Annotated in this window: 54 protein-coding genes and 3 tRNA genes (2 of these 57 running past the window's edge); 21 read left to right on the forward strand and 36 right to left on the reverse strand. The window is 65.2% G+C overall.

What is annotated here, in order from left to right:
* Both CUTER_RS07665 and CUTER_RS07670 read left to right on the forward strand, forming a co-directional pair.
* A protein-coding gene (locus CUTER_RS07665) for a low molecular weight protein-tyrosine-phosphatase (RefSeq protein WP_047259938.1) crosses the window boundary here: on the forward strand, window positions 1-414 show its 3' portion. Its footprint begins 69 nt before the window's first position; the window shows 414 of its 483 coding nt (coding positions 70-483); its start codon lies beyond the left edge, outside the window; the stop codon is at window positions 412-414.
* A 5-nt stretch (window positions 415-419) separates the two neighbouring features.
* Window positions 420-1,436 carry an SURF1 family cytochrome oxidase biogenesis protein gene (locus CUTER_RS07670; RefSeq protein WP_236684697.1) on the forward strand — a complete coding sequence of 339 codons (1,017 nt, stop codon included), beginning with the start codon at window positions 420-422 and terminating at the stop codon, window positions 1,434-1,436.
* Between the two features lie 33 nt (window positions 1,437-1,469).
* On the opposite strand, the gene CUTER_RS07675 is transcribed toward CUTER_RS07670, so the two are convergent.
* Window positions 1,470-1,545: transfer RNA gene (locus CUTER_RS07675), tRNA-Val, on the reverse strand.
* Between the two features lie 65 nt (window positions 1,546-1,610).
* Window positions 1,611-2,051 (reverse strand): DUF3052 domain-containing protein, encoded by a 441-nt coding sequence (locus CUTER_RS07680; protein ID WP_047259939.1) that lies wholly within the window; start codon window positions 2,049-2,051, stop codon window positions 1,611-1,613.
* A 264-nt stretch (window positions 2,052-2,315) separates the two neighbouring features.
* Between CUTER_RS07680 and aceE the strand changes: the two genes are divergently transcribed.
* On the forward strand, window positions 2,316-5,030 hold the full coding sequence (gene aceE, locus CUTER_RS07685) for a pyruvate dehydrogenase (acetyl-transferring), homodimeric type (protein ID WP_047259940.1): 2,715 nt from the start codon (window positions 2,316-2,318) through the stop codon (window positions 5,028-5,030).
* On the opposite strand, the gene CUTER_RS07690 is transcribed toward aceE, so the two are convergent.
* Entirely contained in the window at window positions 5,027-6,043 is a 1,017-nt protein-coding gene (locus CUTER_RS07690; protein WP_082121314.1) for an alpha/beta fold hydrolase, read from the reverse strand. The genes aceE and CUTER_RS07690 overlap by 4 nt on opposite strands.
* A 40-nt stretch (window positions 6,044-6,083) precedes the next feature.
* On the opposite strand from CUTER_RS07690, the gene CUTER_RS07695 reads away from it, so the two are divergent.
* Window positions 6,084-6,410, forward strand: coding sequence for an acyl carrier protein (locus tag CUTER_RS07695; protein WP_052844079.1), 327 nt, complete (start codon window positions 6,084-6,086; stop codon window positions 6,408-6,410).
* A 10-nt stretch (window positions 6,411-6,420) separates the two neighbouring features.
* Here the strand turns inward: CUTER_RS07695 and CUTER_RS07700 are convergent, their stop codons facing one another.
* The 6 genes from CUTER_RS07700 to CUTER_RS07725 form a co-directional block, all read right to left on the reverse strand.
* Entirely contained in the window at window positions 6,421-6,792 is a 372-nt protein-coding gene (locus tag CUTER_RS07700; protein ID WP_052844080.1) for a hypothetical protein, read from the reverse strand.
* A gap of 187 nt (window positions 6,793-6,979) precedes the next feature.
* The gene (locus CUTER_RS07705) at window positions 6,980-8,038 is read right to left on the reverse strand and encodes a trimeric intracellular cation channel family protein (protein ID WP_201775030.1); all 1,059 of its coding nucleotides are present in this window, start codon (window positions 8,036-8,038) and stop codon (window positions 6,980-6,982) included.
* Between the two features lie 26 nt (window positions 8,039-8,064).
* A complete protein-coding gene (locus CUTER_RS07710) occupies window positions 8,065-8,919 on the reverse strand; it encodes a serine hydrolase domain-containing protein (RefSeq protein ID WP_047259941.1) in 855 nt (284 codons plus the stop codon).
* A gap of 3 nt (window positions 8,920-8,922) precedes the next feature.
* Window positions 8,923-9,429: a ferritin gene (locus tag CUTER_RS07715; RefSeq protein ID WP_047260701.1), complete on the reverse strand. Its 507-nt coding sequence runs from the start codon at window positions 9,427-9,429 to the stop codon at window positions 8,923-8,925.
* A 67-nt stretch (window positions 9,430-9,496) separates the two neighbouring features.
* A tRNA-Asn gene (locus tag CUTER_RS07720) sits at window positions 9,497-9,569 on the reverse strand.
* A 106-nt stretch (window positions 9,570-9,675) separates the two neighbouring features.
* On the reverse strand, window positions 9,676-11,322 hold the full coding sequence (locus tag CUTER_RS07725) for an alkaline phosphatase D family protein (protein ID WP_047259942.1): 1,647 nt from the start codon (window positions 11,320-11,322) through the stop codon (window positions 9,676-9,678).
* A gap of 239 nt (window positions 11,323-11,561) precedes the next feature.
* Between CUTER_RS07725 and CUTER_RS07730 the strand changes: the two genes are divergently transcribed.
* Window positions 11,562-11,635, forward strand: a tRNA-Ile gene (locus CUTER_RS07730).
* 105 nt (window positions 11,636-11,740) lie between these two features.
* Window positions 11,741-11,992, forward strand: coding sequence for a hypothetical protein (locus tag CUTER_RS07735; protein WP_047259943.1), 252 nt, complete (start codon window positions 11,741-11,743; stop codon window positions 11,990-11,992).
* Window positions 11,993-12,013: 21 nt separating this feature from the next.
* Here the strand turns inward: CUTER_RS07735 and CUTER_RS07740 are convergent, their stop codons facing one another.
* Both CUTER_RS07740 and dnaG read right to left on the reverse strand, forming a co-directional pair.
* Entirely contained in the window at window positions 12,014-12,844 is an 831-nt protein-coding gene (locus CUTER_RS07740; RefSeq protein WP_269079407.1) for a YwiC-like family protein, read from the reverse strand.
* Between the two features lie 58 nt (window positions 12,845-12,902).
* Window positions 12,903-14,804 carry a DNA primase gene (gene dnaG, locus CUTER_RS07745; protein WP_047259945.1) on the reverse strand — a complete coding sequence of 634 codons (1,902 nt, stop codon included), beginning with the start codon at window positions 14,802-14,804 and terminating at the stop codon, window positions 12,903-12,905.
* Window positions 14,805-14,897: 93 nt separating this feature from the next.
* Here dnaG and CUTER_RS07750 point away from each other — a divergent pair, with 93 nt between their 5' ends.
* Together CUTER_RS07750 and CUTER_RS07755 are read left to right on the forward strand one after the other, a co-directional pair.
* A complete protein-coding gene (locus CUTER_RS07750; protein WP_047259946.1) occupies window positions 14,898-15,482 on the forward strand; it encodes a ribonuclease domain-containing protein in 585 nt (194 codons plus the stop codon).
* Window positions 15,466-15,747: a hypothetical protein gene (locus CUTER_RS07755; protein WP_047259947.1), complete on the forward strand. Its 282-nt coding sequence runs from the start codon at window positions 15,466-15,468 to the stop codon at window positions 15,745-15,747. The genes CUTER_RS07750 and CUTER_RS07755 overlap by 17 nt, the downstream gene beginning before the upstream one ends.
* A 39-nt stretch (window positions 15,748-15,786) precedes the next feature.
* Here CUTER_RS07755 and CUTER_RS07760 read toward each other — a convergent pair whose 3' ends face one another.
* Window positions 15,787-17,061: a deoxyguanosinetriphosphate triphosphohydrolase gene (locus tag CUTER_RS07760; protein ID WP_047259948.1), complete on the reverse strand. Its 1,275-nt coding sequence runs from the start codon at window positions 17,059-17,061 to the stop codon at window positions 15,787-15,789.
* A gap of 96 nt (window positions 17,062-17,157) precedes the next feature.
* On the opposite strand from CUTER_RS07760, the gene CUTER_RS11735 reads away from it, so the two are divergent.
* Window positions 17,158-19,242, forward strand: coding sequence for a TPM domain-containing protein (locus CUTER_RS11735; RefSeq protein ID WP_158408122.1), 2,085 nt, complete (start codon window positions 17,158-17,160; stop codon window positions 19,240-19,242).
* Here CUTER_RS11735 and CUTER_RS07770 read toward each other — a convergent pair.
* Genes CUTER_RS07770 through CUTER_RS07780 form a run of 3 tightly spaced genes read right to left on the reverse strand, consistent with a single transcriptional unit; the run spans window position 19,239 to window position 21,606 of the window.
* Window positions 19,239-19,712 (reverse strand): hypothetical protein, encoded by a 474-nt coding sequence (locus CUTER_RS07770; protein WP_047259950.1) that lies wholly within the window; start codon window positions 19,710-19,712, stop codon window positions 19,239-19,241. The genes CUTER_RS11735 and CUTER_RS07770 overlap by 4 nt on opposite strands.
* A gap of 5 nt (window positions 19,713-19,717) precedes the next feature.
* The gene (locus CUTER_RS07775; protein ID WP_047259951.1) at window positions 19,718-20,224 is read right to left on the reverse strand and encodes a hypothetical protein; all 507 of its coding nucleotides are present in this window, start codon (window positions 20,222-20,224) and stop codon (window positions 19,718-19,720) included.
* On the reverse strand, window positions 20,224-21,606 hold the full coding sequence (locus CUTER_RS07780; RefSeq protein ID WP_047259952.1) for a glycine--tRNA ligase: 1,383 nt from the start codon (window positions 21,604-21,606) through the stop codon (window positions 20,224-20,226). The genes CUTER_RS07775 and CUTER_RS07780 overlap by 1 nt, the downstream gene beginning before the upstream one ends.
* A gap of 260 nt (window positions 21,607-21,866) precedes the next feature.
* Here CUTER_RS07780 and CUTER_RS07785 point away from each other — a divergent pair, with 260 nt between their 5' ends.
* Window positions 21,867-22,184, forward strand: a complete 318-nt coding sequence (locus CUTER_RS07785) for an ArsR/SmtB family transcription factor (protein WP_047259953.1) — start codon at window positions 21,867-21,869, stop codon at window positions 22,182-22,184.
* Between the two features lie 69 nt (window positions 22,185-22,253).
* Window positions 22,254-22,679 carry a Fur family transcriptional regulator gene (locus CUTER_RS07790; RefSeq protein WP_047259954.1) on the forward strand — a complete coding sequence of 142 codons (426 nt, stop codon included), beginning with the start codon at window positions 22,254-22,256 and terminating at the stop codon, window positions 22,677-22,679.
* Between the two features lie 27 nt (window positions 22,680-22,706).
* Here the strand turns inward: CUTER_RS07790 and CUTER_RS07795 are convergent, their stop codons facing one another.
* The 12 genes from CUTER_RS07795 to hrcA all read right to left on the reverse strand — a co-directional run bounded on the left by CUTER_RS07795 (window position 22,707) and on the right by hrcA (window position 32,941).
* A complete protein-coding gene (locus CUTER_RS07795; protein ID WP_236684698.1) occupies window positions 22,707-23,792 on the reverse strand; it encodes a VIT1/CCC1 transporter family protein in 1,086 nt (361 codons plus the stop codon).
* Window positions 23,793-24,548, reverse strand: coding sequence for an isoprenyl transferase (locus tag CUTER_RS07800; protein ID WP_082121315.1), 756 nt, complete (start codon window positions 24,546-24,548; stop codon window positions 23,793-23,795).
* A gap of 18 nt (window positions 24,549-24,566) precedes the next feature.
* The gene (locus CUTER_RS11740; protein WP_158408123.1) at window positions 24,567-24,737 is read right to left on the reverse strand and encodes a hypothetical protein; all 171 of its coding nucleotides are present in this window, start codon (window positions 24,735-24,737) and stop codon (window positions 24,567-24,569) included.
* 278 nt (window positions 24,738-25,015) lie between these two features.
* Window positions 25,016-25,762: a DNA repair protein RecO gene (gene recO / locus CUTER_RS07810; RefSeq protein WP_047259958.1), complete on the reverse strand. Its 747-nt coding sequence runs from the start codon at window positions 25,760-25,762 to the stop codon at window positions 25,016-25,018.
* Between the two features lie 3 nt (window positions 25,763-25,765).
* On the reverse strand, window positions 25,766-26,695 hold the full coding sequence (gene era / locus CUTER_RS07815) for a GTPase Era (protein ID WP_082121316.1): 930 nt from the start codon (window positions 26,693-26,695) through the stop codon (window positions 25,766-25,768).
* 11 nt (window positions 26,696-26,706) lie between these two features.
* The gene (gene pdxY / locus CUTER_RS07820) at window positions 26,707-27,561 is read right to left on the reverse strand and encodes a pyridoxal kinase PdxY (protein ID WP_047259960.1); all 855 of its coding nucleotides are present in this window, start codon (window positions 27,559-27,561) and stop codon (window positions 26,707-26,709) included.
* 48 nt (window positions 27,562-27,609) lie between these two features.
* Window positions 27,610-28,359, reverse strand: a complete 750-nt coding sequence (locus tag CUTER_RS07825) for an NAD-dependent protein deacylase (RefSeq protein WP_236684699.1) — start codon at window positions 28,357-28,359, stop codon at window positions 27,610-27,612.
* A gap of 10 nt (window positions 28,360-28,369) precedes the next feature.
* Entirely contained in the window at window positions 28,370-28,978 is a 609-nt protein-coding gene (ybeY, locus tag CUTER_RS07830; protein WP_047259961.1) for an rRNA maturation RNase YbeY, read from the reverse strand.
* Entirely contained in the window at window positions 28,975-29,958 is a 984-nt protein-coding gene (locus tag CUTER_RS07835) for a PhoH family protein (RefSeq protein WP_047259962.1), read from the reverse strand. The genes ybeY and CUTER_RS07835 overlap by 4 nt, the downstream gene beginning before the upstream one ends.
* Window positions 29,959-29,999: 41 nt before the next feature.
* Entirely contained in the window at window positions 30,000-30,710 is a 711-nt protein-coding gene (locus CUTER_RS07840; protein ID WP_047259963.1) for a 16S rRNA (uracil(1498)-N(3))-methyltransferase, read from the reverse strand.
* A complete protein-coding gene (gene dnaJ / locus CUTER_RS07845) occupies window positions 30,707-31,855 on the reverse strand; it encodes a molecular chaperone DnaJ (RefSeq protein WP_047259964.1) in 1,149 nt (382 codons plus the stop codon). The genes CUTER_RS07840 and dnaJ overlap by 4 nt, the downstream gene beginning before the upstream one ends.
* A gap of 51 nt (window positions 31,856-31,906) precedes the next feature.
* Window positions 31,907-32,941, reverse strand: a complete 1,035-nt coding sequence (gene hrcA / locus CUTER_RS07850; RefSeq protein WP_047259965.1) for a heat-inducible transcriptional repressor HrcA — start codon at window positions 32,939-32,941, stop codon at window positions 31,907-31,909.
* Between the two features lie 149 nt (window positions 32,942-33,090).
* Between hrcA and CUTER_RS07855 the strand changes: the two genes are divergently transcribed.
* Complete coding sequence (locus tag CUTER_RS07855) at window positions 33,091-34,284, forward strand: CapA family protein (RefSeq protein ID WP_047259966.1); 1,194 nt, start codon at window positions 33,091-33,093, stop codon at window positions 34,282-34,284.
* Here the strand turns inward: CUTER_RS07855 and hemW are convergent, their stop codons facing one another.
* Window positions 34,285-35,415, reverse strand: a complete 1,131-nt coding sequence (hemW, locus tag CUTER_RS07860; protein ID WP_047259967.1) for a radical SAM family heme chaperone HemW — start codon at window positions 35,413-35,415, stop codon at window positions 34,285-34,287.
* Between the two features lie 158 nt (window positions 35,416-35,573).
* Here hemW and CUTER_RS07865 point away from each other — a divergent pair, with 158 nt between their 5' ends.
* A complete protein-coding gene (locus tag CUTER_RS07865; RefSeq protein ID WP_047259968.1) occupies window positions 35,574-36,950 on the forward strand; it encodes a hemolysin family protein in 1,377 nt (458 codons plus the stop codon).
* Entirely contained in the window at window positions 36,950-37,984 is a 1,035-nt protein-coding gene (locus tag CUTER_RS07870; RefSeq protein WP_047259969.1) for a CNNM domain-containing protein, read from the forward strand. Before CUTER_RS07865 ends, CUTER_RS07870 begins: the two co-directional genes overlap by 1 nt.
* On the opposite strand, the gene CUTER_RS07875 is transcribed toward CUTER_RS07870, so the two are convergent.
* Complete coding sequence (locus CUTER_RS07875; protein ID WP_047259970.1) at window positions 37,981-38,664, reverse strand: hypothetical protein; 684 nt, start codon at window positions 38,662-38,664, stop codon at window positions 37,981-37,983. The two genes, CUTER_RS07870 and CUTER_RS07875, sit on opposite strands and share 4 nt — an antisense overlap.
* Before the next feature lie 95 nt (window positions 38,665-38,759).
* The gene (locus CUTER_RS07880; RefSeq protein WP_236684793.1) at window positions 38,760-40,523 is read right to left on the reverse strand and encodes an AMP-dependent synthetase/ligase; all 1,764 of its coding nucleotides are present in this window, start codon (window positions 40,521-40,523) and stop codon (window positions 38,760-38,762) included.
* A 263-nt stretch (window positions 40,524-40,786) separates the two neighbouring features.
* Between CUTER_RS07880 and malQ the strand changes: the two genes are divergently transcribed.
* The 3 genes from malQ to CUTER_RS07895 all read left to right on the forward strand — a co-directional run bounded on the left by malQ (window position 40,787) and on the right by CUTER_RS07895 (window position 45,958).
* Window positions 40,787-42,919, forward strand: a complete 2,133-nt coding sequence (gene malQ, locus CUTER_RS07885; RefSeq protein ID WP_047259971.1) for a 4-alpha-glucanotransferase — start codon at window positions 40,787-40,789, stop codon at window positions 42,917-42,919.
* A 359-nt stretch (window positions 42,920-43,278) separates the two neighbouring features.
* A complete protein-coding gene (locus tag CUTER_RS07890) occupies window positions 43,279-45,300 on the forward strand; it encodes a hypothetical protein (RefSeq protein ID WP_047259972.1) in 2,022 nt (673 codons plus the stop codon).
* Window positions 45,284-45,958 (forward strand): ABC transporter ATP-binding protein, encoded by a 675-nt coding sequence (locus CUTER_RS07895; RefSeq protein ID WP_047259973.1) that lies wholly within the window; start codon window positions 45,284-45,286, stop codon window positions 45,956-45,958. The genes CUTER_RS07890 and CUTER_RS07895 overlap by 17 nt, the downstream gene beginning before the upstream one ends.
* On the opposite strand, the gene CUTER_RS11805 is transcribed toward CUTER_RS07895, so the two are convergent.
* The 3 genes from CUTER_RS11805 to CUTER_RS07900 are packed head-to-tail and all read right to left on the reverse strand — an operon-like array spanning window position 45,955 to window position 48,253.
* On the reverse strand, window positions 45,955-46,095 hold the full coding sequence (locus CUTER_RS11805) for a hypothetical protein (RefSeq protein WP_169747321.1): 141 nt from the start codon (window positions 46,093-46,095) through the stop codon (window positions 45,955-45,957). The genes CUTER_RS07895 and CUTER_RS11805 overlap by 4 nt on opposite strands.
* A complete protein-coding gene (locus CUTER_RS11745) occupies window positions 46,088-46,261 on the reverse strand; it encodes a hypothetical protein (RefSeq protein ID WP_158408124.1) in 174 nt (57 codons plus the stop codon). The genes CUTER_RS11805 and CUTER_RS11745 overlap by 8 nt, the downstream gene beginning before the upstream one ends.
* On the reverse strand, window positions 46,262-48,253 hold the full coding sequence (locus CUTER_RS07900; RefSeq protein WP_047259974.1) for a M3 family metallopeptidase: 1,992 nt from the start codon (window positions 48,251-48,253) through the stop codon (window positions 46,262-46,264). It lies immediately after the preceding gene.
* 18 nt (window positions 48,254-48,271) lie between these two features.
* Between CUTER_RS07900 and CUTER_RS07905 the strand changes: the two genes are divergently transcribed.
* The gene (locus CUTER_RS07905) at window positions 48,272-49,366 is read left to right on the forward strand and encodes a carboxylesterase family protein (RefSeq protein WP_052844081.1); all 1,095 of its coding nucleotides are present in this window, start codon (window positions 48,272-48,274) and stop codon (window positions 49,364-49,366) included.
* Window positions 49,367-49,400: 34 nt separating this feature from the next.
* Here the strand turns inward: CUTER_RS07905 and idi are convergent, their stop codons facing one another.
* Together idi and CUTER_RS07915 are read right to left on the reverse strand one after the other, a co-directional pair.
* Window positions 49,401-49,967, reverse strand: coding sequence for an isopentenyl-diphosphate Delta-isomerase (gene idi, locus CUTER_RS07910; protein ID WP_047259975.1), 567 nt, complete (start codon window positions 49,965-49,967; stop codon window positions 49,401-49,403).
* Window positions 49,968-50,483 (reverse strand): hypothetical protein, encoded by a 516-nt coding sequence (locus CUTER_RS07915; RefSeq protein ID WP_052844082.1) that lies wholly within the window; start codon window positions 50,481-50,483, stop codon window positions 49,968-49,970.
* Window positions 50,484-50,571: 88 nt separating this feature from the next.
* Between CUTER_RS07915 and CUTER_RS07920 the strand changes: the two genes are divergently transcribed.
* Window positions 50,572-52,473: an ABC transporter ATP-binding protein gene (locus tag CUTER_RS07920; RefSeq protein WP_047259976.1), complete on the forward strand. Its 1,902-nt coding sequence runs from the start codon at window positions 50,572-50,574 to the stop codon at window positions 52,471-52,473.
* On the opposite strand, the gene CUTER_RS07925 is transcribed toward CUTER_RS07920, so the two are convergent.
* Window positions 52,460-53,764 (reverse strand): acid phosphatase, encoded by a 1,305-nt coding sequence (locus tag CUTER_RS07925; protein ID WP_236684700.1) that lies wholly within the window; start codon window positions 53,762-53,764, stop codon window positions 52,460-52,462. The two genes, CUTER_RS07920 and CUTER_RS07925, sit on opposite strands and share 14 nt — an antisense overlap.
* Before the next feature lie 145 nt (window positions 53,765-53,909).
* Here CUTER_RS07925 and CUTER_RS07930 point away from each other — a divergent pair, with 145 nt between their 5' ends.
* Together CUTER_RS07930 and treS are read left to right on the forward strand one after the other, a co-directional pair.
* Window positions 53,910-55,052, forward strand: coding sequence for a MalY/PatB family protein (locus tag CUTER_RS07930; protein WP_047259977.1), 1,143 nt, complete (start codon window positions 53,910-53,912; stop codon window positions 55,050-55,052).
* Between the two features lie 67 nt (window positions 55,053-55,119).
* A protein-coding gene (treS, locus tag CUTER_RS07935) for a maltose alpha-D-glucosyltransferase (RefSeq protein ID WP_047259978.1) crosses the window boundary here: on the forward strand, window positions 55,120-56,900 show its 5' portion. 1 nt of this gene lie beyond the right edge of the window; only the first 1,781 of its 1,782 coding nucleotides appear in the window; its start codon is at window positions 55,120-55,122; its stop codon straddles the right edge of the window (only 2 of its three bases are visible, at window positions 56,899-56,900).

The raw sequence follows: 56,900 nt of genomic DNA on the forward strand, positions 1-56,900 counted from the left end.
GAGGTCATCGTCCGGGCAGCGTTGGCCGACGCCGGGCTGGGTGACGACGTTGCGGTGACCTCCTCCGGCATCGGGTCCTGGCATGTCGGCCAGCCCGCCGACCGGCGCGCCGTCGCCGAGCTCGCCGCCGCCGGCTACGACGGCTCCGCCTGCCGGGCGGAGACGCTCAGCGAACGGACCTTCGCCGCGGATCTCATCGTCGCACTGGACACCGGACACCGCAGCGAGCTCATCGCCCGCGGGGCCGACCCCGCCAAAGTTCGGCTCCTGCGTGATTTTGACCCTTCGGCCGGCGAGGATGCGTCGGTGGCGGACCCCTACTACGGCGGCGCCGAGGGCTTCGCACTCACCCGCACCCATATTGAGGCGGCCGCTCCCGGCCTAGTGGACTGGGCTCGGGCGGCACTAGACTGAGCTGCGTGAGTAGTTCTGCAAGGCGCCCATCGGCCGAGAAATCCGCCCCGTCGTCGCTGTGGCGGCGTTTTCTCACCCCGCAGTGGATTCTGCTCGCCATCGTGGTGGTCGCCTTTTCCTATCTGGCGTTCACCGTGCTCGCCCCGTGGCAGCTGGGTAAGGACGCCCGCATCGTCGAACGCAACGACCGCATCGAGCACGCCTACGAGGTAGCGCCCGTGGATGTGTCGACTCTCCTGGACGACGGCGCCCTCAGCGACGACGAGCAATGGACCCGGGTCACCATGACGGGGCAGTTCCGCGTGGCCGACGAGGTGCTGGTCCGCATGCGCTCGGTCAACGGTATGCCGTCCTACCAGTCGCTTGTGCCTTTCGACACCGACTCCGGCGCCACGGTGCTCATCAACCGGGGCTTCGTTCCCGCCAAGGCGGACGAGCCCGTACCCGCGATCGCCGCCGCCCCCGCCGAGCGGGTGACGATCACTGGCCTGGCGCAAGTGGGTGAAGCCGCCGATGGGCGCGCACCCCTCGACGCCGACGGCTACCGCCAGATCTACACCCTCACCCCGGAGCTGGTCACCGAGCTCACCGGCACCGAGCTGGTTGACGGCTACGTCCAACTGGCCGAGGGCGCGCCGGGAGCGTTAAGCCCTATCCCGGTGCCGAAGCTCGACCGCGGTTCCCACCTGTCCTACGGCCTGCAGTGGTTGGCGTTTGGCATCATGGCTCCCCTTGGCCTGGCCTACTTCGCGTACTCGGAGGTCAAGGAGCGCCGCCGTTTACGCGACGAGGACACCGAGCTGGCGGCCGACCACGGCGACGTCGCCCCGGCAGCCGCCGAGGTCGCTGCGGACAGCAGTGACGCTGACCACCCGGCGGAGGCGCCGCGATCTGCGGTGGCGCAGCCATCGGCGCCGCAGTCTTCGGCGTCGCGGCGGCGGTCCCGCAGCGTCCGCGACCGCTACGGTGACGCGAAGCGGGATCACTACGCGAAGCTCGCTCAACGGCGCCAGGAACGCTAACGCCCCGCCGTGGGAAAACGACGGGGCGAATCGTGGTGCGCTCCGACGGGTTCGAACCGCCGACCTACTGGGTGTAAACCAGTTGCTCTTCCAGCTGAGCTAGGAGCGCCTGAGCACCCGAGCAGTCTAGCACGGGAAGATAGGGCAACCAAACACCCTCCGGTGAGGCGTGCGCTACTTCTTCGCTCCGGCCGGAACAAGGCTAGAGCCTTGGAAGCGGCCGAAGCGATCCGCCTTGGTCTGTACCAGACCGGCTAGCTGGGCGGACTCGTTGATCTCACCCGGCGCGATGGTGCCCGGCTTGCCGGCACCGGGGGTGAGTAACCAAATCCGGCCATCATCGGCGAGGTTGCGGACCGCGTCGACGAGCCCGTCCACGAGATCGCCGTCGGACTCGCGCCACCACAGCAGCACGACGTCGCAGAGCTCGTCGGTGTCTTCGTCGAGGAGTTCCTCCCCGATAGCGTCCTCGACGGCTTCGGAGATCGCGGCGTCGCAATCGTCGTCCCAGCCGAGTTCCTGAACGATCATCCCCGACTTAATGCCGAGACGGCCCACTAGGTCCTGGGCGGTGACGTTGGCGTCTTTGGTCACTGCGCCCGGCGCGTCCACCACGTTGGTTGTTCCTCCTTATCTGGGGCTGGCTGCACTGCCTCAGGCGGGGCCAGCCGACGGGATAGCGTTGTGCCACAGTGTACTTCCCCCGCGTTGCCCTCGTGGAACTTCCCACTCACGGATCGCACTTTTTACCCACCCCTTGCTGGACAATATACCGTGTTCAGGGGCGGATTCGAAGCCGTCTGGGCGCCTAAAGTGGGTAATCAGTATCATTTTTATGACACGACATTTTTGCCGATCCCGTCTTCCAGGAGGACATTCATGGCCGATTCCAACTACCCGCTCATCCGCGACGGAGTTGCGTCCTACATGCACGACTCGGACCCCGAGGAAACCCGTGAATGGATGGACTCCCTGGACGGGTTGCTCGAGGACAGCAGCCCGGAACGCGCCCGCTACCTCATGCTGCGCCTGCTTGAGCGGGCCACCGCCAAGCGGGTACCGCTGCCGTCGCTGACGTCGACCGACTTCGTCAACACCATCCCCACGTCCTTGGAGCCGGAGTTCCCCGGTGATGAGGAGATTGAGAAGCGCTACCGCCGGTGGATTCGCTGGAACGCCGCCATCATGGTGCACCGCGCCCAGCGCCCCGGCATTGGCGTCGGTGGCCACATCTCTACCTACGCTTCCGCTGCCCCGCTGTACGAGGTTGGTCTCAACCACTTCTTCCGCGGCAAGGACCACCCGGGCGGCGGCGACCAGATCTTCTTCCAGGGCCACGCCTCCCCCGGTGTGTACGCCCGCGCCTTCCTGGAGGGCCGACTGAGCGAGGATGACCTCGACGGGTTCCGTCAGGAAGTCTCCCGCGGCGAGGGCAACGGCATGCCTTCCTACCCGCACCCGCGTGGCATGAAGGACTTCTGGGAGTTCCCGACGGTGTCCATGGGCCTAGGCCCCATGAACGCCATCTACCAGGCCCGATTCAACAAGTACCTGCACGACCGGGGCATCAAGGACACCTCTGAGCAGCACGTGTGGGCGTTCCTCGGCGACGGTGAGATGGACGAGCCGGAGTCCCGCGGCCTCATCCAGATGGGCCCCCTCTACGGCCTGGATAACCTCACGTTCGTCATCAACTGCAACCTGCAGCGCCTTGACGGCCCGGTGCGCGGCAACACCCAGATCATTCAGGAGCTGGAGTCCTTCTTCAAGGGCGCGGGCTGGAATGTCATCAAGGTCGTGTGGGGCCGAGAGTGGGACGCCCTGCTGGAGAAGGACACCGAGGGTGCGCTCGTCGAGCTGATGAACAACACGGCGGATGGCGACTACCAGACCTTCAAGGCCAACAACGGCGCCTGGGTGCGCGAACACTTCTTCGGCCGCGACGAGCGGACCGCGAAGCTGGTCGAGGACATGACCGACGACGAAATCTGGGCGCTGCGCCGCGGCGGCCACGACTACCGGAAGGTCTACGCCGCCTACAAGCGCGCCATGGAGACCAAGAACGGTGCCCCCACCGTCATCCTGGCGCACACCATTAAGGGCTACGGCCTCGGCCACAACTTCGAGGGCCGCAACGCCACCCACCAGATGAAGAAGCTCACCCTCGACGACCTGAAGTCCTTCCGCGACAAGCAGTCCATCCCGGTGTCCAACGACGTGCTGGAGAAGGACCCCTACCTGCCGCCGTACTACCACCCCGGCAAGGACGCCGAAGAGATCAAGTACATGCTGGAGCGGCGTGAGGAGCTGGGCGGATTCCTCCCGGAGCGTCGCACCGACTACACCCCGCTCGAGGTGCCGAGCCTCGACAAGTTGAAGTCCGTGCGCAAGGGCTCCGGCAAGCAGAAGGTGGCCACGACGATGGCGCTGGTGCGCACCGTCAAGGAACTCATGCGCGACAAGGAGCTGGGCAAGCGCATCGTCCCGATCATCCCGGATGAGGCGCGAACCTTCGGCATGGACTCGTGGTTCCCGACGTTGAAGATCTACAACCCGAGTGGGCAGTCCTACGTGCCGGTCGATCACGACCTCATGCTGTCCTACCGCGAGGCCTCTGATGGCCAGATCCTCCACGAGGGCATCAACGAGGACGGTGCCACGTCCTCCTTCACCGCGGCCGCAACGTCCTACGCCACCCACGGCGAGGCGATGATTCCGCTGTACATCTTCTACTCCATGTTCGGTTTCCAGCGCACCGGCGACGGCTTCTGGGCCGCTGCCGACCAGATGGCCCGCGGCTTCATCATCGGCGCCACCGCCGGCCGCACCACCCTGACCGGTGAGGGCCTGCAGCACATGGACGGCCACTCCCCGATCCTGGCCTCGACGAACCCTGCCGTCGTGTCCTACGACCCGGCCTTCTCCTACGAGATCGCCCACCTGGTGCGCGAAGGCATCGACCGGATGTACGGCCCGGGCCGCGGCGAGGATGTGTCCTACTACCTCACCGTGTACAACGAGCCGGTCCCGCAGCCGAAGGAGCCGGAGGACCTCGACGTCGAGGGCCTGCACAAGGGCATCTACCTCTACTCCCGCGGTGAGCAGGGCACCCACGAGGTGTCCCTGCTCGCCTCCGGCGTGGGCATGCAGTGGGCGCTTCAAGCCCAGCAGATCCTGGCCGAGGAGTATGACGTCAAGGCGTCCGTGTACTCAGTGACCTCCTGGACCGAGCTGGCGCGCGACGGCCGACGCTGCGCCGACGCCGCCCTGAAGAACCCGGCGCTGGAGCCCGAGGAGGCCTTCGTCACCACCCAGCTCAAGCAGACCTCCGGACCGTACGTCGCCACCAGCGATTTCGCCTCGGACCTGCACGAGCAGATCCGCCCCTACGTGCCGGGCCAGTACCTCACCCTGGGTGCCGACGGCTTCGGCTTCGCCGACACCCGCGACGCCGCCCGCCGCTTCTTCAACATCGACGCCGAGTCGATGGTGGTCGCCGCGCTGCTGGGTCTGGCCCGCGAAGGGTCGATCGATCTCTCGGTGGCTAAGAATGCCGCCGAGAAGTACCACATCGACGACCCGACGAAGGCCTAAGCGCCGCGCCCGGTTACGTGCTCGAGGAGCCGGTGAATCGCCGTATTGACGAATCCCGGCACCTCAAGCGGGAGCATATGCCCCGCCTTCGGGGCGGCCTGGTAGTAGGAGCCCGGCCAATGCCGGTGCAGGAGCAGGGACTGCTCGACGGGAGTGACGTAGTCGTTCTCCCCGACGATGACGTAGCCGGGCAACCCGACCAGCCGCGTCCGGGCCTCGAACTCCGAGTGGTGCCGCAGGTCCGCGGCGAACCCGGCCAGCGAGGCCGTCGGGGTCTTGGCGATGAGCCCGGCGTGGAGCTCGATGTGTTCGACCGGCGTGTGCCGGATGAAGAACCCCACTGAAAGCACCGGCCCCACCAGGCCGGAGAACCGTTGCCGCACGTGGAAAACGCTCTCCGGCCAGGCCCGGTAAAGTTTGAGGACGCCGGACATGGCGTCGGTATCAAGCAGCCGGGCAAGTCCCCGACGGGACATCTCCACTAAGGAACCGGACACGCTGACGAAACCGCTGATGCGCTCGGCCAGGGCGGCGTCGGCCCGGCGCAGAACACAGAGGCTTACCGGCCCGCCGAGAGAGTGCCCGACGAGGACGATCCGCCCGTCGGGCGCGAGGATGTCGATGGCGGCGCGGACGTCGGCCGCTGCACCCTCGATGGTGCACTCGGCGGCCGGGACCTCCGCGCTGTTGCCGTGGCCGCGCAGGTCGAGCAGGAGAATCCGCACTCCGGGCCACTGCTCGCGCAGGAAATCCACCTGCTGGAAGAAGGATTCGGCAGAAAGGGTATAGCCGTGGACGAAGACAACGGTCACGTCCTCGGGTTCGCCGATCGGTTCGTAGAGGTACGTGGCGACAGAGCTGCCGTTGGAGACGATCTCCCCACGGATGGCGTCAGTGAGCACCTTCGGCCGCTTGGCTACTGCCCGCTCGCGCCCTCGGGTCAGTATCCGGGCGCGCTTCGCGGTACGCCGTAGTGCCCCCACGGCGTCCCACGGTGTCGTCCTCAGCTTCATGCTCTGCTACGTTACCGCCGCCCACGCTAGGGTGGGAATCATGGTTTTTTCCGAGGCCCTGGCAGATCAACTAGCAGAGAAGTTCGGCCACACCCAGCCCGCGGACGCCACGGGCGTCGCTCTCGACGACGCCTCGGCACCGACCTTGGCGCGCATCGCGGCCCTCGTCGAGAGAGTGTCCGGAGTGACGGCCGATAGCATCGACGAGGACACCCCGGTGGATTCCGCCGGCCTGGGATCGCTGGAGCGGATCGAGGTGGCGGTCCGATTGGAGGAGGCGTTCGGGGTGCGGCTCGACGACCGGCAGGTGGCCGACCTCGAAACCTTCGGCCAGTGGGCACAGTACGTGGACTCGCTGCTCCCCTGACGCCTGGCGGTTAGTTCATCGCGGAGACGTCGGCGTCGAAGCCGTAGTTCGTCGCCAGTGAGGCAAGCGTACGACGCAGCGAGTCAATCTCCGCCGGTGTGGCGCTAATAACCTGCCGGCAGCGAATTCGGCCTCGCTGCAAGCAACCGTGGTCCACCGACCACCGGGTAAACCAGTCGGCGGCGAAGACGTCGGTTCCGGGGGCCGCGCTGAGCGGCTCGGAACGAAGGCAGATGACCATGGACTGTTCTACGCGCGTGCGCAGGGACCGAGGCATGCCGTTAATGGTGAGGACAGCGAGGGTGGCCGGCTCCGCCGAGGCGGTGGGAGCAACCGCGTGGTCCCAACGGTAGGCGGGGGCGTGCACGAGAGATACCGTCACGGGGGAGTTCCTTTCGGATACGTCATTAAAGACCCTGCGGTTCCACGATTATTTCAACCGTGGTCACCAACAGTGCCAAGACGAGGCTCGTCTTCCCCTACGCCCTCGTGGTGTACGTCGCTATTGTTCCGGGCGCCCTCACCCGGGCGCAACTCTAAAGTGCTACTTTATCCCCCATTCAATAAAGCTAATCCTTAGGTTTATTGTTCTTGTTCGCCAGCCGGTCGAGCAGTTCGTCGGTGAGCAGCTCATCAGTGAGCACCAGGTCAATGAGGTCTTCCAAGGTGCGCGACGACGGCGTCGACGGCTCCTGGAACTCCTCGCCCGCGTGATCGCGCTGCGTGTCCGCGTCGTAGTTGTCGTAGGAATCGCCGCCGAAGTCGAAGCCCACCCCTGAGGACTGCTCGCGGGCCAGCTCTTCTCGTTCGATAGCTTCCACCACTTCGTCGACCGCTGATGTGTCCACCGGCACCTGGCCGCGGTCGCGGCGTCGCTCCAGCGCCCTCTCCATCATCTGGTGGCGCCACGCACGCAGGCGCCGCGGCTCCACCTCACGGGCGATCTTGCGCGACTCCCGTTCCATCTTCGACACCGCACGGTTGACCGGGGCCCATTCTGAATCGGCGTTGAGCCGCCACCCAGTCCAATACCCGTACACAGTGAGCCCGAAGGACAGCAGCGGGCCGACGATCACCCCGATCGCCAGCACATCGAAGTGGTTGGCGATAAGAACCGTCGTCGTGCATGCTACGGCCGGGATGACCGTGGGCTGGTTGGAACCGAAGACACTCGGGATGCCGCCGGTCACGACGTCGCGGATCATTCCGCCGCCGACGGCGGTGAACACGCCCATCATGATGCAGGCGAGCACGGGCAAACCGTAAGACACTGCCTTGATACAGCCGGTAGCAGCCCACAGGCTGGAGATAATGGCATCACCGTGGAATTGGAACCTCTCCCACGTCGTGCCCTTGAAATACACCAGCCGGGCGACCAGCGCACCTGCGAAGGCGAGGATGAGGTACTCGGGTGTGGCCATCGCCGCCACCGTTCCGCGGTTGATGAGGACGTCGCGGATCATGCCGCCACCGAGGGCGGAAAAGAGGGCGATGAAGAGGAAACCGACGATATCGAAGCCCCGTTGGCGGGCGATGGTGCCGCCGATGATGCCCATAATGAACACCCCGGCAACGTCAAACACTCGGTAGAGCGTTTGGATCAGCGGATCAACATCCTGCACGTTCATGGCCCTTAGTGTAGGACCTCACCGGGCTAACGGCCGAGGCGAAGCAGATCCTTGAAGATCGCCGCGTTCGTCTCCGCCCACGTTGTTGTTGCCCACGGGCCAAAATCGCGGTCCGTCAACGCCACCATCGCGCACCCCGCACCGTCGACCTGCGCCCACGACGGCACCAGCCACACGTAAGTGCCCGTCATGCCGAAGTGACCAACCGTTTCCGGCGGCATGTCCTCCGGCAACCAATGCGGGGACTTCTCGCCGTGGATCTCGAAGCCTAAGCCCCACGGGCACGGCTTTTGCATTCCATAGCCGGGTACCACTCCCCTCAGGTCCGGGTAGTGGACGCTGAAAGCAGTGCGCAACGTGGACTCGTCGAGCAACGTCGGAGCCAACAACTCCCCAGCGAAGGAAACGAGGTCTGCCAGCGTGCTGCGCGCGCCATGCCCGGCGGAGCCATAGAGCTCGGTGGCTGTCATCCCCAGCGGCTCGAACACTCCTTCGCGGAGATAGTCGGCGAACGCAATGCCGGTGGTGTCAGCCACGAAATCCGCGAGGATCTCGAAACCGGCCGACGAGTAGATGCGCCGCTGCTCCGGGGCCTTAATGGGCTCACGCGAGGCGAAACCCACACCGCTGGCATGAGCGAGCAGGTGACGTACCGTCGCACCATCAGGCCCGCAAGCGTCGTCGAGCTCGAAGGCGCCCTCCTCGACGGCCATGAGCACTCCGTAGGAAGCCAGGAGCTTGGTGACGCTGGCAAGCTCGTAGACCCGGTGCGAGTCACCGAGGGTGCCGCTGCCAGCCGGGGTGATCAACGCGGCCGACGCGTGATCGACCGGCCACGTTCGGACCTGGCCGAGGACATCGCCTAGTTGAACACCCGTCACGGTCTAGTCCTCCGAGGCCCCGGAGCGGCTGCCCAGGTCGGCGTCGAGGCGCAGCAGGCCAGTGCCATCCGCACCGATGATCTTCAGGCGATCGAGGATGTTACCGACAGTGTCTTCTTCGCTGATCTGCTCATCGAGGAACCAGTTGACCAAGGTGCGGCTTTCCAGGTCACCGGTCTCATCTGCGACGCGAGCGATGACGCGGATCTCCTCGGAGACCTTCTGCTCGTGCTGCAGGGAGAGCTGGAAGGCGTCGACGGGAGACTCCACCGACATGGCCGGCACGGAGAGGTCGCCGAGCTCAACGCTGGAGCCGCGGGCGAGGAGGTGCTCGGCGATCTTCGCGGCGTGCTCGCGCTCTTCTTCAGCCTGGGCGAGCATCCAGGTCGCCATGCCGTCGAAGCTGAGCTTCTTGAGGTGGTAGGCCAGCTGCGTGTACACGAGCGAGGCGGTGTACTCCGAGGTGACTTGAGCGTTGAGGACGTTTTCAAGCTTGTCGTTGATCTTCATGCCCTCATTAAACACCACTGCAACAATAAGAAAAACCCCCAGATCCATCGATCTGGGGGCGTAACCGCTCCTCCAACTGGGCTCGAACCAGTGACCCTTCGATTAACAGTCGAATGCTCTGCCAACTGAGCTATGGAGGATTGTGTTTAGCGGCACCGTGTGCCGTGCAACGAGTAATGACTATAACCGAGCATGTTCTCAGCAAACAAATCAGCAGCGTGCACGGCATTTTGGCCGCAATGGGACTTAGCCGTCCCAGCGCCAGGAGTGACCCAGGTTCATGCCGGAATCCTGCGCACCGACGTGGTTAACTCGCCAGTACTCCATGCTCACGCCCGAGCGGTCCACCTTGGCCACGCAGTAGCCGTGGTAACGGAAGCTGACGTGGCGCACGTCCGGGTTAGCGGACTGGATGTACGCATGAGCAAGGTCGAACAACGGCGTCTCCGGGGGAAGGCCGATGGTCTCCGGCCCGCCGGGCGCAGTGATAGAGGTGCACACCACCTCGGCGCCGATCTCGCGGCCGTCGTCGGTCACCACCACGTGGCCCCACTCAGAGTGGATGTCACCGGTGCACACGAGGACCTTTTTGCCCGTGTCAGCCAGCGCTTGCTTGAGCTTCGCGCGCTCATAGGCGTAGCCGTCCCACTGATCGCCGTTGACCGGGATACCGTCGATGCGGTGCTCCGTAAGGAAGGAACTCAGCTCCGCCATCTGCGGATCCTGGTGGAGGGTTGCCAGGTTCATCTCCGAGTACATGACCGAGTTGCCCAGAATGGTCCACGCGGCGTCGTGCGTGGAGATCTTGCCCATCAGCCACTGGGACTGCTCCGTGCCCAGCATCGTCCGATCCGGGTCACCCGCCTCCCACAGCTTGACGGTGACACCCTCATCGCGGTAGGTGCGCAGGTCCATGACCAGCAGCTCCGCCAGGTCGCCGAAGCTGAAGGAACGGTAGATGTGACCGCCTTCGGAGGGGTTCGTCGCACGCACCGGCAGCCACTCGAAGTACGCCTGGAAGGCGGCGTTGCGACGCGGCAGCCACTCTCCCTCGGTGGCCGGGTTATGGTTCTCCGCACCCTGGAGCCAGGAGTTATTGGCAGTCTCGTGGTCATCCCACACCACAATCCACGGCATCGCCGCGTGCGCGGCCTGGAGGTTCGGGTCCGTGCGGTGCAAGGCGTAGCGGATACGGTAGTCCGCCAGGCTGATGATCTCGTGTGCCGGCTCGTACCAGCGGTAGGGGCCAAAGCCCGAGTACTCGCCTTGGGCGTACTCGTAGATGTAGTCGCCCAGGAAGAGCGTGAAGTCCAACTCGCCGTTGTAGCCACGCTGCGCCATGTCCGCGTAGGCGCGGAAGAATCCCGATTCCCAGTTGGCGCACGAGGCGACGGCGAAACGCAGGTTCTCCGGCGATGCGTCGAGGCTCGGAGCGGTCTGGGTGCGGCCCACCGGGGAGACCGTGCCGGCATAGGTTCCGCTGAGCACGGTGAAGCGGTAGTAGTAGACCGTCGACGGCTGCAGATTCCACGGGTCCACGTGCACCGTGTGGTCGGTGGCGGCGGTGGCGACAACCTCACCGCCGGCGATGATGGAGCTGAAGGTCTCGTCAGCAGCCACCTCCCAGCGCAGGGTGACGTCCTCGCCCACCCCGGAGCCGGGCATAGCATCCGGCGACGGGGTCACTCGCGTCCAGAGAACGACAGTATCGGGCAGGGGGTCACCGGAGGCCACACCGTGAAGGAAGGGCAGCTCACCGACGGGGTTGGCGACGGGTTCGACGGGCTCCGAGCTCAGGCTGCTTTGGGCCTGCGCGACCCCTGGTGACACCGCTGCGGCGGCAGCGGTGGTGACTGCGGCTGACTGCAGGAACCGGCGACGATTATGCGTCATCAGGAAATACCAATCTTTCTTCGAGGCGTACGTCCCATTGTTGGACAGCACACTGAAATCTCTGACGCACTTATCATGGCACCTCACTCAGGAAGTCTCCGCATCTTTAGCGCAAGGTTTACCCGCGGCTCATACCCCGTTCACCGGCTGTCGATGTATGGGTGTGCGCGCCCCTGGCCACCAGGGCAAACCATGGCCCGGATTACGGCCTCACATCGCGCGTTCTATATACTTTCCGCGGGGCTATAGCTCAGTCGGTTAGAGCCGCGGACTCATAATCCGCTGGTCGCGGGTTCGAGCCCCGCTGGCCCCACAAACCCCAGATCATCCGGCATTCATGCTGGCTGGTCTGGGTTTTTGTTGGCTCTCACTTCCTCTGGCCACAGCCGGCGGGAGCGCCCCGTGTACAGTAGCGGCCATGATCCAATTCGTTATCGGCGCTACCGCCGGATACGTTCTGGGAACCAAGGCCGGCCGAAAGCGCTACCACCAGCTCAAAAAGGGCGCCCAGACCGTCATCAACTCGCCTGTGACTAAGCAGGCCGTCAGCAGCGCCCGCTCCGCCATCGCCAACAAGCTCGACCCGCAGCCCCGGATGCGCGAGGTAAAGAACCTTAAGCGCGATCAGCGCGTCGCCGGCCAGGACATCCTCGAACGCGACGAGGACTAACCCGTCCTACCGCCGGCCAGGTCACACCGCGATGATCAGCGACGCGACTCCGGCCGCCACCCCGAGCGGAGCCAAGGCCAGGCCCACCTTCTTTGCGGTGACCGGCGCCCCGCGCCGCTGCGCCAGCGGAAAGTACACGGCGTAGGCGGCCTCAGCGACCAGAACCCCCAGCCCCAGGGCCATGCCCACCGACGACGGCCGAGCACACACCCATAGGCAGATCAGCGCCCCTACGGCCAGCACGTGATACGCCACCGAGCCGGCGAAGTACGCGTCGTTCCCGCGCTGGCGAATCACCGACTTCACCAAGGGCACGCTGCCCGTGAAATACAACGCCAGGACCGCGCTCGCCGCTAACCCTTCGGCCTTCGGGCCTCCCACCAGGTCCACCATGGCCGCCACCAGCAGTGCGGCGGCCATGGTCGTGGCCACCCCGGACACGGTGGATCGGGGCCTGCGGCGCAGGGTCTCTATCGCAGCGATGGCGAGCAGCGGCGCGTACGTGACTGCCCAGCTGAGCAGCCACGGCGCGTCGACCAGTGCCACCAGCCCGACGAGGACCGCTGCGGGAACTCCATAACACACGCACGGCGTGAGATAGGGCCGGCGTCGCTCCCACGTACGCGCCTTGACCGCCAATCCGAAGGCGAAGAAGCTGCCGTAGCCTAAGAACCACGCCAGCAGCACCGCGACCACGGCCAACCAGTGTCCCGCGCCTTGCTGGGCGGTCGTACCGTGAACCACCGCCGCGACGAGACCCACGATCGCCGGGGTAATGAGCATGGCCCAGGCTCCGTGTTGATTTGGAATCCACGGGCTGATGCCCTTGCGTCGTCTCCGTATCTGACCCACCGCCCAACCCTAACTTTCGGCTGTATGGTGGATCAACTTTCGGACTACCCCGCCCCGGTCACCGAAAGGCGCGGTCGCTGAGTTCCCGGCGTGCTTGCTCCAGGGCCACTAGGTCAGAGAAGAGGTTATTGTAGGCCTCCTCATTGTCCGAAGGGCGCATCCGTTCCAACTGTGCCTTGAGCACCGCGATCTGGTTAGCCACCTCTTGTTCCTGAAGTCGAGACAGCACCGAGTCCGCGTACGTCGTGAGGTCGTGGTCCTCGATGATGTCCTCCACTGCCAGCTCGGACACGAATGCGCGCCCCGAACCGTCGAGCATCTGGTCGCTGACCGCGGCTACCCAGTTCACGTCGCCACGCTGCGCGGCGGACAGGCCCCCGGCTTTGCGAATGGCGTCACGCACCGCACGGTAGGCCTCGTGGGTAAAGGCCGTGTCGCTGATGCCATCGAAGTAGCTTCCCGCCACCTCGGGCGCCTGCAGCGCCAGCTTGATCGCCTCTCGCTGTGCCCACAAGCGGGGATCGTTGCGGCGTGGCGGAATGACCAGCGGGGTGTCCGTCGTCGCCGAGGAACTACCCGAGGCGAAACGGGTCGCCCGGCGCGGGGTATCTCGGCGCCGGGAGGGCCGGCGTACTTCCTCCCGCACCTGACGCAGGACGTCGTCCGGGTTGGGCCAGCCCACCCAGCCGGCTAAGAGGCGGGCGTATTCGGTGCGCAAGGCCTCGTCTCGAATCCCGGCGACCACCGGCACGGTCCGACGCAACGCCTGGACCCGGCCCTCGGGCGTGTCCGTGCGGTACTCGGCCAGCAATGACTCGATGACGAACTCAAACATGGGCCGACGGGTGGCGACCAGGTTGCGCAGCGCCTCATCGCCATGGGCGAGACGCAGATCGCAGGGGTCCTGCCCCTCCGGCGCGACGGCCACGAAGGACTGCCCGGTGAATTCCTGGTCGCCCTCAAACGCCCGCAACGCTGCCTTCTGGCCAGCCTCGTCACCGTCGAAGGTGTAGATGAGCTCGCCGCGAAAGTACGAGTCATCGAGCAGGAGACGCCGCAAAATCTGCAGGTGTTCCGGACCGAAGGCAGTACCGCACGATGCGACGGCGGTGGTCACACCAGCGGCGTACATGGCCATGACGTCGGTGTAACCCTCCACGATGACGGCCCGACGCTGACTATTGATGCTCTTCTTCGCCAGGTCGAGGCCGAAAAGCACCTTCGACTTCTTGTACAGCAAGGTCTCCGAGGTGTTGAGGTACTTGCCCATCGGGTCGTCATCGAAGAGCTTGCGCGCCCCGAAGCCGATGACGTTTCCAGGAAGATCCTTGATCGGCCACAGCAGGCGCCGTCGGAACTTATCGATGGGTCCGCGTTTGCCCATGGAGCTCAGCCCGGCATCGACGAGTTCCTGCACCTCAAAACCCTTGCGCAGCAGGTGTTTGGTCAGCGTGTCCCAGCCTTCCGGGGCGTACCCGCATTGGAATTCGTAGATGATGTCCCGGCCGAAGCCGCGCTGAAGGAGGAATTCCCGGGCGGGAGCCGCCTCGGGGGTCTCCAATTGCTCCCGGTAGAACTGGTGGGCGGCTTTGTTCGCCGCGATGAGGCGGGCGCGCGTGCCGGGCTTGACGTCGCGAGCGCCCGTGGTCCCGCCCTGATAGTTGATGTGATAGCCGATCTTGTCCGCCACTGCCTCGACGGCCTCGGGGAAGCTCAACTGCTCCATCTCCATGAGGAAGGAGAAGACATCCCCGCCCTTGTCCGTGGAGAAGCAGTGGTAATAGCCGTGGTTGGGACGCACGTGGAACGACGGGGTCCGCTCGTCTTTGAAGGGGCTGAGGCCCTTGAGGGAATCATGTCCGGCCGGCTTGAGGTTGACGTACTCACCGACAATCTCCTCGATCGCGGCGCGCTGCCTGATCGCTTCAATATCACTCTGTGGGATGCGCCCTTTAGCCATGGGTCTACCCTACCGCCGCCCGGTGAGGCATCGATTCCGGCGGTTATCAGGTTAACTTTTGGTTTCATGGATGGGCATGAAAGACTAACGGACATGGCCGCATCAAAGCCCTCACCGAAGGCGTGGTCCGCCGGCATCGGCGGCGTGCTTACCCTCGCCGCCGCCGCGTTCTTTGTGCTTTTCCCAGACAGCGGCACTACCACGCCGGACGACGCTCCACCCTCGTCGACGGTGTCCACGCGCGCCGCGGCCAGCTCGACGGCGTCTTCCGCACGCGCCGCGGCTGGCTCGACAGCGTCTTCCGCACGCTCCGCGGCTGGCTCGACAGCGCCTTCCGCACGCTCCGCGGCTGGCTCGACAGCCGCGTCTGGCCTGTCCGCGTGTCCCCTCGATACCCTGCCGGATGAAGCGCTGGAAACGGTCGACGACATCCTGGCTGGCGGACCCTACGAGTTCCCGAATAATGACAACACCCGCTTCGGGAACTACGAGTCGATCCTGCCCGATGAGGACCGGTCCTATTACCGCGAATACACCGTTGTCACCCCGGGTCTGGACCATCGCGGGGCCCGCCGCATCGTCACCGGAGGGGGCTCCGAAACCGACCCTGACGTGTGGTACTACACGGATGACCACTACGAATCCTTCTGCGAGATTCCCGATGCACACCTACTTTAATGACGCTCGCACACCCGTCCTGCTGACCTGCCGCATCCGTACTGCGCAGGACTTCTACTCGGCGTTGGCGTCGGCCGTACGAGCCCCGAAACGCACCTCCGGTCCGGAGGCGGCACCGGTGCCGACCAACCTCGACGGGTTAGCCGACCTCATCAAGGAGGCTCAGATCACGAAGATCATCTGCTCCGACACCAAGCTGCCCGAGCAGGACTCCCTCGCGGTTCGACGAGTCCTCGCCGACCTCGACGTCACGCTGGTGCGCTAACCGGACTCTGCCTCCGACCCGGCCCGCGGTTGGCCCGCGTCAGCCGAGGAAGGCAGCAAGTCCCGAGGACTGCTGCGCGATGCGTTCCAGGCGGGACTCCGTCATCGATGCGATCTGGTCGATGATGACGCGGTGCCGGGCGGCATCGGTGTCGGCGGCGTCGAACCACTCCCTAAACATCACGTCGAGCCCACCCGGGCCCGCCGCCTGAAGGTAATCGTGAACCCGATAGATGCGGTCGCGCTGTCGGTCCTGGCGCGCCACGTGGGCGGGGGCGTCCATGACGTAGAGCACCGCGATGCTCTTGAGCAGCATCACCTCTGCGAGGACCTCGGCAGGAACGACGAGGTGCCCGCTCATCCGGCCGAGTTCGCGATCCCCGCGCGCGGTAAGCGTCGCGGAGATCGTCGCCCCGACGAACCGGCCTACCAGCTCGGAGGTTAGCCGCTTGAGGGTCGTATAACCGCTGAGGCTGTGATCGAAGTCAGCGGCCGCCGCCACCCCGGGGATCGCGCGCAACCGGGCGGCGGCGTCGAGTAGCTCCTCGGCGGTCCCGCCGAAGGTGGCGGCACCGATCTGGGCTAGCTGCGCCAACTCCACCAGGTCCCACAGCACCTTGAGGCTGATACGCCCGGAGACTACCCCGTCCTCCACGTCGTGCACCGAGTAGGCGATGTCATCGGAGAAGTCCATGACCTGGGCCTCTATCGGCGGCGCGGCATCCGTGTGACCGGCCCGAACCCAGGCGAGGATCTCGGCGTCTTCGTCGTAGGCCGAGTACTTCCGGTTCACGCTCCCATCAGGGTTCGTGCGAGTCCGCGGGTACTTGCAGGCCGCGTCCAAGGAGGCACGGGTGAGGTTGAGTCCCACGCTGGCGCCCGCGGCGTCGAGCACCTTCGGTTCCAGCCGGGTGAGGATACGCAACGTTTGGGCGTTGCCTTCGAAGCCGCCGCAGTCGGCAGCCAGTTCGTTGAGCGCGACCTCCCCGTTGTGCCCGTAGGGCGGGTGCCCGATGTCGTGAGTCAGCCCCGCCATCTCGCAGAGGCTGGGATCCAGCCCCAAGCCGGTGCCGATTCCCCGGGCAATTTGCCCCACCTCCAGCGAGTGGGTGAGCCGGGTTCGAGGCGTGTCGCCGTCGCGGGGGCCGACCACCTGGGTTTTGTCTGCGAGCCGACGCAGCGCGGCCGAGTGCAGGACTCGGTCCCGGTCGCGGGAAAAGGCGCCTCGATCATCAGGGCGGGTGCCGTCGATCTGGCTCGCCTTCGGCGCCTCCGCAACCAGGCGCGCAGTGTCGGCGGCTGTGTAGCGATACACGCTCGCCCCTCCCTTCTTGTCGCCAAGGTCTCGTCGCTGCTGAGGCAGCATTGTGTAACCCTTAAGACTGTAGTGCTTGTCGGTATGGTGAATGCCATGACACGTGCGCGCGCTCTCTCCTTATTGATCGCAGCTACCGGCGCCTGCGGCATCGCCGTGGCGCTTCCCGTTACGGCGCCAGCGGTGCCGCTCGCCGCTTTCGGGGCGGACACCGTCCTGGCAGCTCCGGCGATCGACCAGCTCGATTCGCTTATCATCGACGAAGTAGGGGCACTGACGAGCGAGGAGGCTCGCGCCCTCGACGAGGGTCAACAACGGCTCCACGACGCTAAAGGCAAGAACCTCGCCGTCGTGTTCATCGACGACTTCGCCACCAACGACCCGGAAGGGTGGGCCAAACAGCTCCGTGAGAGCAGCAGCACCTTCGACCCGAATGCCACCGCGGTCCTCGCCGTCGCCACCGAGCAGCGGTATTACGTGCTCGACGCGGGTGCACGGTGGTCGAGCGCCGAGCTCGACGCTATCGACAGCGCCATCTACGGCCCGCTGTCGAACCTCGCGTGGGGTGAGACCGCCGTTGAGGCCGTGACCACCGCCGCGAACAGTTCTCCTCGCAGCGGTCAGGAAGGCACCTACCGACCCCCCGTCGACGGCACTGCAGCGGACCAGGGCAATGGGGCAGCCTGGCTGGGGGCCGCGGGCGGTGCGGTAGCCATCGCCGGTGGCGGGGCGTGGCTGTACTCACGCCGCCGACGCAAGACCGAGCAGCACAACGCTCTGGCCTCCTCACGGCAACTCGACCCTGCCGATACCCGCGCCATCGTCGCGTTGCCCTTGGATACGCTGCGCCGGCGTTCCGAGGAGGTTATCGTCGCCGCCGACGAATCCGTCCGAGGTGCAAAGGAACAGCTGCGCATCGCAGAGGCCGAGTTCGGCCCGGAGCGCACGCGGTCCTTCAGGCGCGCTGTCAACGCCGCCCAATCGGCCTTGCAGTCGGCCTATCAGACGCGCACCCTGCTCAACGACGAGCTCCCAGAGACCGAATCTGAGCAGCGCGCTATGCACACCGAAATCATTTCCTCGTGTGGGCAGGCGCAGGCGGCGCTCGACGAGCAGGCCGCCGAGTTCCTCTCCTTGCGCAACCTGCTCATCAACGCCGACAGCACCCTGGAGGAGTTGACGCGCAAGGAGGTCTCCCTGCGCGCCCGCATTGCCCCCGCCCATCAGGTGCTGGGCGAGCTGACCGCCACCTACGACGAGGCGATGCTCTCCTCGATCAGCGACAACGCACGCCTGGCCGACGAGGCCCTTAACCAGGCCGACCGAGTCCTCGCCGAAGCCCGCGCAGTGGCCAAGCGCCCTGCCGGCGAGCAGGGTGAGCTGGTCGGGCTCATCCAGGAAACCGAGCGGGTACTCACCCTGGCCGACGACCTTCTCAATGGCATCGAGCACGCTGATTCCCGCATTCGCACCGCTCAGACGGATCTGCCAAGGCTCATCGACGAGGTCAAAGCCGAAATTGCCGACGCCGCCGAGCTGCGTGAGCGGGCCGCCGCCTCGGCTGCGACCGTCAAGTGGGGCCCACTGGACGACGCCGTGGCCGAGGCCGAATCGGCGCTGAAGCAGGCACAGGCTCTCGGCAGTACTGATCCGCTCGGGGCGTACGCTCCCCTACTGGCCGCCGACACCGCCCTCGACGACGCCTTCGCCGCCGCCCAAGGCGCCACCCGTGACCACGAGCGGACCCTCGCGTTGCTGGATCAGCAGCTCTCCGAGGCGACCTCCAGCGTGCAGGCCGCGGAAGACCATATCGCTTCCCGCGGTGCCATCATCGGGCACGACGCACGGACCCACCTTGAGCAGGCAAAACGCTTCGTCGCGCTCGCGCACACCCTACGGGGGAAGAACCCCCGCAACGGCATTGATGCAGCCCGCCAGGCCAGTGCGGCCGCTAAGCGCGCCTCCTCGGCCGCCGAGGCAGACGTTCGACGCTACCGGCAGCAGCAGGCCGCCCAGACCGGCGGTGAGCTACTCCAGGGCATCGTCATCGGGTCCATGCTCTCGGGCGGTGGCCGCGGCGGATTCGGCGGTGGTTTTGGCGGCGGCGGAAGCTTCGGCGGCGGTGGCGGAAGTTTCGGCGGCAGCTTCGGTGGCGGCGGTACCCGCAGCGGCGGTTTCTAAAGCCTCAAGGTCCGCCGCGGCACGTCGGCCATAACACAGGCCCAGCTGAGAAACACCGCATCCAGGACCGGCATCTCGCCGTAGGCAGCGGCTTCGAGAACGTCGACGCGGCCTCCGGCGCGGGGACGCACGGACGCCGCCACCCGGCCGTCGGACAGGCGGATCACGCGTTCTTTGCGCAAAAGGTGCGTTCTTTCCAGCGTGTAGGAGCGGTCTCCGCACTTCGCGTGCAGGACATTGATGGTCATGCCCGGTTGGGCGATTCGGGCGAAGGTGCCGTCGTTGGACGTGGCCCGCAGCCGAAACCTCATGCGCCCGGTGGTGTGCTCCAGGAAGATCCGATGTTCGCCGTAGGTGAGCAGATCCGCCTTAACGAAGGCGATGAGCTCCCCGTTGGAGTCGCGCAACTCCCCCTCGGACCAGACCCAATAATCGGGCGGATCCGGGGTTTGGTTGCGGCGACCAGTCATGACATCTAGATCAGTGCCGCCACAATCGCGGCAAGCGAGAGCAACGCTAGCGTCCCGATCAACGCCGTGCCCATCGTCACTGTCCGGGCCTCCAGCATGATTCGGGAGAAATACGCCAGCGCAATAGCGCCCTCGGTAGACATGTCCGCATCGTCGGAGTATTCGACGATCGCTTTGCGAACACCGTGGTTAGACCCGGTGAACTGGGCGACCTTCGCCCCGTCCGCGTCCTCCACGACGAATTCCTTGGACGTTTCGGCGACGATGGTCAACGATGCTCCGTCAAGGGACACGGGAATGCGTTCGTCCTTCTTCAGGCGCCCGAAGGCCTGGAACTCGCGTCCGTCGGGCAGGGTCACCGACGCCCCCAGCGTGGGGTTGTGCGACAGCGCCCACTGCTCGTCGCCCACCAAGGCAATTTCCCCATCGAAGGTGGCGAGGGCGGAGTCATCGTCACCGTTACGGAGTACGGGTTTGGCCGTGTTTTCACGGTCCCACCAGGTGTAGTGCATTAGCAGCCAATCAGTCGCTGGGCCAGGTACGTTTCCAGCTCGTCGATGCTGACGCGCTCCTGCTCCATCGTGTCTCGCTCACGGACGGTCACCGCATTGTCTTCGAGAGTATCGAAGTCGAAGGTCACGCAGAACGGGGTGCCGACCTCGTCCTGGCGGCGGTAGCGCCGGCCAATGGCACCGGAGGTGTCGAAGTCCACGTTCCAGAACGCGCGCAGCTTCTGGGCCAGTTCCTGGGCCGGTTCGGCAAGCTCGGGCTTCTTCGACAGCGGCAGCACGGCCACCTTGATCGGTGCGAGTCGTCGATCCAGCTTGAGCACGACGCGCTTATCCACCCCACCCTTGGCATTGGGGGCTTCGTCCTCGGTGTAGGCGTCGATGAGGAAGGCCATCATCGCGCGCCCCAGACCGGCGGCCGGTTCGATGCAGAACGGGGTCCACCGCTCGTCCGCGACCTGGTCGTAGTAGGACAGGTCCTCACCGGAGCCTTCGGCGTGAACACGCAGGTCGTAGTCGGTGCGGTTGGCAACGCCTTCCAGCTCACCCCAGGTGGAACCCGCGAAGCCGAAGGCGTACTCCACGTCTACGGTGCGCTTCGAGTAGTGGGAGAGCTTCTCCTTGGGGTGCTCGTACAGGCGCAGGTTGTCCGGGTTGATACCCAGGTCCACGTACCACTGGAAGCGGTTGTCGATCCAGTACTGGTGCCACTGCTCGTCCTCGCCCGGCTTGACGAAGAATTCCATCTCCATCTGCTCGAACTCGCGGGTGCGGAAGATGAAGTTGCCAGGGGTGATCTCATTGCGGAAGGACTTGCCGATGTTGGCGATGCCGAACGGCGGCTTCATCCGCGCCGAGGTCATGACGTTCTTGAAGTTGACGAAGATGCCCTGTGCGGTCTCAGGCCGCAGGTAGTGCAGGCCTTCCTCATCGTCCACCGGGCCCAGGTAGGTCTTCATCAGCCCGGAGAACGCCTTCGGTTCGGTCCAGTTGCCCGGTTGACCGGTTTCCGGATCCGGAATGTCGGCTAGACCATTTGCCGGCGGGTGGCCGTGCTTCTCTTCATAGGCCTCGATGAGGTGGTCGGCACGGTAGCGCTTGTGAGTATGCAGGGACTCCACCAGCGGATCTGTGAACACCTCCACGTGGCCGGAGCTGATCCACACCTGGCGGGGCTGGATGACCGACGTGTCAACGCCGACGACGTCCTGCCGCGACGTCACCATGTGGCGCCACCACTGGCGCTTGATGTTCTCCTTGAGTTCCACCCCCAGCGGGCCATAGTCCCAGGCAGAGCGGGTTCCGCCGTAGATCTCCCCGGCAGGGTATACCAGGCCTCGGCGCTTGCAGAGGTTTACGACGGTATCAATAACGGACGCAGCCATGGTGGCGGGTAACTCCCTCATAGACGATGTGGATGCTCAAAGCTGATGCTTGGGCAACATTCTAGCGGGTGGCCCGACCCTCCTGCTTGGGGGTAACAGCGAGGGTGACACAGGGGCAGAATACAGCGAATGTAGGACAGGCGTATAATTTCGTAGTGACAAGACAGACGTCCGCATTCCGACGAGAGACGGTGTGCGGACGTAAAATCAACATTGGGTGGTACCGCTACCCGGCCCGACGAGTAACGAGGTGGCTACCGATGGTTTTCGAAGAAGCCGCACATGAGAAGGTCAGACGCGCCTCCAGGATTATCAGCGCCTTAGACTCCCCACAGCGCCTCCACATCGTTGAGCGCCTCGCTGAGCGCGATCATGTGGTTCATGAGTTAGTTGAGCAACTAGGCAAGTCTCAACCCCTGGTCAGTCAGCACCTCCGGGTGCTCAAGAAGGCAGGCATCGTGGAGCCGACCCGCCGCGGTCGCGAGGTGATATATCGCCTCGTGGCCCCCGAGGTCGTGACCATCATCGATCTGGCGGCGGTTTTAGGCACGCCCGACTCCGAACGGGGTAGTAACTGAACCCTTATTGGGGAAAGTGAAAACACGCTGGTAAACTGACATTCACTTGTCAACGCACCAGGAGTAGCCATGCTGTCCCACCGCTCTGCGAAGCCCAAGGTCGGGGTTCGCAATACGCGCCAGCGCGCCGCCGTCATCGAGTTGTTGGAATCCCTCGACAACTTCAAGTCCGCCAAGGAGATTCATCACGAGCTGGAACGGCGCAACGCCCACGTGGGATTGACGACCGTGTACCGCACGCTGCAGTCCTTGGCGGAGATCGACGCCGTCGACGTCTTGCACCGCAGCTCCGGGGAATCCCTCTATCGTGCCTGCCTCTCCGACCATCACCACCACCACCTGGTGTGCACCAACTGTGGCCGCACCGAAGAAATCGACGGCGGGCCGGTGGAGGCCTGGGCTCGCCAAATCGCGACTCAAAACGGCTTCTCCCTCACCGGGCATGACGCCGAGGTATACGGGGTGTGCGCCAGCTGCCTTCAGGGCGCGGTCTAACCCCAGCGCGTTGAAAACCTCACCGTTTTAGGTGATGACCTGCCCAAACAGCAGGCCCAGACCGTAGGTCACCCCCGCCGCGCCGAGCCCGATAGCCAGCTGGCGCAGTGCCCGCGGTGCCGGCGGATTGCCCGACAACACGCCGGTGATGCCCCCGGTGACCAACAGCGTCACAGCCACGAGCACGAGCGACACCACCGCCCCCGGGCCCGGATGCATCCCCACCACGAACGGGATGATGGGGATGAAGGCCCCCACACCGAAGGCAGCGAAAGAACTTGCCGCCGCGGTGAACGCGCCGCCGTCGGCCTCAGCCTCGGAGGTGGCCGCCAGGGAATCTTGCATGGCCAGGTGATCCTGGTGTGCGAAGATTTCCCGCGCCCGGGCGTCGGCCTCGTCCTCACTCATCCCCCGGGCCCGGAAGACCAAGGCGAGCTCGTTGGCATTGACGTCGACCTCCCCGAGCAACCGGTGGGCATTCGGGTTCGGCACACTTGCCTGGATGAGTTCACCCTGCGAGCGCACGGACACATACTCGCCGGCGGCCATGGACAAGGCGCCGGCCAGAAGCCCAGAAATGCCGGTAAGGAGAATGGCGTTCGTGGGCATGCCTGTTCCCATGACACCAAGAACCAACGCCACGTTGGAGACCAAGCCATCGTTGGCCCCGAACACCGCCGCCCGGAATCCGCCAGACATCTTTTCCCGCCCTCGGGCGGCCAGTGCGCGCACCACCTCCGCATGGAGACGTTCGTCGGCGGCGATCGTCGCCGGGGCGTCGTCATCGTCAACGTACGGGGTGCGAGTCTCCGCCGTCTGCATGAGCGCCAACGCAAACACCGAACCGAAGTGACTCGCGAAGAAGCCCATCACTTGGGTGCTGAGGTCCGGCCTGCGAGGCATGCCCACATAGTCGCCCAGCCGGTCCCGCCAGTACTGCTCGTGACGAGACTCCGCATCGGCGATCCGCAAGAGGATCTCCCGCTCCTCACCCTCACGCTTGTGCGCGAGCTCCCGGTACACGGCGGCCTCCGCGCGCTCGTTGGCGAGGTAACGACGCCAGCGGCTAATCTGCCGCTTCGTGGGCGGGGCCATCTCGGGCCGGGGGTTCATCTAGCGCACACCCCCGAAACGACGGTCACGGCGGGCGTATTCGGTCACCGCATCGAAGAGGTGCTGCGGGGTGAAGTCCGGGAAAAGAACGTCCTGGTAGACCATCTCCGCGTAAGCGGACTGCCACAACAGGAAGTTCGACGTGCGCTTCTCCCCCGACGGGCGCAGGAACAGGTCGACGTCCGGCATGTCCGGGTCATACAACCACTGCGCAACACTGGCCTCGGTGATATCTCCAGGAGCGAGCTCACCGCGGGCGACCGCGTCCGCCATGGCCCGCATCGCGTCGAGCAGCTCCGCTCGCCCGCCGTAGTTCACGCACATGACCAGCGTCATCCGAGTGTTGTCCTTCGTCAGCTGCTCGGCCTCCTCCAGCTCCCGGATGACGCTTCGCCACAGCCGCGGGCGTCGACCCGCCCACACGACGCGCACTCCCTTGGCGTGCAGGACGTCGCGCTGGCGACGCAGGACGTCGCGGTTGAAACCCATGAGGAAGCGGACCTCATCGGCGGATCGGCGCCAGTTCTCGGTGGAAAAGGCATACGCGGACAGGTACGGAACACCCAAGGCCAAGCAGGCGTCGACGGCATCCATGAGCACCTTTTCGCCCCGCTTGTGCCCTTCGGTTCTCTTCAGCCCCTTCTCGGTGGCCCAACGGCCGTTTCCATCCATGACCAGGGCAATGTGTCGAGGCAAGAACTCCGACGGGATGGCCGGCGGATTCAGCACTGCGGAAAGCGAATTTGGGTCAGTCACGCATCCTATTGTGCACCATCAGCCCGCCAGGGTTACCTTAGCTAGACGGGGGATGCGGCGCAGCGTCGGCGACGCCATGATGCCCGTGGCGACGACGGCCACGCCTCCCAGGAATCCGAAGGCCAGCGCGGCGCTGCCGTAATCAAGGACGACGCCCACGGCGAGCATCCCGAGCGGCATCAAGGCCATAGCCGGCACCCTCATCACCGCCGTGACCCGGCCCATCACCTGACCCAGGCTGGTTAGGCGCAGTATCCGCCCCCGCCGAACCGGTCGACCCATCCCCCGCCGATGGTTTGAGAGAGGACAAGCGCCGCCAAGTAGGCAGCCGTCACGACGCCCGCACGCTGGCGTTGGTGCCTGCAGGTACTCGGCAGCAAGACTTTGAAAGTGAAGGGCCCAAACGGGTGAAACTTTCAAAGTTTCAGAACAAGGCACATACAGCAAGAGGACGGGGCGAAACAGTCTCAGTGCTGTTCCATGACCTTCAGCGACCGGATCCCCGCCTCCACGTACCACTGCAGGTGCCGAGTGATCAGGCGGTGCGCGGTGTCAAGCAGGCTCGTGCCCTCGCTCCCGATGAGGGCTGCGGCGGCGTCGGCATAGCCCCCGTCGAGCAACCACATGAGGTGGAGTACTTCCTCCGGGATCTCGGAGCTACCCGAAGGCCGGCAGTTAACACACACCGCTCCTCCTACAGCCGGGTGGAACGCGTGATGCGGACCGGCGCATCCACAGACGGCGCAGCTAAACAACTGCGGCGCCCAGCCTGCGGCTCGCATCGATTGCAAAAGAAAGCCGTCAAGCACCGCCGTGGACAGTGGGGACTCCCCCAGCCGGTGCAACGCGGTGACGGCGGCGTCGAAGAGCGCGGCGTCGTCTCCGCCGTAGCCGGCCAGCCGTTCGGCGGTCTCCAGCACCACGCAGGCGGCAGCGTAGCGGTCCCAGTCCTCGATAATTCCCGCGCCGAGGTACGCAAGCGTATCCGCGGCGGCGATGGTGGCGAGGTTCTTGCCCGGGTACAGGCTGACGTCGAGGTGCACGAACGGCTGCAGTCGGGAACCGAAGCGGGAATTCGTCTTGCGCACCCCTTTCGCCACGGCGCGCACCACCTCGTGCTCCCGGGTGAGCAGCACGACGATGCGGTCGGCTTCTCCGAAGTCGTGGGTACGGATGACCAGCGCCTGATCGCGATAGGACGCCGCCCGCGCCATCGTCTAGAAGCCCAGCCGACCGAGCTGCTTGGGGTCGGATTGCCAGTTCTTGAGCACCTTGATCCGCAGGTCCAGGTATACGTTGCGGTCAAGCAGCTCGATGATCTGCTTGCGGGAGCGCTGGACGATGGATTGCAGCCGTCGGCCCTCCGGGCCTTCGATGATGCGCTGCTGCCCCGGGCGTTCCAGGTACAAGATGGCGTAGATGTTGAGGCGGTCGCGGCCCTCGGGGTCGTCGAACATCTCGTCAATCTCCACGGCCACGGAGTGCGGCAGCTCGTCGCGCAGGCCGGACAGCGCGGCCTCGCGGATGAGCTCGGCGATGCGGGTCTCGATGTCATCGTCGGTTAAGTGATCGTCCGGGTAGTACTTCGGCCCTTCCGGTAGGTGCTTGACGAGCACGTCGGCGAGGACGTCGACCTGCTCACCAGCGGTTGCGGAGACGGGGATGACCTCAGCGTTCGCCTCGTCGCCGCCGAGCAGGTCGTAGAGTGCCACGAGCTGGGCCGCGACCTCGTCGCGGGACACTTTATCCACCTTCGTCACAATTCCGATGATGGTCGTCTTCGGCGCCACCTCGCGGACGTTGTCGAGGATCCACCGGTCGCCGGGGCCGATCTTCTCGTCGGCTGGGATGGTCAGCCCGATGACGTCCACATCGGCGTAAGTGTCCTTGACGATCTCATTGAGCCGCTCACCGAGCAGGGTGCGCGGTCGGTGCAGGCCAGGGGTATCGACAACGACGACCTGCGCGTCGGGGCGGTGAATCAACCCCCGGATGGGGTGGCGGGTGGTCTCCGGCTGGTCGGCGGTGATGGCAATCTTCTGGCCCACGAGCGCGTTCGTCAGCGTCGACTTGCCGGTGTTGGGGCGGCCGACGAAGCTGACGAAGCCGGAGCGGAAGCCGGCCGGCGTATCAGAGAAGCTGTGCATAGGCGCCAAGCCTAGTCGACGCGGCGGACCTCGAAGGTGTGGGCCGGATTGACGAAGCAGTCCTGGGCGGCGATGAGCTCCAGCTCCCGGGTGTCTGCCTCGTAGGTGGCCGCCAGCAGATCGAAGACGCTGGCCGCCGTCTTACCCAACGCCGCCGAGGCGTCTTCGGTCTCCAGCAGGTGCCCGACGAACAGGGCCGCCGTGACATCGCCGGAGCCGTTGCGCTTGAACGGCAGGTAGGGGGTGGTGACGATCCACACGCCCTGGCTGTTGACGGCGAGCATTTCGATGGTGTTCGGCTCGGCATCAGGACGGGTGACGCTGGTGACCAGCACCGTCTCCGGACCCATCTCGCGGGCGGCGTGCGCGGCGGCGATGGTGCTTTCTAGGTCCGTTGCTTCCCGCTGGGTAAGGTAGCCGAGCTCGAACTGGTTCGGGGTGATGACGTCGGCCACCGGCACGACCTTGTCGCGCAGCAGCGGCGGGATGGCGTCGGAGACGAAGCAGCCGCTCTTGGCGTTGCCCATGACCGGGTCACACGAGTAGATGGCCTTGGGGTTGCGCTCCTTGATGAGCGCGACGGCGTCGACGATGGCCCCGGCGATGTCCGGGCCGCCCTGGTAGCCGGAGATGATGGCGTCGACCCGGGGCAGAATCTCCAGGGTGTCCATGCCCTCGACGACAGCGGTGACGTCCGCAGCCGGGAGCATCGGGCCGCGCCAGGTGCCGTACCCCGTGTGGTTGGAGAATGCCACCGTGTGGATAGGCCACACTTCGTGGCCGAGGCGTTGCAGCGGGAACACCGCGGCGGAGTTCCCGACGTGGCCGTAGGTGACGTGAGACTGAATGGAGACGATGCTCTTCATGGGAGACATTGTGCACCTTAGCTCCCCAAAACCTGGACAGTGGGGGGCTTATTTATTCACTAGACTCATGACCTCACCGAATACCGCACCGATCCGATCCCGAATGACGAGGTCAGCCGCCGCGTCGAAGGGGGTGCCCTCCAAGTTAATGAGCACCAGCTTTGTTCCCCGGAAGTAGCGCAGCAGCCCGGCTGCCGGGTAAACGTTGAGCGATGTGCCGCCGACGATGAGCACCTCCGCCGCCTGGATATCGGCGACGGCCGCAGCCACCACGGCGTCGTCGAGCGCTTCGCCATAAAGTACGACGTCGGGCCGGATCATCTCCCCGCACTCGGGACACGCCGGTACCACCGGTACCGACGGCAACTGCGTCAGCCCGTATGGCTGGTGGCAGCCGACGCACGTGTAGTGGTGCACCGAGCCGTGGAGCTCGCGGACGGTGCGAGACCCGGCGAGTTGATGCAGGCCATCGATGTTTTGGGTGATGACGCTACGGAGTCGGCCACGGGATTCGAGCTCGGCCAGGGCCAGATGTGCCGGGTTGGGGCGGGCCTGAGGATGCAGCAGCTTCGTGCGGTGAAAATCGTAGAACTGCTCGGGGTAGTTGACGAGGCACTCGTGGCTGAGGAGGTACTCGGGCGGCAACGAGCCGTCGTGTTGTTGGGCGTAGAGGCCCGCGGCGGAGCGGAAGTCCGGGATGCCGGACTCGGTGGAGACCCCGGCTCCGCCGAAGAACACGGTCTCCGAGGAATGAGCTATCCACGTCGCAAGCTGGCGGATATTGTCGGCGCAGGTCACGCCCGCAAGCCTAGTCCTCCAAGCGGGGGCGCGGCTCGCCCAGCGCCGGGATCCCTCCTCCGGGAACCTCACGGTCGAGCGCCTCCCGGTCCGCCGCCGACGGGAACGCCGACGGTCCCGACGGCTTCGGTGGGAAGGACAGGCCGCGGGCGAGGACGTCGTCATACCAGTCCGCCAGCAACTCATTTTGCAGCGCGAACATCTCCCGCTCTTCGGCGGGAATGGCGTGGTCGTAGCCCAACAGGTGAAGGCAGCCGTGAACGGTGAGCAACGCCAGCTCGTGGCTGAGCCCGTGGCCGGCGGCCTGGGCCTGGCGGGCCGCGAAGTCGGGGCACAGCACGATGTCGCCCAGCATCGACGGTCCCGGGCTAGCACCGTCGGGACGGCCTCCGCCGGCGTAGCCGTACTCGTCCATGGGGAAGCTCATGACGTCCGTGGGGCCTTCCAGGTCCAGCCACCGAACGTGCAGGTCGGCGATGGTCGGTTCGTCCACGCAGGTGATGGTGAGCTCCGCGTCGGGGTGTATGTCCATCTCCTGTAGGGCGAAGGACGCTACGGAGATAAGCATCTCCTCGTTGACCCCATCGACTCCGGACTCGTTGAAGACTTCGATGCTCACGAACGCCTCGCCTCCTGCCGCTGGTCAAAGCTGTCATAGGCGTCCACGATGCGCCCGACCAGCTGGTGGCGCACCACGTCCGAGGAGTGCAGATCACAAAACTCGATGTCGGGGATTCCGGAGAGGATGCTACGCACCACGCGCAGCCCGGAACGCTGCCCGCGGGGCAGATCCACCTGGGAAACGTCGCCGGTAACGACGATCGTCGACCCGAAGCCCAGGCGCGTGAGGAACATTTTCATCTGTTCCGGGGTCGTGTTCTGGGCCTCGTCGAGGATGACGAACGAGTCGCTGAGCGTGCGCCCGCGCATGTACGCCAGCGGGGCGACCTCAATAACGCCGGCTTCCATGAGCTTCGGGATCATTTCCGGATCCAACATGTCGCGCAGAGCGTCGTAGAGCGGCCGCAGGTAGGGATCGATCTTGTCACCCAGCGTGCCGGGCAGGAAGCCGAGCTTCTCACCAGCCTCCACGGCCGGGCGGGTGAGGATGATTCGGCTAACCTGCTTCGCCTGGAGCGCCTGCACTGCCTTCGCCACCGCCAAGTACGTCTTGCCGCTGCCGGCAGGACCGATGCCGAAGACGATGGTGTTGTCGTCGATGGCGTCCACGTAGCGCTTCTGCCCCAGGGTCTTCGGGCGCACGGCCTTGCCGCGGCGGGAGACGATGTCGGAGCCGAGGACATCGGCGACTGACTGGGGAGCGTCGATGGCGACGATGTTGAGCGCGTGCTTCACCGACTCCGGGGAGACGCTGTGCCCACGGCGGGCGATGGACTCCAGCTCGTCGAGCACCCGACGGGCGCGGGCCACCTCCGGTGCCGGGCCGGTGAGGGTCACGTGGTTGCCGCGGGCGTGAAAGTCGGCGTCGATGAGGTTGTCGAGCACCTGCAGGTTGCGGTCGTGCACCCCGAGAATCGTGGTCGCATAGCGGGAATCCAGCTCAACGGCGGTGGTGACTATGTCGGTCTGGGCAGCCACGGGGTCCTTCCAATGGTGGCGGGAAATGTCGTGTTGAGACTCTACCAGCGAGAGGTCAGCGTGCCGATGGCCGACAAGGCAACCAGTGCCGCCGACGCGGTCCGATACACCTGGGGGCCGAGGACGATGGGGGTGGCGCCAAGCAACGCGAGTTCCTCGTCGCCGATACCACCTTCCGGACCCACGAGGACAAAGAGCTCGTCAACGTCTAGGTCCACGTCTTTCATCGACCGCTCGGCGTCCTCGTGCAGGACATACGCCGGGCGGGTCGCGATGAGCTGGGCGACCTGCTTGGTGGTCAGCGGGCCGGACACGTCGGGGATCCGGCTGCGCCGCGACTGCTTCGCTGCGGCCGCTGCGGCGTCGCGCCACTTACCCAGCTGCTTGTCCGCCTTGGCCCCCCACTTCGCTATGGTGCGCTGGGACTGCCAGGCGATGATGGCGTCGGCGCCGCCCTGGGTGGCGAGGTCGACGGCGAGCTCTGCGCGTTCCGACTTGGGGATGGCCTGGATAACTGTCACCCGCGGGCGCGGCTGCGGGTCCTCGCCGCGGGCGTCGACCCGCACGGCGAGCGTGTCCTTGCCCTCGACGGCGACGACCTCCCCGGACACCCAGCCGCCGCGGCCGTCGACGAGCTTGATTCGCTCGCCGACGCCGATGCGCTTGACGGTGACGGCGTGGCGCCCCTCGGATCCGGAGAGGGCCACCGTCTCCGCCGAAAGGTCATCGGCGATGAACACCGGCAGGCTCATCGCTTGAACTTATCCCGAAGGCGGGAGAAGAAGCCACCGTCGTTCGAGGACTCGTCGCTCACGGCGGTGGTGTCCTCGCGGAGGTCGCGAATTTCCTCCAGCAGGGCCCGGGTGCGCTCGTCGAGGTTGGTGGGGATGACCACGTCGACGTGGGCGTAGAGATTGCCGTGGCCTTCCGCCCGCAGGCGGGGCATGCCCGCACCGGCGAGCACCAGACGCTCGCCCGGCTGGGTGCCCTCCGGGACGTCGATGACTAAGGTGTCCCCGCCGAGCGAGGGCACTTCGAAGGAGGTGCCCAGGGCCGCGTCGATGGCCGGGACGCGGACGCTGACGTGGAGGTGATCCGCCTCCCGGGTGAACATCGGGTGTCGATCAACCCGGACCTCAACGTAGAGGTCACCGGCGGACCCGCCACCGTGGCCCACCTCGCCCTGGCCGGCCATGCGAACCCGCATCCCGTCGGCAATGCCGGCGGGGATGGAAACAGTGAGGTCCCGGTTCTTGCGCACCCGGCCCTCGCCGTCGCAGCGCGAACATGGGTCCTCGATCACCTCACCGAAGCCCTGGCATGCCGGGCACGGCCGAGAGGTCATGACATTGCCCAGGAAGGAACGCTGCACCTCCTGGACTTCACCGGCGCCGTGGCAGGTAGCGCAGGTAACGGGCTTGGCCTTGGACTCGGAGCCGGAACCCTGGCAGTGATCGCACACCACTGCAGTGTCCACGCGGATGTCCTTGCGCACCCCCTGGTACGCCTCTTCAAGGGTGATGCGCTGACGCAGCAGGGCGTCGGCGCCCGGCTGGACGCGGGAACGCGGCCCCCGCCCGCCGGCGGAACCGCCGCCGAAGAACGCCTCGAAGATGTCGCCTAGGCCGCCGGAACCACCGAAGCCACCGTACTGGCCGCCCGGTCCTGCCGCGCCCGGCTGCTCCAGGGGGTCACCGCCCATGTCGACGATGCGTCGCTTCTCCGGGTCCGTGAGCACCTCCTGAGCCAGGCTGGCTTCTCGGAACTTCTCCGCCGCCTCCTCGCTGGGGTTGACGTCGGGGTGATACTTGCGCGCCAGCCGTCGGTAGGCCTTTTTAATCTCCGAGTCGGAGGCGTCTTTGCTTACGCCAAGGATGCCGTAATAGTCCCGTGCCACAGTCGATCCAACGTCCTTTACTTCAACTACACATGTGCTTGCGTGCGTGCCTTACTCGCCGGAGAGGATCCGGCTCACATAACGCGCAACAGCGGATACCTTAGAGATTGTTCCCAGATAATCCATATACGTGGGCCCGACGACGCTCAACCCGCCGAGCGCCCCGGTCTGCTCCGAGCCGTAGGCGGTGGTGACGATCGACGCCGAGCGCAAACCCTCATCCTCATTCTCGTCACCAATGCTCACGGCTACGTCCCCGAAGTCCGGCAGGTCGCTCATGAGCTTGAGCACCACCACCTGCTCTTCCAGGGCCTCGATGAGCCCGGCCAGTGCGGCCGGGGCGGCGCGGTGGCCGAGGCGGGTGAGGTTAGATGCCCCGGCGACGATTAGCCGTTCTGTCGGCTGGTCCACCATCGTCTCGATGAGGATGGTCGCCGCGCGTAACAGGTGATGGGCAATATCCACCGGCGGGTCCTGGAGGATCGCGGCGAGAGACACGGAGGCGTCGCGTAGCGTCTTGCCATGCAAGGCCTCGTTAAGGGTGTCACGCAGGCGCGCGACCTGATCCTGGTTGATGGGCCCGTCGAGCTCGACATTGCGCTGATCCACCCGGCCGGTGTCGGTGATGAGCACGAGCAGGAGCCGAAGCGGGCTCAGCGGCACCACCTCGCAGTGCTTGACGCGGGCGACCCGCAGAGTGGGCACCTGGATGACCGCGGCCTGCCGGGTGAATTGGGCGAGCAGCTGCACCGAACGGCGCAGCACGTCTTCAAGATCCACCCCACCTTCAAGGAAAGTGGCTATGGCGCGTTTCTCAGCTGTGCTGAGGGGCTTGACTTCGCCGAGGGAATCGACGAAGGCCCGGTAGCCTTTTTCCGTCGGGATGCGCCCGGAACTGGCGTGTTGCTGGGCGATGTAGCCTTCAGACTCCAGCACTGCCATGTCGTTGCGGATCGTCGCCGAGGACACGTTGAGGTGATGGCGTTCGACGAGGGCCTTGGACCCTACCGGCTCCTGCGAGGCGATGAAGTCCGTAATGATGGCGCGCAGCACCTCCTGGCGCCGCTTCTCCGTTGCATTAGCCACGGCTGGCACTCACCTCCTTTGATTGCTAAGTGCCCAGTGTAGCCAGCGACCGCCCCGAAACCAACGAAATGGCCTCCCACCCCGGGCTTATACTGACTCCACGAGCCCCTCTCATCATCGACGCCGATCTATTTTCCGCAGGAGTTTTCATGCCTCGCGTCCCCCGTCACCTCTCCGCCCTTGCGCTGACGTCATGTCTCCTGCCTCTCGCCGGGTGCACGATAGGTACCCCGGAGCGAGCACCTCAGGCCGAATCCGGGTCAGCCGAGACGCCCAGCGCGTCGACGCCGGCCACCGAGCCGTTAGAGATCACCATCGCCGCGGCCGGTGACCTGCTGTTTCACTCTCCGGTCAACGATAACGCCGCACTGAACGCCGCAGCTGCCGGCGAGGGCCGCGCCTTCGACTACCGACCGCAATTCGCGGAAATCTCTCCGCTCCTCACCGAGGCTGACGCCGCATTCTGCCACCTAGAGACCCCCATCAGCTGGGACAACGTCAATATCTCCACCCCGGGGCCGTACCTGATCTTCAATACCCCGCGCGAGGCGGCGATGTCCATCAAGGAAGCCGGCTACGACGCCTGCGACTTCGCCTCCAATCACACCCTCGACCAGGGCCTCGACGGCATTTCCGCCACCGAGGACGGCGTGCGTACCGCCGGGCTGGGTTACGCGGGACCGACGATGAGCAAGCTCGACGCCGGCAAGGCCGAGATGGTCGACGCTGGGAAGGCCACCATCGGCTACCTCGCCTACTCCTACACTCTGCCCAACGCCGGCGACGTCACCTACGACATTCCCGAGGACGCACCGTGGTTGGCTCAGGCGCACTGGCCGACCATGGAGGCCGAGGGCATCCTCAAACACGCCCAACAGGCCCGGGACGACGGCGCCGACTTCGTGGTGGTGTATCTGCACTGGGGGCTTGAGTACAACCAGATGCCCACCGACCAGCAGATGGATCTCGCGCATGACCTGCTCAACTCCGACCTAGTGGATGTGGTGCTTGGCTCTCACGCCCACGTGATCCAGCCGTGCGAGAAAATCAACGGCAAGCACGTCATCTACGGCATGGGAAACTCCATCTCCAACCAGGGTCCGTCCCAGCTCGCCGAGCTGCCGCCGTCGTCTCAGGACGGGATGATCGCCCAGGTCACCCTCAAGCGCGCGGCGGATGGCTCCGTCACCAGCGACTTCGCTTACCAGCCGACATGGGTAGACATCGACGCCGGTCATATCATCAGGCGGGTCAGCCCGGAGACGAACCCGGATTCGTGGGCGCGGACCACCCAGGCCGTCGACGCGCTCGGGGGTTGCGACGCAAAGACCATCTCCGGGTAACTAGGCGCGCTCCTCGGCGAGGAGGATGTCGGCGATAATGCCGTCGGCCAGGTAGCGGCCGCGTTCGGTCACCGCGACTCGCTCGCCGACGTCGAGCAGCCCGGCTGCCGCGTAGCGGCGCAGGACGTCGTGCGCGCCGACGCCGATCCGGCTCGCCGGAACTCCCTCGGCAAGCCTGAGTCCCAGCATGAGCTCTTCGGTGTGTACGTCGGCGCTGCTGAGCCGTTCCCGGTCGGCGATGGGCAGGACTCCACTGTTGAGCTGTTCGTAGTAGCGGCGGGGATGCTTGACATTGAAGAAGCGTTCGTCGCCGACGTGGGAGTGAGCGCCCGGGCCGGCCCCCCACCACTGCTCGTTGCGCCAATACAGCAGGTTGTGCTGGCACTCCCCGCCGCCGCGGGCCCAGTTGGACACCTCGTACCAGGAGAAGCCAGCCTCGGCGAGCCGGCGGGAAATGAGCTCGTAGCGGTCAGCGTAGACGTCCTCGTCCGGCTCCGGGAGCTCACCGCGTCGGACCTTTCGGGCCATGGCGGTACCGTCCTCGACGATCAGCGAGTAGGCGGAGACGTGATCCACGCCGGCGGAAAGGATCGCGTCGAGAGTGGCACGAACGTCGTCGTCGGTTTCCGTGGGAGTGCCGTAGATCATGTCCAAGTTGACGTGGGCAAAGCCAGCGGCGCGAGCCTCGTGCGCAGCGGCGACGGCACGCCCTGGCGTGTGGCGCCGGTCGAGCACCCGCAGCACCGACGACGACGCCGACTGCATACCCAGCGACACCCGCGTATACCCTGCGTCGAGCAGCTGGGCGAAGAACTGCGGCGACGTGGACTCTGGATTGGCCTCGGTGGTGACCTCGGCTCCGTTGGCCAGGCCGAAAGAGTTGCGCACGGCGTCTAGCACCCGGGCAAGCCCCGCACCGCCCAGCAGGGAGGGTGTTCCCCCGCCGACGAAGACCGTCTCGGCGGGCATACCCACAACGTCGGCACCGAGGCGCAATTCCGTCTCCAGCGCCTGAAGATAAGCCTCTGGGGAGGCGGCGGAGCCGAGTTCCCCCGGCGTGTAGGTGTTGAAGTCACAATAACCGCAGCGTGTCGCGCAAAACGGAACGTGGACATAGACGCCGAATGACATAGCAGACAGCGTAACGGGGATTGGGCTAGCACGACCGGGTAGGGTTCCCGTATTGTACAAGGTGCTTTTCTTCGGACACGTTTTTCGAGAGGACCGCTGGTGCCCGACCCTGACAGTTACTACCCCCGACCCCACGAGAGTGCGGAAGGGGGATTGCAATGACTTCAGCACTGCTCATGCTCCTGCTCGGAATGACCATCATCGTGGTCATCGTGGCGTGGTGTGGTTTCCACGTCGCTCAGGAATTCGCCTTCATGTCGGTGGACCGCCAGGAACTACGCGCCGCCGCGGACCGGGGGGACAACGCCGCCAAGACGGCCCTGGGAATCACCAAGAGGACGTCGTTCATGCTCTCCGGCGCCCAGTTGGGTATTACCGTCTCCGGCCTGATTACCGGCTTCATCGCGGAGCCGCTGGTCGGCGAGGCGCTGGGAACCATCTTCGGAACCGTCGGCATCCCTCACGGCGTGGCCGTCGGCATCGGTACCGTCGCCGCCCTGGCCGTGAGCACCCTGCTCATGATGATCTTCGGTGAGCTCTTCCCGAAGAACTACACCATCGCCGCTCCCCTGAGCTCCTCGCGGTGGCTGGCACGTCCCACCCAGCTCTACCTCATGGCCTTCGGCTGGCTCATCAAGTTCTTCGACTGGTCGTCGAACAGCCTGCTCAAGGCCGTCGGCATCGACCCGGTTGAGGACGTGGACTCCACGGCGAACCGGGACGACCTGGAACACGTGCTGGAGGACTCGCGGGATTCGGGTTCCCTGGACGTGGACACGTTTTTGGTGCTCGACCGGATGCTGGAGTTCCCCGAGCAGGACGTGGACCATGCCATGATTCCTCGCTCTCGGGTGTCTGTCTTCGAACCAGAATCCACCGTCGCCCAGGCCCGGGAGGAGATGTACCAATCCCACACCCGCTTCCCGGTCATCAACGACGAGCACGAGCCGATGGGCATCGTTCACGTCCTTGACGTTCTCGATCCCAACCTAGACCCGGACACGCCGGTCACCGAGCTCATGCGCAAACCGGTCATCGTGCACGAACTGATGTCGCTTCCCGACGCGGTGGCGGACATCCGCTCCGCGGGCGACAAGATCGCCTGCGTCATCGACGAGTACGGCGGATTCGTGGGCATCATCACCCTGGAGGACCTGGGCGAGGAAGTGCTCGGCGACATCTCCGATGAGCACGAGGCCACCGACAGCGAAGAAATCACCCCCACCGCGGAGGACGTGTGGATCGCCGATGGCGACACACCCGTCGACGAAGTCATCCGCGCCGTCGGCTACGAGCTGCCCGAAGGCGACTACGAAACTCTCTCCGGCCTGTTGCTCGCCGAACACGGCGGGCTCATCGACGAGGGCGAGGAAGTCATCGTCAACCTGGAGGCGCTGCCCGAGGATTACGTCGATGGCGACGAGCTGCCCGAGCGCGCCCTGCACGCCCAAGTGTTGGAAGTTGAGCGCAACGTCCCCAGCGAGATCAAGCTCACGCTCGTGGAGGCCGACGCTGAGCACGAGGAGGAAAAATAATGGCGTGGTATTGGTCGCTGACCTGGACAATTATCCTGCTGGTGCTCTCTGCTTTCTTCGTGGCCATCGAGTTCTCACTGCTGTCCGCCCGCCGCCACCGCCTGGAGGAGCAGGCCGAGACCTCCGCCGCGGCCCGCGCGGGTCTGCGCAGCCTCAACGAGCTGACCATGATGCTGGCCGGCGCGCAGCTGGGTATCACCGCGGTCACCTTCGCCCTTGGCGCGATCACCAAGCCGTGGGTCCACCACATGATCGAACCGCTGTTGGAACAGGTGGGGCTGCCCGCGGGCACCGCTGGGGCGGTGTCCTTCCTCCTAGCGCTGTTCATCGTCACGTTCATCCACCTTGTTGTCGGCGAAATGGCCCCGAAGTCGTGGGCTATTGCTCACCCGGAAACCGCCCTGCGCATCATCGCCGTGCCGGCGCGCTGGTTCGTCACCGTTTTTCGGCCGCTGCTGGCGTGGATCAACCGCTGCGCCAACCGGCTGGTGCGCCTGGCCGGCCAGGATCCGGTAGACCGTGCCGCAGCCAAGGGATACACCACCGAGATGCTGCATAACCTCGTGCAGCACTCGCTGGAGACGGGGGCACTGGACGCCGACTCCGCCAAGGACATCGAAGGCATCATCGCGCTGGAGTCCAGCAACATCGGCGAGGCGGTGAAGAGCTACGGCTCCCCGGCCCGGGAACTGCCCGTCGACGCCACCATCGCCGACGTTCACCGCGTGGCACGGGAGCAGAACTTCCTACGTATCTTCATCACCGACCCCGAGTCGGTGATCCCCAACGTCGTCTACATCCGAGACACCACCCTCGCCGCCCCCACCGAGCCCGCCGTGGCGTATGCCCATCCGCCGCAGCGAGTCACCGCAGACACCCCCATCGCCGACGTCCTCGACCTCATGCGAGAGACCCAGGAGCAGATCGTCGTCGTCCTCAACGACGACGCCGTCCTCGGCATCATCACCTGGGATGACATCATGAACCAGCTGTGGCCCGAGATCGAGGACCAGCTGGACCGTGCCAAAAACTAGGACGCGAAGTTGCGCCCAGCTGCCGCCTTACGCGCGGCTACCCGGGCGACGACGGCATTGATGCGGGCCCGCTCGCCCAGAAACGTCGGGGGGTTGGTGCCGCGCATCGTGCGGGCGAAGGAGGGAAACGCGTCGGCGACCTGACGCTGCCAGCCTTCCACCGCCGCGCCCACCAGGGTGGCCGCGCGGGAGTACAGGTGCGGCAGCGACATCGACTGCAGGTTTCGGGCCACCAGGTCCGTCTGCTGCAGGACGTACTCGACTACTTCTTCAAGGTGTTCGCACGTGAGGTCCGTCCGGTCTTGGGCGACCACGGCCAGGTCGCTGACCCGCTGCGGCAGCGCGGCCACGGGGAAGAGCTCCACCAGGGCGTCGCCGTCGAGCAGTTCCGGCTCCGGAGCCAAGGCTCCCGAGCCGTCGTCGGCGGACAGCGCCCCCGCGGCGACCCCCGAGGTCAGAGCTTGGCGCAGACCGATGAGCTCGCCGACGATGCGCCGGGAATCGATGCGCGCGTCGCCGGCGATTTCCTCAAACTCGGCGAGGCATTCGCCCGTGAGTTCGGCGTCGAAGTCGCGGATGGCCTCAATGAGGTGCTCGATGTACTCGGCGACCTCATCGCCGATGTTGTACATCTCCTGCGTGAGCTCGCGGTGGCGCAATTCGGCTGCGATTTTGTGCACCGTGTGCTCCTTTCCCCGCCGTTGCCGGCACCGACGTGTCGTATCCGGGAGTTACCTTAGAACACCGTGGTCGCCGCCGGGTGGCGGCGCGCCGCCTAGCGTTGGTACATCTTGTCGATCTCCTTGGCGAAGCGCTTGAACACCACGTGGCGCTTCACCTTCATGGTGGCGGTGAGCTCGTTGTCCTCCTCGGTGAGATCGCGGTCGAGGATACGGAACTTCTTGATCCCCTCCGCATGGCTGACCGTGGCGTTAGCGGCGTTGATGGCGTCCTGGATTTCGCTGCGCAGGCCCGGGTCTGTGGCAAGGTCACGCACGGACTTGTTGGCCGGGACATTGTGGTCCAGCTTCCACCGGGTGAGCTCGTCCTCGTCCAAGGTGATGAGGGCTGCCGGGAAGGGCTTTCCGTCGCCGACCATGAGGGCCTGGGAGATGAGCGGGTGCTCCCGCAGAATGTCCTCCATGGGCCCGGGCGAGATGTTCTTGCCGCCGGCGGTGACGATGAGGTCCTTCTTCCGGCCGGTGATGGTGATATGCCCGGACTCGGAGATCTCACCCAGATCGCCGGTGTTAAACCAGCCGTCCACCACGGCTTCCTGCGTGGCGGCGTCGTTACGCCAGTAGCCCTTGAAGACTCCCCCACCGGAGATGCAGATCTCGCCGTCGTCGTTGATGCGGGCGCCGTAGCCGCCCACCGGCTGCCCGACGCTGCCGATGCGCTGGTCCTCGTTGCACACCGCGCAGGCGGCCGTCGTCTCGGTCAGGCCGTAGCCCTCGTAGACGGGGGCGCCGAGTCCGCGGAAGAAGTGCGACAGGTCCGGGCTCATGGCCGAGCCACCCGTGATGGCGGTCTCCACCTGCCCGCCGAGGGCTGCGCGGATCTTCGAGTAGACAAGCTTGTCGTAGAGGCGGTGGCGCAGCTGCAGCGCCTTCGTGGGGCCCTCCGGGGTATCGAGCGCCTTCGAATACTCGATAGCGGTGGATTCGGCGCGGCGGAAGAGCGCGGCCTTGACCGGCCCGCCCTGGAGCGCTTTCTGGTAGGCGCCGTTGCGCACCTTTTCGTAGACTCGCGGCACGCCGAGGACCAGCTGGGGCCGGAAACGCTCGAAGGCCGTGGTCAGGGTCTTGGTATCCGACCAATAGGCCTGGGTGCCGCCCGAGATGGCAATGGTTTGGGCGACGGCGTGGGCCAGCACGTGGGCGAGCGGCAGGTAGGTGACGACCCTTGTTCCCGGCCGGCCGAGCTTGCCGATGCCGTCGTGCAGCAACGCCCGAACCTGGAAGATCCAGTTGTAGTGGGTGAGCATGCACCCCTTGGGGTTACCCGTCGTGCCGGAGGTGTAGGTGATGCTGGCGACGTCATCGTGTGCGATGGCGTCGATGCGGCCGCGGATTTCCTCGTCGCTCACGCCGCGGCCCTCAAAAGCGAGGGTGTCGACGGCGGCGGCGTTGATCTCCAAGATCCGGCGCAGCTGCGAGGGCGAGCCGGCCAGCGTCGGGGAGCCGTCGGGCTGAAGGATGAGGTGTTCCATGAGGTCGGTGTGATCGCGGGTCTCGGTGAGCGCGAGCACCGCGCCGGAGTCCTCCACGATCCACTGGATCTGGCTCAGGCTCGACGACGGGTAGATCGGCACGGCCGTGGCCCCGGCGGCCCAAATGGCGTAGCCGAGCAGCATCCACTCGTAACGGGTGCCGCTGAGCAGAATCACCCGGTCTCCGGGCTGGACCCCCATGCTCACTAGTCCCTTGGCGACGTCCAGGATCTCCCGGACGTAGTCGCGGGCGGTGACGTTTACCCAGTCGTAGTGAGCCTGGCGGTAGAAGAGCACGAGGTGCGGGTTGGATTTCGCGAGAGCCATGAGGGCTGACAGGCAATTCTCGTCGGCGTCGAGGGTGAAGCGGGCGGGGGCCAGATAGGCCGGGGATCCGTGGTAATCGATGACGTTGATGGGCACCGTCGTCCCCGGGGCTTGGTTCTCAACGCTCATGAACGAGACTCCTCACAGGTTTGTTAACAAAACATTGCCGCTGCTTAACGATACTACGTCCGCTCGGACTCCTCACACGCTCGGGCGGGGGTGAAAGGTACGGCGACGGGGCGCCTTTGGCACGATAGTAAGTTGTGAGTTACGAGGACAACCTGAAACATTTAGCTCAGGCCTTCGGAATCGCCACGGATTACCTGGCGATTACCGGTGAGACCGTCGAAGCTACCGGGGACACCCTTCTTCAGCTGCTCCGAGCCATGGGGGTAGACCTCCCCACGGATCCCACCGAAGCGGACCTGGCGCAGGCCCTGGAAAGCAAACACCTCACCTCGGCCAGTCGGCCCCTGCCGGCCTCGATCGTTGGCGTTGAGGGAACCGAGATCGGTTTCGTCGCCCACGTGCACGACGGTGCCGAAGCGAAGGTCCGAATAGAGCTGGAGGACGGCTCCACCCGGGAGGTTTACCAGGATGAAAACTGGACTCCCCCGACAGAGGTTGACTCCGTTATGTGGGGTGAGGCCAGCTTCCACGTCCCGGGTAACCTGCCGCGCGGCTACCACCGGGTTGTGCTCGAATCCGAAGGTGTTGAGGCCAGCGCCCACCTCATCATCACCCCCGCCCGACTGTCAACGACGGACCGTTTCCTCAACGATCGTCGCTTCGGTGTCATGGCGCAGCTGTACTCCGTGCGCTCCGAGGGCAGCTGGGGAATCGGCGACTTCCACGACCTCGGTGAGCTGGCGGCCACCCTGCACCGGGAGATCGGTGCCGATTTCCTGCTTATCAACCCGCTCCACGCCGCCGAGCCTTTCCCCCCAATCGAGGATTCGCCGTACCTGCCCACGTCCCGGCGCTTCGTCAACCCCCTCTACCTGCGTGTCGAAGACACCGCGGAATTCGCAGCCCTTCCTGAAGCCACCCGCACTGCCATCGCCGCGCTCAGCGAGGAGTTCAAGGCCCGCAACCGCGACCCGGAGAAGATCGACCGCAACCCGATCTATTCCGCGAAACTCGACGTGCTGCGCGACATCTTCGCCGACGGCCTGCCCGCGCACCGCGACGAGCAGCTCGACGCCTACCTGGACAGCCACGGCGAAAGCCTCACCGCCTTTGCCCGCTGGTGCGCCCAGCAAGAGATTGACCACCTCTGGTCGAACACCCGCCACGCAAGCCCGCCGAGCCTGGACGAGTTAACCCGCTTCTACGTCTGGTTGCAATTCCTCTGCGATGAGCAACTCGCCGCGGCCCAAGCAACAGCCCTCGACGCCGGCATGGAAATTGGCGTTATCACGGACCTGGCGGTGGGCGTGCACCCCTGCGGCGCGGACGCGGCCACCATGGCGGAGCTGCTCGTCCACGACGCCTCCGTGGGGGCGCCGCCGGATCCCTACAACGAACTGGGCCAGGACTGGTCCCAGCCGCCGTGGAACCCACACGCCCTCGCCGAAGTGGGCTACCGGCCGTGGCGGAAGATGATTGCCGACGCGCTGCACCATTCGGGAGGCATCCGGGTGGACCACGTCCTGGGGCTCTTCCGGCTGTTCTGGATGCCACGTTTCGAGCCCCCGTCGTCCGGCACCTACGTCTATTACGACTTCGAAGCGATGGTGGGCATCCTCGCCCTGGAGGCGGAACGCGCCGGGGCAATCGTCATCGGCGAGGACCTCGGGACCTTCGAGCCCTGGGTGCAAGACGTCCTGGCATCCCGCGGCATCCTCGGCACCTCCGTGCTGTGGTTCGAGTCCTCCCCCGACGGCTCCGGGCCCCGCCGGCCCCACGAGTACCGCCGGCAGGCGCTGTCCGCCGTCGGCACCCACGACTTGCCGCCAACGGCGGGCTACCTCGACGGCGAGCACATTCGCCTCCGCACCGAGCTCGGCCTGCTGCACCGCAGCGCTGAGGCGGAATTCGACGAAGACCTCCGGCACCAGAACGCCGTCTTTGCCCGCATCCAGCAGGCTGGATTGTTTGATGGTGACCTGGCCGAGGCCGACTTCTCCACTGCCCAACGCGAGACTCGTGGGGAACTTGGGGACTTGCTCGTCGGACTGCACCGATACATTGCGGCTACCCCGTCGGCACTGACAGTGACGAATCTGGTGGACCTAGTTGGCGACGTGCGAATACAGAATCAGCCCGGCACCAATGGCGAGCAGTATGCGAACTGGCGCATCCCCCTGTGCGATACCGAGGGCAACCCTGTGCTCATCGAGGACTTACCAGGCTGCTCGCTGCTCCATCGGGTGGGAGAGGCGTCGAAGCGCTAAGAGATGGTGAGACCAGCAGCCCGATCTCTGCGATGAGGAGAAGGGCTGCTCGCTTCGGCCGCAGCGGATCGCGAACTGTCGTTCGCCGTGGTCATAGACCTGCACCGGTATACGAGTTGGCACCTCGGGGAAGCTTGCCTGCAGCGTCGAAACCGCCGCCAAGCCCATGAACCAGGGCGCAAATGTGGGATATATCACAATCGGGCCCCTCCAGTAGCCCTGACCATGATGGGAAGGTAGCTTCAAGTTTGTTGTTAGTTACTAACAACAGTCATCCAAGCACTGCCCCATCCACGGAGAGGAACTCCCATGGTGGTGGGCTAGCACTCAAAGCCCACCGCCCTAAGTGGTATTTTCTTATGAACGTCAAACACTCATTGTTGGACCACGCCGCGATCATCATCGCAGCCTTTTCCTCCCTAGCGCTGTCATTTTGGACTTATATCCTCGTTAGCCTTGGCGCAGTCCGGGGAACTAAAGCAGTCATTCAGGTACAAAGCACCCCGCCTGGTCAGGTTGACCCCGAGGCCCTTCTCCTTGAGTTACACAGCTTAGCCACCAAACACAAGGGAATGGTCGCCGTAGAAGACTATACGCAACCACATCCTACTATTTTCGCTTCCGGCCCACGTGCAGAAAATTGGGTCACCCATGGCTACGGATCACTGCCCCTAGAAAATGACTACCATGTCGCACCGCTGGTCGATTACCCTGGAGCAGATTTACGCCTGTCATTTTTCGTCGGCGGTACCGATCAGTACATCCATGACGTCACCCAGCTCTTCGAATCACATGGCTATCAAACTGGAACTCTGAACACCCATTACCTTCTTTTCCTCCTTCAGAATGCTCAACTCACAGGTTTGACGTTCGCCATCATTTTTCTTGTTGCCGCGCTGTCCGCCGCGGCGGTGGTGCTTCGATCCAAAGAGATCGCGATCCTCAGGATCCACGGCTATAGTCCCGGACGAGTCATCCGGCGCGACCTTAAGGATTACCTCGCGAAGAGCCTTATCGCGGCCTTGAGTGTACTCGCAGCGGTCGTCATTGTTTTGGCGTTGATGTCCAGCCTCGATGCCATTTCTCACCTGCTGCCCTGGTTGCTGGCCTTCCTCGCGGCAACCTACCTGGCCTTCTTCGCCACCAGACTACTGAGCATCGTCATCCTCGGCACTACCAGCGCCACCGCCGCCGCTAAGGGACGCCTACCCGGAAAGGCCATCCTCGGCTTCACTTACGCAATCAAGGCAATCGTGGCGATACTGCTTGTCGGGTTCGTCGCCAGCGGCCACAACCAATTTGTTGAATGGCAGGAACAACACCAGGATCGACAAGCCTGGGATGCCGCCTACGGTTACGAAATCGCCCGTGTTAGCGGCGCCCGTGAGATCGACGAGACCCAACCTGCTGAACAACGCTTCGCTCACTTAGTCGATGACCTTGCGCGGCAAGACAAGGCACTACTCGTCGACTACTCCCACGCGGGAATCTACACAGAACTACCCGCGGGTATCGGAGTCATGAGCATCGACCCCGCAGGTGCACGCGAATCCGTCACCGGGCCTGCACTATCAACGCTGCTTAATGTTGATACGTCGGCCGGTCCTGTCATCGTCGTCCCCGAGTCGATTTTCGACCCCGCCTTTGACTACGCGTCTGTCCTTCTTCCTGACACCTCCTCGCCGACGGTTATCACCACCAAAGCAGGAAACGACGTCTTTACCTGGGACACCGGTGTCGCCGGCTGGGCTGGCGACACCGTCGTAAAGGACCCTATCTTCATTCTTTATGAGTCTCCCTTGGACTACGGAGTCCGCAACCTCATTGCTGCGGTGTCCCAGCGAAGAATCGTCTTCGAACAAGGCTCACTTCGCGAGGCCATCGGCTCGGACAAAGAGTTGTACACGTTCATCTACCAGGTCCTTCCGGTACGAGAGGTGTGGGCCCAGTCACTGGCAGAGATCAAATCCAGGACCTTCACCAGTATTGCGGGAGCCATTCTCATCATCGTGTTCATGGGCTTCGTTTGCTTCGCCGCCAGCTTTATCGGCCGCAGAATCTTCGCCCAACCCATGACGGTATACTTTCTTCACGGCCAGTCCCGTCTGGGTGCGATCTACCCCATCTACCTTTTGGAATTGACCGGCATTCTGGGCGTAGCCATAGGGCTCTACAACCACGGCTCTGAAAAACGACGTCTCATCGCCCAAGGCGTTGACTGGAGTACTTTCGATCCCGCGATCGCCGGCGGTCTTGTCACCCGGCCCGGCACGATCATCGTCTGCGTCTCCTTCGTGCTCATCTCCACTGCCCTCACCCTGGCATTACTACACTTTGGTGACCCAAAGAAAGGAAAACTAGGCCATGACCACGCTGCTTAGCGTTGACGACGCCGGTAAAAAGATCACCAAACGCTGGCTTTGGCAGCACCTTAACTTTTCTCTCCAGCCAGGCGAAGTTCTCGTGCTCACCGGGCCTTCCGGCTGCGGTAAATCTACTCTTTTAAATTGCATTGGCCTGCTCGACGACCTCACAACCGGAGAAATCCACGCTTTCGGCCGGCCCTATTCTCGGCTCAGCGGCCGCCAGCAGCGAAACCTCAGGCGCAATAACATCGGCTACCTCTTCCAGGACTTCGCACTCATCGATAACTCCAGCATCGAGGCCAACCTGCGAATAGCCTCCCGGTCGGATCACCGCCGCGCGGAGCTAGCCGGACTGATTACCGCCAGCCTCGACGCCGTCGGCCTAGCGGGGAGGCATAAGGACATCATCCACACTCTCAGCGGTGGTGAACAACAGCGGGTAGCCGTAGCGAGGCTGCTGTTGAGGCAACCAGAGCTTATCCTGGCCGATGAACCCACTGCCTCCCTGGATCGGGACAACGCTTCCGCTGTCCTCGGGCTCCTCAAGCAGGCAGCTCATAACGGTGCCGGAGTCATCATCGTCAGCCATGATCCGTGGGTCATCAGCCACTGTGACACCACCTATTCGTTGGTCGGGAACGCCACCAGTGAGCCGGCGGCGAACCGGCGCTAAATGAGGCTGAGAACCCAGGCGACCACCACGAGGACGAGCAAGAACCCCAGGGACTGCGTCACCCGCGACCTCGGATAACGTCGCCGAGGTCTCGGTAGCTTCTGATCCTGCTTGCGCAGCTCCTCTGGGTTAGCCATGTCGGTTAGTGTAGCGCTCAATCCGGTGGGGCAACCAGGCGATGGTGTCGACGACGCGCAGCAGCAGCCACGCCCCCACCGCCGAGGCCGGCAAAAGTACCACAAGCAGAATGGCAAGCTGCGCGCCCGGCGCGAGGCCGACGAGGGTTTGCATGAGCCAGTCCATTTAGTTGTCGACCGCCGATCCGGCTAGACCGCGGCGGGCAAGCAGCGCCTTGACGCTGCGGGGACGGCCAACCAGCTCCTCGAACGCCGTGGGATAGTCCCGGGCAGCGCCTCGGCTCAAGACAAGGTCCCGGAAGCGTTGACCGGCGGCCCGCAGATCACTCTGCTGCTCAAACCACGAGAAGCCGTCCGCGTCGAGTGCCTCAGCCCATAGGTAGGAGTAGTAGCCCGCCGAGTAGCCGCCCGCGAAGATGTGATTGAAGTAGGCAGAGGTGTACCGCGGCACCAGAGCCTCAACGTCGAGACCGGCATCGGCGAGGGCGGCCTGTTCGAAAGCCTCGATGTCCTCGATGGCGGCGGCCTGCTCGGAGTTAAGGGAGTGCCATGCGAGGTCGATGATCGCCGCCCCTAGGTATTCCGCGGTGGCGAAGCCCTGGCCAGCCTGGCGCTGGGCGTAGACGGCCTTCAGGTAGGACTCCGGCAGCGGCTCTCCGGTCTCTTCGTGGCGAGCATAGTGTGCCACGATCTCGGGGACGAAGGCCCAATTCTCGTTAATCTGGGACGGAAACTCCACCCAGTCGCGCGGGACATTCGTCCCCGACAAAGACGGATAGCGCACGTCGGAGAGCAATCCGTGCAGGGCGTGGCCGAACTCGTGGAAGACGGTGGTGACCTCGTCCATTGTCAGGGCGTTATCGCTGACACTCATAACGTTGACCACGACTGGGCGCGACCCGGTCAGCTCGGCCTGCTCGGTGAAGGTAGACATCCATGCGCCGCCGCGCTTCGACGCCCGTGCCCGGTAATCCGTGAGCAGCAGGCCTAAGCCTTCGCCATCGTGGTCGAGGACCTCGTAAACCTTGACGTCGTCGCGGTACGCCTTGAGGTCCGGTCGGTCGATAACCGTGATCCCGTAGAGCAGGTGCGCGGCATAGAACACGCCGTCGCGCAACACCCTCGATAGGTGGAAGTAAGGTCGCAGCTGTTCGTCGGTCACGCCCTGGTCGCGTTGACGCAGCTGGGCGGCGTAGTAGGGCCAATCCGCGGCGTCGAGCTCCTGCTCAGCTAGTTCGCTAGCGAGCTTTAATTCCGCGGCTGCATTGGCGCTGGCCGCCGGGGCGATGTCCGTGAGCAGACGCCGTGCGGCATCCGCGCTGCCAGCGGTTTCCTGCTCAATGACGACGTCGGCGTGGGTGTCGTAGCCCAGCAGCCGGGCACGCTCGGCGCGCAAGCGCACGGTCTCTAGCAAGACATCCCGGTTGGAGTGCGCCCCGCGGCGGCGCGAGGCCTCGAACACCTGGTGGCGGGTCGCGGGGTTAGTGAGCACCTCCTGCGCGGACTGTGTGGAGGGAAGCTCCAGCGCGAGCAGGTATCCCTCGCGGCCGGAGTCTTCGGCGAGCTGGCGCGCGGCCGCGATGCGGGCCTCGGAAAGCCCGTCAAGTTCCTCAGCGGTGTCAACAGCGACGGCGAGGGCCTGGGTGTCGGCCAGCAGATTGCGCCCGAATTGCTCCGATAGAACGGCGAGGCGCTCATTGATCTCATTTAGTCGTGCCCGGCCCTCGGCGTTGAGGTCAGCGCCGCGTCGAACGAAACGGTGGCACAGGAGCCGGTGAAGCCGCCGCGACTGCTCATCCTCGGGGACGTCGACGCCACGCACCCGCCGGTACAGCTCGTCGTGCTGGTAGAGCCAGTCCTCGTGAGCGGACAGGACGGGAATGATGCGGGCCGCCACATCGTCGAAGGCCTCGGTGGCGTCGGTGCCTTGGAGGTTGAAAAACCACGCCGTCGCCCGACGCAGGATGGCGCCGGAGATCTCCAGGGCCTCGACGGTATTTGCCCACGACGGCTCCGTCTCGGCGCAGATGGCGGCGATCTCCGCGCGCTGCTGCGCGACGCCGGCATCGATGGCGGGCTCGACGTGCTCCAATCGGATCGTGTCGAAGGGCGGCAGGCCGTAGTCGAGGGTGGAAGGCTCACACAGCGGGTTAGTCATGGCGGCTAGTCTAGCGATATGACCCATGCCACTACGCGGAGCTTCGGCGGCGTCACCTATCGGGGGTACACCGGCGTCGATGGTTCCCAACGCTTCGAGACCATCCCGGTCGGCGGCGGGCAGCTCGCCGTCGCCACCGCCGCGTCGGCGAAGGACTGGCCGGTGCTCGTCTTCCTTCACGGCGGCTCCTACGTGGGCGGTGACTACCTCGATCCGGCCACGGACCCGGGGGCGTGCGTGGCCGACGGCATCGTGGTCGTCTCCGTGGACTACCGGGTCGGCGAGGCAGGTTTCGGGCGGTACCCCGGCGAGGCCCCCTACCGCTACCGGGGGATCGACGATTGCTTTGACGCCCTGGAGTGGGTGCAGCGAACCATCGAGGCCTTCGGCGGCGACCCGACGTCGGTCACGCTCGTCGGCCAGTCGGCGGGAGCCGGCATCGCGGCGTGGTTGTGCCGGCGCGACCACTACCGGGGCGCCTTCCGCCGGGCGTTGTTGTGCTCCCCTGCCCTTCCCCGCACCGCCGCGCGACCCGCAGGCGCCACAAGCCGGCTTCTCCTGCCGCGCCTGGACCTACCCTACGGTCCCCACCCTTTCCAGGCGACGGAGCTTTCCGGGGTGGACGTCATCGTCACCACCAGCCGCAACGAGTTCTATAACTTCTTCCCCGCCGCCACCCGGGCGGATAAGCGCGGCTACGGTGCCCTGGTAGCCCGCTTGCTCGCGCGGCGGCTAGGGGTGCGCGGCGGGGTGTCCGCTTATCTCGCGGCCTCCCGGCGCATCGACCCGAACGCTGTCCTCCGCCGGCTCCTCGGCGACGCCGGGGTCCGCCGGTGGGCGCAAGACATCGTCGACGGCACCCCTGGGCGGCGGTGGTTAGGAGAGTACGTCGGCCCCGGCGCAATGCACTCCGCGGAGCTGCCCGCCCTTTTCCAGCCCGGTCCCGTGCACGACTGGCTGGTTCGGCTGGTGCACACCGGTGAGCCTGGGTGGCCGGAATATTGGCCTCATAGTGGCCGGATCACCGGCCAGCTCAGCACGGTTGACGGACTGCTGGCCCCGGCGAAGGAGCCGCTCAAGTACGTGCGCCTTGCCTTCCACCCGGGGCAGTGAGCGGCCCGGGACTTGAGATTTAAGGCCTGCCCGGTCAACGTCCGGACGATAGGAGCGCCGAGCGCAACCGCTCATCGGCCAACTCGCCCACCAGCCAGGGCGAGAACGCACCCGGCGCGGCGTCGACCGCCGCGATGAGCCGATCAGCCGGCAGCGTGAACCAGGAGTCCACCTCGGCGCGGCGGGGATCCAAGGCCTCCTCGAAGCCGATCCCGGCGGCGAGCTGCACGGTGAACACCGGGCATAGCTCGTTCTCCACAATCCCGGAAGAATCAACCGCCCGGTAGCGATAGTCGGGCAGGATGCACACCGGGTCGGCGAGCGACGATGCCTCGATCCCCAGTTCGTCGAGAGCCCGGCGAACGATCGCGTCTTCCAGTGCCTCCCCGGGACCCGGGTGGCCGCAAAAACTGTTGGTCCATACCCCTGGCCACGTCTTCTTCCCTAGTGCGCGACGGGTGAGCAGCACCTGGCCGGCGGCGTCGAGCAGGTACGCGGAAAACGCCTGGTGCAGCGGGGTGTTCTCGGTATGGACGGTGGCCTTGTCCGCGGTGCCGAGGGCGCGGCCGGCATCGTCGACGAGTACGACCAGTTCCGTCATCTAGATCGCCAGGTTGCCGCTGTACGTGACGTTGCCGACCGTGAACTCCGCCTTCGCCAGCTCACCGCGGGAGACGTCGAAGGTGTACTTGAGGTTGGTGGTGGCGCCGACGCCGAGAGGCAGCTCCAGCGGCACGTGCAACGGCGTCTGTCCCTCGGGGACGCTGATGTCGAGCAAATCCACTTCCTTCATCCCGGAGCCGTCGTCGACGCGCAGTGTCGGCTCCCCGAGTGCATCGGGAGATAGCGGCTGGTCGTTGTTATTCGTCACCGCGACGGTGATGGTGGTGCCGCCGTAGATGCCCGACTCGGCGCCCTGGTAGTGGTAGGTGGCCCCCACGCCCGGGTCCTCCACCGGGCCGAGGACCTCGGTCGCGGTGATGGGTTCCACTGCGGAGGTGGAGGCGGTCGGGGCTTCGCTGGTGGCGTTCTCCGGCTGCCCGCCGCAGGCGGTGAGCACGACGGCGATGGCGGGCACCATCGCGAGGACAGTTCGAATGCGCAGCTGGGTGGACACGGCGTTGACGACCTTTCACGCTTGTGATCCGGGTGGCGCGCCCGGGTGGACACGCTCACGTTTCTCCGTTGAGTCTAGCGTAGAGGCTATGTCACCACTGTTGAGAATCCTGCGCAGCGCCCGCGCCCTGGCCCCGCTCTACGCCGGCATTTTCCTCTCCGCCCTCATCGTGGCGGGGTTGGGACTGCTGTCCCCGTTCTTCCTCAAGCACGCCACCGACGCGATCGTCGCGGCGGTCTCCGGGGACGGCCCGGGCCTCGGCGACGGCGCTGGCCGGACCCTAGCGCTGCTGGCGGTAGCGTTGCTGGTCACCGACGTGGCCAAGACCCTGGCGACGAACGTGGGCGGCTACTGCGGCGATGTCATGGCCGCCCGGCTGCGACAGATCCTCTCTACTCGGTACTACGCAAAACTGCTCGGGCTGCCCCAGCGCTATTTCGACTATCAGGTCACCGGTACCATCATCGCCCGGTTGGACCGTTCGATTACCTCGATCACACAGTTCCTGCAGTCGATGTCCAACTCCTTTCTGCCGATGCTGTTTCAGGTGGCCGCCATCTTGGTGGTGACGTCGCTGTACTACTGGCCGCTGTCGCTGCTCATCGCCGCCGTGTTCCCGGTGTACATGTGGCTTACCGCGTTGACGTCGTCACGCTGGCAGCGCTACGAAGAACAGAAAAATGAGCAGGTCGATCTCGCCAATGGCCGCTTCTCCGAGACAATCTCTCAGGTGAAGGTCGTCAAGTCCTTTGTCGCCGAGCGCCGGGAGTTGGCCAGCTTCGGGCGTCGATACGCGGACACGGTGACGGTCACCCGGCCGCAATCGCGCTGGTGGCACCTCATGGATACCGCGCGGGGCTGCGCGCTCAACGTCATTTTCTTCGGCATCTACCTGCTCATCTTCTTCCGCACCGCCGGCGGTTATATGTCCCTCGGGGACATGGTCATGCTCATTCAGCTGGTCATGATGGCCAAGCAGCCGGTGTTCATGATGAGCTGGGCAGTGGACTCCGCCCAGCGCGCCATCGCCGGTTCGAAGGACTACTTCGCTGTCATGTCGGAGGAGATGGAACCGACGGTCGACGCCCACGTTCTCGCCGCGACCCGCGCCTCCGACGTCCCAGCACCTGCCGACGACGCGTCCGTCGTCGCTCCCCTCGCGCGTCAAGGCGGCGCGGACATCGAGCTCGTCGACGTCAGCTTCGCCTATGAGGAGGGAAAACCGGTGCTCGATGAGGTCAGCTTCCGCGCCGGCCGCGGCGAGAAGGTGGCCCTCGTCGGCGAGTCCGGAGGCGGCAAGTCCACCGTCGTCAACCTCTTGTTGGGGCTGTATCGGCCGACCGCCGGAAAGCTGATCCTGTGCGGACGCGACGTCTCAGAGCTGTCCGCGGCCGAGCTGCGAGCCTCCGTGGGAGTGGTGTTCCAGGAGCCGTTTTTGTTCTCGGGGACCATCGCGGAGAACATCGCCTACGGCAAACCAGATGCCACCGACGAAGAGATTGAGCAGGTGGCCAGGCGCGCCAACGCCCACGACTTCATCGCGTCCTTCCCGCAGGGCTACGCCACCGTCATCGGCGAGCGCGGCCTGCGGTTGTCGGGCGGGCAGAAACAGCGCGTCGCCGTGGCGCGCGCCATGCTCAAGGATGCCCCGATCCTCGTCCTCGACGAGGCCACCTCCGCCCTCGACAACAAGGCGGAGCGGGCGGTGCAGGCGGGTTTGGATGAGCTTATGAAGGACCGGACGACGCTGATTATCGCGCACCGTTTGTCCACCATCGCCGGCGTGGACACCATCGTCACGCTCACCGACGGTCGCGTCGACGAGGTGGGCTCCCCCGACGAGCTCGCCGGCTCCGGGGGCATCTACGCCGAGCTGCTCGCTTTGACGGCCTCCGCGTCAGCCGCCGACCGGGCGCGGCTGAAGAAATACGGATTCATCTCCGACCACTCCGACCGCGACGGCGAGGAGCACGACGCTAGCGAACGGTGACGGATCCGTCGGGGTTGACGGTGACGTCCGCTGCCCACGCGGCGGCGAGGTTGAGCCGGTGCCAGGAGCCTTCCTCGGTCTGATTATCGAGCGGCTGGCCAGCCCGGTAGGCGGTCTGCCGCAGCACCTCGGCGCGCTGGAACCAGTCCAGCTCCGGGTGCGCGGTTTCCAGTAGGACCGGGGCGGCCTGCGGCACGATCATCGGCGCGTTCTGGTCGTACAGCGGCTCGAAGCCGTAGTCCATGCGCTCGGTGTAGGCGGCGACCGCGGCGTCGTCGGAGGTGATCGCACGGGCCTCGGCAGCCAGCTCCTCGATGCTCTTGCCGGTGCGCCACTCCAGTTCCGCGCGCAGCTCCTGCGCCGCCTGGCGGATGGCGTCGTTCATCTTCGGGTCGTTGAGCCGGTCCGCCGCCGCGGCGGTGCCTGCCATCCGGCCGGCGGTGACGTCGAGCGGGAAGTGCACGCCCATGACCAGGCGAGACTCTCCGGACATCGAGCCGCGCTCCAGCAGTTGCGGGCCCATCTCGGGCAGCATCATCGCCATGAGGGTGGTGATCCACGTCGCCTGGTTGGTGTGGCCAGAGGGGAAGGACGGGGTGGTGCCGTAAAGATCCCGGTCCCCGATCTGGTGGCGGATGATCCGGTCCGGTTCCTGGACGAAGGGGCGGTCGTAGCCGTAGACGAACTTCTCCACGAAGGTCGACGACGCCAGGCCACCAGCCCGGGAAGCGTAGCCGTTGCCCAGCAGGAACATCGTCTTCGGAAGGCGGCCTTCCGCGATGGAGGTGCGCAAGGCTTCGGCGGCGGAGGGGCCGAGGGCGTCGGCGGTGGCATTGACCACCCCACGCCGGTCGGCGAGGGCGTCATTCTGGGCGATCGCAATCCGCTCCGCGGAGGAGTTGTTGTTGTAATCGACCACGATGTCCATGTTCCGCTTCAACACCTCGGGATGATTGGCCCGGAGATCCTCGAAGCCGTCAATGACGTCGAAGTACACGCCGTAGCTGTAGGCGGAGAGGTCGGAAATGTAACCGCCCAGGTAGGTCTCGTCGAAGGGCTGGGGCACCGGGGCTCCGTCATGCTCGACGATGGCGGGGCCGCTGTGCAGTCCCATCAGCGACGAGTGCACCTGGGGAACGCCGAAGGCGGAATCCTCCTGTTCCTTAGAGGACAGCTCGGACACCGGCTCTTGCAGGGGGTTGGCCACGGCCACCGGGTAGCCCGTCAGACCGGTGAAGGTGGTGGCCGTGAGCAGGGCAAGGGCAAAGGATTTACGGAAGCGAGAACTCAAGACAGGCTCCTCAGCAAAAAATCATAAGTAGGACAGGCGCACATCAGCAGACAGCTTAGGACGAAGCGCGGCCGCGCGCGACTGGAGCAGCACACCGGGTGGGACCCCTTAAGGGATGCGATGGGCATCACTTAAGGTAAGGCGCATGAAGTTTCCGAGCCTTGAAGAATTGAAAGCCCGCGGGACCCGTAAGTGGACGGTGTACCCGGAGGACGTCTTGCCCCTGTGGATCGCGGAGAGCGACTTCCCCACCGCCCCGGCGGTGAAGGCCAAGATTCAACAATGCGTGGATAACGAGTCCTTTGGCTACACCCCGGCCACCTCGAATCTTCCGACCGCGATGGCCGACTTCTACGAGCGTCGGTACGGCTGGCGGCCCGACCCGGCGAGGATCATCCCCATCCCCGACGTCGTCCGCGGCATGCTGCTCGGCATTGAGTACTTCACCCGGCCGGACTCGGCCGTCGTTGTCCCGACGCCGATCTACCCGCCGTTCCTCGCCCTGCCGGAGACGGCCGGCCGCGAGAAGATCGAGATCGAGGGCCGCGGCGGCCTCGACCTCAGCGAGGTAGAGGAGGCGTTTAAGGCCGGCGCGGGCAGCATCCTCATCGCTAACCCCACCAACCCCCTGGGCTACACGTTCTCACGCGAGACCCTCATCGCACTCACCGACTTGGCGAGCCGCTACGACGCGCGCGTCATCGTCGACGAGATCCACGCCCCGCTCGTGCTCGACGGCGAGCACGTCGTGGCCGCCGGAGTCTCGGAGACCGCAGCTCGCGTGTGTTTCTCCATCACGGCCCTGTCCAAGGCGTGGAACGTCGCTGGGCTCAAGTGCGCCCAGCTCTACCTCACCAATGACGACGACGTCGCAGTGTGGGAGTCGCTCACCGGGGTGGCCAAGGACGGCACGGGAACCCTGGGAGTTTTCGCGGCGGAGGCCTGCTACCAGGACGAATCCGGCTTCCTCGATGAGGAGATCGCCTACCTGCGCAGCACCCGGGATTGGCTGGCCGACGCGGTGGAGGCCGCAGTGCCGGGCCTGCGCGCCACCCGTGGTCAGGCCACCTACCTCATGTGGCTGGACTTCACCGACACGGCGATCGGTGACGTAGACCAGCCGGCGGCCTGGCTCGTGGAGCACGCGAAGGTAGCCCTGAACGAAGGCACTGATTTCGGCGAAGCCGGGCGCGGGCACGTCCGCCTCAACTTTGCGACCAGCCGGGAGATCCTCGCCGAGGCCGTGCGCCGCATTGGCGACGCGGTGGCGGCGGCGTCGAACTCTTAGGTCGCATCGTTGCCCCGGGAGGTGCGTCGACGGCGCCGGGGCGCTGTTTTCTCTACCCTGGGAACCCATGACCAACGAAGCTGTAGAAATTCCCGATAACGACGTCGACTCCGTGTCGCGGCCGCTGACCGGCGCTGATGGACTCATCGTCGAAAACGAGGCCGTCGAATACGACTCCCCGGCGCCCGCACCGGGCGATAATCCCTGGGAGCGCCCGGACCACCAGTGGTACAAGGACGCCGTCTTCTACGAGGTCCTTGTCCGCGCCTTCTACGACCCGGACAACTCCGGCTCCGGTTCGCTCAAGGGTGTCACCGAGAAGCTCGACTACCTCGCGTGGCTGGGCGTCGATTGCCTGTGGTTGCCGCCGTTTTATGATTCCCCGCTGCGGGACGGCGGCTACGACATCCGCAATTACCGCGAGGTGCTGCCCGAGTTCGGCACGGTGGAGGACTTTGTGGAACTCGTCGACCAGGCGCATAAGCGGGGGATCCGCATCATCACAGACTTGGTGGTCAACCACACCTCCGACCAGCACCCGTGGTTCCAGGAGTCTCGCCACGACCCGGAGGGCCCCTATGGCGATTACTACGTCTGGAGTGACGACCCTCAGCGTTACTCCGAGGCCCGGATCATTTTCATTGACACCGAGGAGTCCAATTGGACGTTCGACCCGGTGCGTAAGCAGTACTTCTGGCATCGTTTCTTCTCCCACCAGCCGGACCTTAACTTCGACAACCCCGAGGTTCAGGAAGCGATGCTCGACGTCATGCGCTTCTGGCTGGAACTCGGCCTTGATGGTTTCCGGCTCGACGCCGTGCCCTACCTCTTCGAGCGGGAGGGCACCAACGGTGAGAACCTCCCGGAGACGCACCAATTCCTCAAGCGGGTGCGCCGGGTCATCGACGAGGAGTACCCGGGGCGGGCCCTGCTCGCCGAGGCCAACCAGATGCCCGACGAGGTAGTGGACTACTTCGGCGACGGCGACGAGTGCCACATGGCCTTCCACTTCCCGGTGATGCCGCGGATCTTTATGGGCGTCCACCAGGGTTCGCGGACTCCGATTTCCGAGATCCTGCGCGACACCCCGGACATTCCGGCCACCGCCCAGTGGGGCATGTTCCTGCGCAATCACGACGAGCTCACCCTAGAGATGGTCACCGACGATGAGCGCGCTTACATGTACAAGCACTACGCGAAGGACCCGCGGATGAAGGCGAACGTCGGCATCCGCCGCCGCCTCGCGCCGCTCCTCGACGGCGACCGCAACCGCCAAGAGCTGCTCACCGCGCTGCTGCTGTCCTTGCCGGGATCCCCGGTGCTGTACTACGGCGATGAGATCGGGATGGGCGACAACATCTGGCTCTACGACCGTGACGGGGTGCGCACGCCGATGCAGTGGTCGTCGGACCGCAACGGCGGATTCTCCAAGGCCGACCCGGAGCGGCTCTACCTGCCGGCCATCCAGAATGACCAATACGGCTACCAGACGATCAACGTCGAGAATCAGATGAAAAAGGAGAACTCCCTGCTGAAGTGGACCCGCGCCCATGTGCAGGTCCGCAAGCAGTACAAGGCCTTCGGCCGCGGCTCCTACCGAGAGCTGTACTCGAAGAACGACGCGGTGCTGTCTTTCCTGCGCGAGTACAAGGGCGAGACCATCTTGTGCATCAACAACCTCGCGTCGACGCCGCAGGGGGTGTCCCTAGACTTGTCTGAGTTCGCCGGCGTCGTTCCCCGAGAGCTGACCGGCGGGGCGTATTTCCCGACCATCGACGACCGGCCGCAGAACTTCACCCTCGCGCCGCACGGTTTCTTCTGGTTCGATCTCACCGGGGAGGAGGACTA

It is taken from the genome of Corynebacterium uterequi, from assembly GCF_001021065.1.
Taxonomy (GTDB): Bacteria; Actinomycetota; Actinomycetes; order Mycobacteriales; family Mycobacteriaceae; genus Corynebacterium; species Corynebacterium uterequi.

Coding starts and splice junctions, on each gene's coding strand:
- hemW (WP_047259967.1), bottom strand. CDS start 35,415: ATGTCATTCGGCGTCTATGTCCACGTTCCGTTTTGCGCGACACGCTGC.
- CUTER_RS07855 (WP_047259966.1), top strand. CDS start 33,091: ATGCCTCGCGTCCCCCGTCACCTCTCCGCCCTTGCGCTGACGTCATGT.
- CUTER_RS07725 (WP_047259942.1), bottom strand. CDS start 11,322: ATGACGCATAATCGTCGCCGGTTCCTGCAGTCAGCCGCAGTCACCACC.
- CUTER_RS07870 (WP_047259969.1), top strand. CDS start 36,950: ATGGCGTGGTATTGGTCGCTGACCTGGACAATTATCCTGCTGGTGCTC.
- CUTER_RS07900 (WP_047259974.1), bottom strand. CDS start 48,253: ATGACTAACCCGCTGTGTGAGCCTTCCACCCTCGACTACGGCCTGCCG.
- CUTER_RS07755 (WP_047259947.1), top strand. CDS start 15,466: ATGCACACCTACTTTAATGACGCTCGCACACCCGTCCTGCTGACCTGC.
- CUTER_RS07795 (WP_236684698.1), bottom strand. CDS start 23,792: ATGAACCCCCGGCCCGAGATGGCCCCGCCCACGAAGCGGCAGATTAGC.
- CUTER_RS07840 (WP_047259963.1), bottom strand. CDS start 30,710: ATGAGCCTGCCGGTGTTCATCGCCGATGACCTTTCGGCGGAGACGGTG.
- CUTER_RS07920 (WP_047259976.1), top strand. CDS start 50,572: ATGTCACCACTGTTGAGAATCCTGCGCAGCGCCCGCGCCCTGGCCCCG.
- CUTER_RS07750 (WP_047259946.1), top strand. CDS start 14,898: ATGGCCGCATCAAAGCCCTCACCGAAGGCGTGGTCCGCCGGCATCGGC.
- CUTER_RS07715 (WP_047260701.1), bottom strand. CDS start 9,429: ATGAAGATCAACGACAAGCTTGAAAACGTCCTCAACGCTCAAGTCACC.
- CUTER_RS07880 (WP_236684793.1), bottom strand. CDS start 40,523: ATGGCTCTCGCGAAATCCAACCCGCACCTCGTGCTCTTCTACCGCCAG.
- CUTER_RS11735 (WP_158408122.1), top strand. CDS start 17,158: ATGACACGTGCGCGCGCTCTCTCCTTATTGATCGCAGCTACCGGCGCC.
- dnaG (WP_047259945.1), bottom strand. CDS start 14,804: ATGGCTAAAGGGCGCATCCCACAGAGTGATATTGAAGCGATCAGGCAG.
- recO (WP_047259958.1), bottom strand. CDS start 25,762: ATGGCGCGGGCGGCGTCCTATCGCGATCAGGCGCTGGTCATCCGTACC.
- CUTER_RS11805 (WP_169747321.1), bottom strand. CDS start 46,095: ATGGCTAACCCAGAGGAGCTGCGCAAGCAGGATCAGAAGCTACCGAGA.
- CUTER_RS07930 (WP_047259977.1), top strand. CDS start 53,910: ATGAAGTTTCCGAGCCTTGAAGAATTGAAAGCCCGCGGGACCCGTAAG.
- era (WP_082121316.1), bottom strand. CDS start 26,695: ATGCACAGCTTCTCTGATACGCCGGCCGGCTTCCGCTCCGGCTTCGTC.
- CUTER_RS07895 (WP_047259973.1), top strand. CDS start 45,284: ATGACCACGCTGCTTAGCGTTGACGACGCCGGTAAAAAGATCACCAAA.
- CUTER_RS07905 (WP_052844081.1), top strand. CDS start 48,272: ATGACCCATGCCACTACGCGGAGCTTCGGCGGCGTCACCTATCGGGGG.
- CUTER_RS07735 (WP_047259943.1), top strand. CDS start 11,741: ATGATCCAATTCGTTATCGGCGCTACCGCCGGATACGTTCTGGGAACC.
- CUTER_RS07705 (WP_201775030.1), bottom strand. CDS start 8,038: ATGAACGTGCAGGATGTTGATCCGCTGATCCAAACGCTCTACCGAGTG.
- pdxY (WP_047259960.1), bottom strand. CDS start 27,561: ATGAAGAGCATCGTCTCCATTCAGTCTCACGTCACCTACGGCCACGTC.
- CUTER_RS07775 (WP_047259951.1), bottom strand. CDS start 20,224: ATGCACTACACCTGGTGGGACCGTGAAAACACGGCCAAACCCGTACTC.
- CUTER_RS07695 (WP_052844079.1), top strand. CDS start 6,084: ATGGTTTTTTCCGAGGCCCTGGCAGATCAACTAGCAGAGAAGTTCGGC.
- CUTER_RS07790 (WP_047259954.1), top strand. CDS start 22,254: ATGCTGTCCCACCGCTCTGCGAAGCCCAAGGTCGGGGTTCGCAATACG.
- CUTER_RS07785 (WP_047259953.1), top strand. CDS start 21,867: ATGGTTTTCGAAGAAGCCGCACATGAGAAGGTCAGACGCGCCTCCAGG.
- CUTER_RS07865 (WP_047259968.1), top strand. CDS start 35,574: ATGACTTCAGCACTGCTCATGCTCCTGCTCGGAATGACCATCATCGTG.
- idi (WP_047259975.1), bottom strand. CDS start 49,967: ATGACGGAACTGGTCGTACTCGTCGACGATGCCGGCCGCGCCCTCGGC.
- CUTER_RS07780 (WP_047259952.1), bottom strand. CDS start 21,606: ATGGCTGCGTCCGTTATTGATACCGTCGTAAACCTCTGCAAGCGCCGA.
- CUTER_RS07770 (WP_047259950.1), bottom strand. CDS start 19,712: ATGACTGGTCGCCGCAACCAAACCCCGGATCCGCCCGATTATTGGGTC.
- CUTER_RS11740 (WP_158408123.1), bottom strand. CDS start 24,737: ATGGCCTTGATGCCGCTCGGGATGCTCGCCGTGGGCGTCGTCCTTGAT.
- CUTER_RS07690 (WP_082121314.1), bottom strand. CDS start 6,043: ATGAAGCTGAGGACGACACCGTGGGACGCCGTGGGGGCACTACGGCGT.
- CUTER_RS07890 (WP_047259972.1), top strand. CDS start 43,279: ATGAACGTCAAACACTCATTGTTGGACCACGCCGCGATCATCATCGCA.
- aceE (WP_047259940.1), top strand. CDS start 2,316: ATGGCCGATTCCAACTACCCGCTCATCCGCGACGGAGTTGCGTCCTAC.
- CUTER_RS11745 (WP_158408124.1), bottom strand. CDS start 46,261: ATGGACTGGCTCATGCAAACCCTCGTCGGCCTCGCGCCGGGCGCGCAG.